We start from the raw sequence: 57,028 nt of genomic DNA, 5'->3' as shown, positions 1-57,028 counted from the left end.
TTAAAACGATGGTTTAAATAAGCTTGTTTATTTAAAAAGATTGTTACTAAAATCAATATGGCAGTAAACAAATGGTACCCGGTTTACACCAACCCACGAGCCGAAAAAAGGCATATGAAGCATTAGTGAGCAAAGGCATTAATGTTTACCTGCCCCTGCACCGTCAGCTTAAACAATGGAGCGACCGCAGAAAATGGGTTGAGGAACCATTGTTAAAATCATACCTGTTTGTAAATATTGCCGAACAAGAGCAGGCCGAAGTGTTAATGACCAAAGGCATTGCGCGGTTCCTTTATTTTTCGGGCAAGCCTGCAGTTATGCCTGATAAGCAGATCCATGAACTTAAATTACTCATGGCAAGTCCATATGAACTGGAGGTAACAGAGGAAGACCTGCAGCCGGGCGAGAAGATTATCATCAGAGCAGGTGTACTAAAGGGCATGACAGGCGAAGTTGTATCACGCAGATCGCAAAAACAACTGATATTACGCCTGGAAAGTATTGGTTACTCTATTATCGTTAATGTTGCTGCATCGCTAATTGAGCGGTTTTAAAATAAAAGGAATTGTTTTGGACAACAGATAATATTTCATTATTTGCGCCGAAAATTCAATAAATAGACAGCTTGTGCCCTGCAACACAAGTGATTAATAGCTAATTAGTTACAAGACATCAATGTAACTTACGGGGCGAAGCTATGAAATTTAATGAACAATGTGCCGTATAGCAGGAATCGTTTCTGAAAAAATATCCCAGAACGAGATCAGGAATAGCGTAAAATTAATGTGCCACGCGTTACAGCATGGCGGGCCGGATGATGAGGGCATATTTGAAGATAAAAAAGCCTGCCTTGTTTTCGGTCACCGCAGGTTATCAATTATTGACCTCAGCAGCAACGGGCATCAGCCCATGACAGATGTGGGCCAAAATGCATGGATCACCTTCAATGGCGAAATTTACAACTACCCTGAATTAAAACAGGAATTGCTAAGATCAGGAGCACAATTTAAGTCAGGCACTGATACCGAAGTTATACTCCAGGCCTATCTTAATTGGGGCACTGCAGCTTTTTCAAGGTTCAGAGGTATGTTTGCTTTTGCCTTGTATGATGTTGGCAAAGCCCTTACTTACCTTGTACGTGATACTACCGGTATAAAACCGCTATATTATTCGGCTGTAAACAACGAGCTTTGTTTTGCATCTGAAGTGCGGGCATTTAAACAGTCGGGACTGAATATCGAAAAAGATCCGGACTGGCCGGTAAGACTACTGGCATTTGGCCATATTCCTGAACCCTATACCACATTAAAAAATGTATTCAGCTTGCCCAAAGGACATTTTTTATGCTGGGACCACAGGAGTGCAGGGTATACTTTAAGCAAATATCACATTGATGGTTTGCAAAATGTAATAACCGATAAAAACGAAGCCCATCGGATAATCTACAATGCACTTAGCCTGGGCGTAAAAAGGCAATTAATTGCCGATGCACCCATAGGTGTATTTTTAAGCGGGGGATTGATTCAAGCCTGCTCACAATGCTGGCCAATCGGCAAAAAAAGAGCAACTTAAAACCATTTCTATATTTTTTGATGAAAAAAGTTATGATGAACGCAGCTATCAAAACATCATTAACAATAAAATAAATGGCCAAAACTTTTCACACCTGGTAAAACAATCAGATTTTGAAGCGTTTTTTTCGCAAATCATGGATGCTATGGATATGCCTACCACCGATGGCATTAACGGCTGGTTTATAAGTAAATATGCCCATGACGATGGTTTGAAGGCGGTATTATCAGGTGTGGGCGCCGATGAACTTTTTGGAGGTTATCCCTCATTTAACCGCATAAAATATCTTGGCTATCTGCGTAAACTGCCATCATGGATGTTAAAGATATCCAGTCATTTTTTGCCTGATCATTATAAGAGATTGGCATTCCTCGCTGTTAACCATCCCGTAGCTGATTACCTGGCTTTGCGTGGATTGTTTTCATTGGCTGATGTTTCTGCTCTACTGGATACGAGCATTGATCATATTAATGATGTATTGTTCGGCACAGCTTTGTCGCCCGCACCACACGGGTATAATAACGAACATGCAGAATGGTTTGAAACGCATTTCTACATGCAAAACCAATTACTTAGGGATACCGATATAATGAGCATGAATCATGGCCTTGAAGTCAGGGTTCCGTTTTTGGATGAAGATTTTAACCGTGCAGCCCGGAATATCGCACCAGCCATCAGATTTAATAAACGCCAGCCGAAAAAACTTCTTATTGAAAGTTTCAACAACCTTATTCCGCCTGAAGTTTGGAACAGGCCCAAAATGGGTTTCACATTCCCCTTACAAAAATGGATGAAGGAGCACCGGCTAATTAGCGATACTGATAATTACAAAGGAAAAGCGGCACAAAATGTTATAAAACAGTTTAAAAACGACAGCATTCATTGGTCAAAGGCTTTTGCCTTGTATCAGGTTCAAAATGATGGCTAAAAATGTAATTCTTTTTACTTTACAAACATTTAGCACTACCGGCGGCATCCAGAAAATGACACGCACACTTGGTCATTCCTTGCATCGTGCTGCCTTAAAAAACAATTGGAATTTTGAGCTTTGGTCGGCTTATGATAAGCAGGATGACCTGATGGCGCAATATTTACCTTCTGCAAATTTCAAAGGGTTTGGCATAAACCGGGCAGGTTTTGTTTTGGAAACCATCGGCCATTCGGCAAAGCCCCATGTTGCTATATTAAGTCATATTAACCTGGCCATCATTGGCCTGTTAATTAAACTGATTAACCCTAAATGCCGGTTATGGCTTGTAGCACACGGCATTGAGGTTTGGCGTCCGCTTTCGTTTTTAAAGCGGCTGACGCTTAAACACTGCGACTGCGTAATTTGTGTAAGCAATTATACCAAACAGCAAATGATAAAAAGGCATAACCTGAATGCAGATAAATGCATTGTGCTGAATAATGCAATTGACCCATTTATGCGTTTGCCCGATATCTTCGCGAAGCCACAAAAACTGTTGCGCCGTTATGGTTTAAACCACGATGATTTTATCATATTTTCGTTAACACGCATGGCATCTACCGAGCTATACAAAGGGTATGACCAGGTAATTAGTGCCTTGGGCAGCCTTAAGTCACAATTTCCGCAAATAAAATATATACTTTCGGGCAAATATGATGAGCAGGAACACATCCGTATAAAAGAATTAATAGCGGCGCATGATGTAACGGAACAGGTAATTTTAACCGGCTTTATTGATGAAGCCGAACTCACCGACCATTTCCTGCTGGCCGACCTGTTTGTTTTACCAAGCAAAAAGGAGGGATTTGGCATTGTATTTATTGAAGCTCTTGCCTGCGGCTTACCCGTTATTTGTGGCAATGCCGATGGTAGTATTGACGCCATCCGGAACGGCGAACTGGGAGAAGCCATTGACCCGGACAACCTTACCGAACTTAACAAAGCAATAACAAAGCATTTGCAAAAACACTTAGCTGCTGATACCCGCAAAAGCTTACAGGAAAAATGTTTAAGCCATTTTAACGAGCACGATTATATGACCAAACTTGAGCAGCTGATAAATGACTGATTTGCATCCGGAAAAGTGGGACATCGAAATAAATGCGAAAGGCAGCCTGCTCGACCTTAAGCTTAAAGAGGTGTGGCATTACCGCGACCTGCTTGTGCTACTCGTTAGGCGCGATTTTATTTCCTTTTATAAGCAAACCATTTTGGGTCCGGTGTGGTTTTTTATTCAGCCGGTTATTACTATCCTGTTTTATACCCTGATATTTGGCAATTTGGCCGGCATCCCGGTTGATGGCCTGCCAAAGCCACTTTTTACCTGGCCGGCACCATCATTTGGAACTATTTTGCCGATTGCCTGAACAAAACGTCAACTGTTTTTAAAGATAATGCCGGTATACTTGGCAAGGTATATTTTCCAAGACTTATTATGCCCCTAAGTATTGTACTTTCAAACTTGATCCGTTTCGCGGTTCAGTTTCTACTTTTCATAATCCTGTACATCATATTTATCTTAAAGGGCGAACATATTATTCCCAATATAGCAGCCTTGCTGCTGCCATTACTCATTATCATGATAGCATCACTGGGTTTAGGCTTAGGTATGATCATATCGGCTGTTACCACAAAATACAGGGATATAGCGTTTATAGTAGCCTTTGGCGTACCACTTTTAATGTATGCAACAACGGTTATATACCCTTTATCGGTGGCACAGGCTAAATATCCTAAATACAGCTGGCTTATTAAGTTTAACCCCATTACGGCCATAATTGAAACGTTCAGGTATGGCTGTTTAGGCAAAGGAAGCTTTAACTGGGAGCTGTTAGCTTACAGTATCGTTAGCACTATTGTAATACTGCTTACAGGCATAGTAATATTTAATAAGGTTGAAAAAACTTTTGTTGATACTGTATAAATGAGCAAGGCAATAAAAGTTGAAAACTTATCAAAAGCCTACCAACTAGGCGATTTTGGTACGGGCACTATCTCCCGCGACCTGGAGCGTTTTTGGGCACATCTGCGGGGTAAGGAAGATCCTTTTTTAAAAATAGGCGAAGTGAATGATCGTACCATCAAAGGCGAAAGTGATGTGGTATGGAGCTTGAACAATATTAATTTTGAAGTTGAACAGGGCGATGCTGTTGGCATTATAGGCCGCAACGGAGCAGGTAAAAGTACCCTGCTTAAAATTTTAAGCCGTGTTACCTCTCCTACTACCGGCTCGGTAAAACTAAAGGGCCGGATAGCCAGTTTACTTGAAGTAGGCACAGGTTTCCACCCGGAACTGAGCGGGAGGGAAAATATTTATCTCAATGGTGCCATACTGGGGATGCGCAAGGCCGAGATCAGACAAAAGTTTGATGAGATCGTGAGTTTTTCGGGGGTTGAAAGGTATATCGACACGCCGGTTAAGCGTTACTCATCGGGAATGTATGTACGGTTAGCCTTTGCGGTGGCTGCGCACCTTGAAAGCGAAATTTTGATAGTAGATGAAGTACTGGCAGTTGGCGATGCCGAGTTTCAGAAAAAATGCCTCGGTAAAATGGGACAGGTAAGCATGAACGAAGGGCGCACGGTTTTGTTTGTAAGCCACAACATGGCCGCGGTGAAAACATTATGTAACCGGGGCATTGTGCTTGCAAACGGGCAGTTGATATATGAAAACAAACAGCTCGAAGCAGTAGGCTTTTATCAAACCAATAACAATACCCGGTCAACATTTGAACACCAGGGCGATCTAACCTCAGCACCTGGGAATGAAAATATAAAAGTGCTTAAATTCGTCATCCGGCCGCTTACCGGCGACAGTATCTCCATTTCGACAGGCATTAGCTTAGAGATGATCTTTTTTAATCAAAAAACGGGCATTAACCTAGATGCAACCTTTGAATTAAAAAATAGTGATGAAATCCCCGTATTTCATAACGGCGTGCTTATATCAACCAATAATGATTCAAAAACCGGGTTTTACACGGTTAAGTGTACTATTCCGCCTAACCTGTTGAACGCCGGCAATTATTCATTCAAGTTGATTTTTGGCGAAAATCAACGTTACCAATTATTTGGTGCTGATGATTTTATCGGGTTTGAGGTTGAAAACGAAAGTAAAGGAAGTAACAGCGCTTTAGCTCCGGGTGTAATTCACCCTAAACTTGATTTTGATATTAGTTACCAGGCATAACAGCATATGGAAGCCCCGCGCATCATACAATTGCCCAAGTTTTTAGACGACCGGGGAAACCTTTCTTTCATTGAAGAAAACAACCATATCCCCTTTAAAATTGAGCGTACCTATTGGATTTATGACGTACCCGGCGGCGAACGGCGTGGCGGCCACGCTTATTTAAACCTGCAGGAATTTATTGTCGCTATTAGTGGCAGCTTCGACGTTGTGCTTCATGATGGTGTAAAGGAAATGCGGTATAGCCTTAACCGTTCATATTATGGGCTGTATGTTCCGAAAATGATGTGGCGGGAGATTGAGAACTTCTCGACCAATTCACTTGCCCTGATCCTGACCAACGGCAAGTATGATGTAAATGAATATATCAGGGGTTTTGATCAATTTGTGAGTTGCAAACATGGAAGGTAAAATATCAACTGTTTTTGATTGTAACATCATCCACCTTAACCGTATTCATAACCGGGCCGGTAACATCACTCCTGTTGAAAACAATATCCATATCCCCTTTGCTGTTAAACGGGTATATTATTTGTATGATATCCCGGGAGGAGAATCACGCGCGGCGCACGGACATAAGCAGCTTGAACAATTTATCGTAGCAGCCAGTGGCAGCTTTGATATCACTATTGACGATGGTATCAACAAAAAAACAGTACAGTTAAACCGCCCGTACATAGGGTTGCATATCCAGCCCGGCATCTGGCGCGATATTTCAAATTTTTCGTCGGGTGCTATTTGCCTTGTATTAGCTTCTATGTTGTATACAGAAGCCGATTATCTAAGAGAGTACAAACAGTTCAAAGATTACAAATCATTATAAGTGGAGTTCCCTTTTTGTAAATTTGACTTAATATTTAGATTGGTTGAGGAAAGCGATGCCGAATTTATTTTAAGTTTAAGAACCGACCCGGTACACGCCCGGTACCTGACACATACCGACAATAATTTGCAAAAGCAAATTGAATGGATTAGAGCATATAAAAAGCGGGAAAAAAACGGCAGGAATATTACTTTTTATTTTCTGACCATGACTATCAGCCGCTCGGAGTTATAAGATTGTATGATATAACGGCTGATACCTACACCAGTGGCAGCTGGATCATAAAACCCGGATGCGATGAATTTGTAAGCATAAAATCAGATCTGTTTATTTCTGAATTTGCAGCCAGCGAATTAAAAAATAAAAGATGTGTGTTTGATGTAAGGAAAGACAATAAAAAAGTGTTACGGTTTCATAAAATGTTTGCAACAATAACAGGTGAAGACGAACTCAACTATTATTTTACAATAGATGAGGAGAGCGTTAAACGCAAGGTTAGTTTTTTAATAAGTATAATACAACCTAAAACTTAACTATGAATATTGAAAAATTTATAAGCGAATTTGCTGATCAGTTTGACGACTTGGATACAAGTTCTTTTACTGCCGAAACATTATTCAAAGAAAACGACGAGTGGAGCTCCATGACAGCACTTTCAGTGATTGCCATGGTAGATGACGTTTACGCAGTCAGACTAACAGGCGATGATATCCGCAACTCAAAAGTTATTCAGGACATCTACGATATTGTATTGAAAAAATCAAATTCGTAAACCCAGGCACTTACGTTAATATCCTATGAATAACCCATTCTGTTTAAAAGGTAAAAAAATTTTGGTTACCGGCGCCTCATCAGGCATAGGCAGGCAAATTGCTATAAGCGTTTCAGGAATGGGAGCCGAAACTTTTATTACCGGCAGAAACGAGCAACGACTGTCAGACGTTTTTAACTTGCTGGAAGTACCCGGCACCCAATATGTTGCCGATCTTGATATTGAGCAGGAACAGGACAACCTGATTGAGTTAATGCCGAATTTAGATGGCGTCGTATTATCTGCCGGGATTGTAAAAACTTTGCCTTTTAAATTTATAAACAGGAAAGACCTGGATTCGATCTTCGAAACAAATTTTTTCTCACCCGCTATTTTGATCAATAAGCTGTTAAAAACTAAAAAGCTAAACAAAAATGGATCGGTCGTATTTATATCATCCATTGCCGGCAACTATGTTGGAACTGTTGGCAACGCGATGTACAGCGCTTCAAAAGGCGCCATAAATGCTATGCAAAAGGTATTAGCTATTGAACTTTCTGCCCAAAGGATCAGGGTCAATAATATCTCTCCGGGCATGATAAAAACCGAACTCATCTACGACCCTATATTTACAGAGGAGCAGCTGAAAGACGATGAAAAAAATACCCCTTGGGATTTGGCGAACCAATTGATGTTGCCAACGCAGCTATTTACCTGTTATCTGACGCCAGTAAGTGGGTAACCGGAAGCACCCTGATAATAGACGGGGGATTCACCATACAGTAAATGCAGGCCTTTATAAAAGCTATTTCATACCACTTGCCTCAAAATCAGCTTACCAATGCTGATCTGTCGGCCCTGTTTCCCGAATGGGGAGTAGAGAAGATAGCCAACAAAATAGGTATCAGCACCCGTCACATTGCTGCCGAGGATGAGTTTGCGTCAGATATGGCGATAGCCGCGGCACAAAAACTGTTTGCCGCGCATAACATCAATCCAACTGAAATTGATTTTATATTATATTGTACCCAAAGCCCAGACTATTTTTTGCCTTCAACAGCTTGTATTATACAGGATAAGCTGAGTATTCCGGTTAAAGCGGGCGCACTCGATTTTAACCTGGGCTGTTCGGGCTACGTGTACGGCCTTGCTTTAGCCAAGGGTCTTATAGCGGCAGGTATAGCCACCAATATCTTGCTGCTCACGGCCGAAACCTATTCAAAATTCATACATCCTAAAGATAAGGGAAACCGTACCATTTTTGGTGATGCCGCCGCCGCTACCCTCATCAGCACCGAAGGCTTTGCGGCTATAGGCAACTTTGAATTGGGTACGGATGGTAAGGGTGCTGAAAATCTGATGGTAAAGCAGGGAGCCATCCGTTACCCTGAAAAAAGTGCCGACACCGTACATGATGACTATGGGAATGAGCAATCATTAGGAAGTTTATATATGAACGGGCCCGAAATATTTGCTTTTACCTCTAAAGAGATTCCTGCTTTAATAACAGATACCCTTAAAAAAAACGGTGTGCGCAAAGACGAGAATCGGGCAGTTTATCCTGCACCAGGCCAACCGGTACATGCTGGAGCACCTGCGTAAAAAGATGGATATAGCTTCCGAAAACTTTTATATCTATATGGCCGCTATTGGTAACACGGTATCATCATCGGTACCCGTTGCACTTGATGAAGCCATGAAAGAAAAACAGGTTACTCCGCAAACAAAATGGCTTTTGGCCGGCTTTGGTGTTGGCTACTCATGGGCCGGAACCGTAATAACATTTATATAAAAGCAAAAAGCCTACGGCTCAAAGTTGAACCCGATGAATATTCCGTTTCTATCTTTAACCAGTCAGAATAATTTAGTTGAAGCAGAGATTCGCGCGGCGTTTGAGCGCGTTTTTCAAAATAAATGGTACATACTTGGTAAGGAAGTAAGTGATTTCGAAAATGCTTACGCTGCCTTCAATAACGTACAATACTGCATTGGGGTAGGCAACGGACTTGATGCCCTGTGCATTGCGCTACGGGTGCTTGAAGTTGGTGAAGGCGATGAAGTCATCGTACCTTCAAATACGTTTATAGCCACCTGGCTCGCCGTGTCGCAGGTAAGGGCTACCATTGTACCGGTTGAGCCCGATAAGGATACTTATAATTTAGACCCACGTTTGATTGAGGCAGCCATCACCCCAAAAACAAAAGTGATCATACCCGTACACCTTTACGGGCAAGCCTGCCAAATGGACGCTATTATCCAGATAGCCCATAAGCATAATCTTTTTGTGATTGAAGATAACGCACAGGCGCAGGGCAGCACATACAACAACAAGCTTACCGGCAGCTTCGGCCACATTAACGCTACCAGTTTTTATCCAATAAAAAACCTGGGCGCGTATGGCGATGCAGGGGCTTTAACCACCAACGATACCGGCCTCGCACAAAAAGCAAGCCTGCTGCGTAATTATGGCTCCGAAAAAAATATTACAATGAGGTTATCGGTGTAAACTCAAGGCTTGATGAACTGCAGGCTGCTTTTCTTTCGGTAAAATTGAAATATCTGAATGGATGGACAACTGAGCGGCAGACCATAGCTTCTGCCTATACCCGTCAACTTAACGGAATCGACGGCCTTATCTTACCAGCCACCGCCTCAGGATCATCACATGTATACCATTTATATGTAATCCGTACTGCAAAACGAAATGAGCTGGAGAAACATTTAAACAACAATGGAATAGGCACCGGGATCCATTATCCTGTACCTGCCCATTTACAAAAAGCGTATGAGCACCTCGGTTACCAAAAAGGTGACTTCCCGATAGCTGAGGAATTGGCAGAAACCTGCCTGAGCCTTCCGCTGAATCCGGGCATGAGCAATGAAGAAATTGAGTACGTAACTAAAACTATCAAAAAGTTTTATGCGTAAAATTTTGATAGTGAATGGTGGCCTGGTAATTGGAGGTGCTGAGAAACTTGTTCATGAACTTGCTGTTTTTGCCCAGCAAAACAAAATTGCCCCAACTATACTGATCCTTGATAATTACAACCAGGAATATTACGACCTGATTTTTAAACAGAAGAAAATAAGAGTAGTAAGAACCCGGCTCAACGTAATAAAGAACTTCAGAGCCCCTTTAAAAATGTTGAGGTCGATATACTGGAGGTTAAAATTAAAATTTCTTGCCAATAGCATATATGAAAGTGTCCATGTGATCGGCTTGTATAATATTTACAGGGTAAAAGACACAGTTAATCATGATCATCGGTTTTATTGGCATGTAACCAATGCGGCGCAAGGTACCTATAACTTTCCGGAAACATACTTTGACAACCCCGATGACACTCTGGTTTGCATTAATCAATACCAGTTAAACGAGCTCGATACCCATTACGGGAACGCCGTATTTAAATGTAAAAGAGGCTTATTTCCACTTTTTTTGAATGATTAATTTAAACGTCATATCAAGAATCGCTGAAGACAAGAATTACTTCCCTGATCTGATAAAAATACTACACTTGTTAAAAAACAAGGGGATCACCGATGTCCAGATACTATTCATAGGCACGGTATATAGCCCGAAAGTTTATCAAAACATTATGGATATGGCCAGCCGGCTTAATGTTTCCTCAAACATCGCATTTACTGAAAAATCGATTCCTATGAGTGAACTAAGCGATGAAATAAAAAACGGATATTTTATCAACTTCACCATCGGTGAATTTACCGGCTTCTCAGGTTTGGAAAGTATCAAAAACGGATTTAAAACAATTTTTTATAACATTGATAAATCGCTTAAAAACGAGTGCGATAATGTAATTGCTTACTGTCACACACGTGATAAATTGATGGATCTGATAATAAATATAAGTCAAAATCAAGCCTTGACAAGCGAAGAAATTACAGCTTGTAACCAGAAAATGCTTAACAGGTTTATATTAAATAGTGCTATGAAGCGGGAATTGCTTGCTATGATGCTGCCAAAATCAAATCATTCTGATAAACTGGCTTGATCGATCGTCTTGTAGTTTTATGTTATCCAATTCCTCAATAACTTGAGTACCGGCATATCGGTTATTCTTTGCTGTTATAACAGCAGCGCGCGGCTTCCCCTAACCATTAAACACCTGGCCTTACAAAAGGTACCGGGAAGTGTTGGATGGGAGGTTATTATTGTTGACAATGCATCAACAGATGGCACAGCGGACACAGCCAGGGCCGAATGGGGAAAACACAATTTAACCGATGTTCCGTTCAGCGTTGTGAGCCAACCTATTGCAGGGCTAAGTCATGCGCGGGATATGGGTTTAAATCACGCTCGATATGAATACCTTCTTTTTTGCGATGATGACAACTGGCTTTTCGACGATTACATTGAGCGTGCCTTTAAAATCATGAACAGTGATAGCCAAATAGGTGTATTGGGGGATGTGGATTAATAGAAGCGGAACAACCTGCCCTACTTTCCGAAAGCCTGCTGAAATTTACTACCGTTTGGGGTCCTCAAACTTGGGCAGTCGGTAGCCATTGGGTTTATGGTGCCGGATCTGTTTACCGGAAAAGTATACTGCTTGAACTGAAGAACGCAAATTGGCGCCAGGTAACAACCGGCCGCATAGGCAAAAAGCTGGTTTCGGGCGAAGATGTTGAAATATGTTTGATGAGCCATTTAATGAGCTACAAAATAATAGCTGATGATAATCTGAAATTTAAACACTTTGTTCCGCTTAAAAGGCAAAATATCAATTATATATTAAAAGCAGCGTTTTGGCTAAACTACAGCAGCGCTTTGCTCAATGGCTATTTCGCACTGGTTAATAATAAACCATCTATCGAACAAATCATAAATCAAGATCTGCTTTCCACCGCAAAATCCTTAACCAAGTTAACGGTTAACTTGGTTTATCAGAAGACTATTAAATTCCGGACTGTTAGTATCGAACAAAAAATTTTATACTATCAAAAATGTGGCCAGCTCAAATCGCTGCTAACTAACAGGCAACTAATAAAAAACCAGTACCAGCATATAAAACAATTATTAAAAACTGTAAAAACAGCCCAGGCTTTCACAAGCCATTGAGGTTATGGGATATTCCGTACCGATACTTTTTTTAATATTTAACCGCCCGGCTTTTACAGAAATGGTTTTTGAAGCCATAGCTAAAATTAAACCTAAATACCTGTATATAGCTGCCGACGGACCACGGCCTGATAAACCCGATGATATCGACCTGTGCGCCAAAACACGTTCGGTAATTGAGCGCATAAACTGGGATTGTGAAGTTAAAACATTATTAAGGGATAAAAACCTCGGCTGCAAATCGGCAGTTAGCGAAGCCATCAACTGGTTTTTTGAAAATGTTAACGAAGGAGTCATTTTAGAAGATGACTGCCTGCCCGATAGAACATTTTTCCCCTTTTGCGAGGATCTGTTGACAAAATACCGTTTTGACGACAGGGTAATGTCAATATCAGGTTCAAATTTACTAACCGATGGCTGGAAAAAAGATGCCCAATCATATCATTGGGGGCATGGCGGTATCTGGGGTTGGGCCACCTGGAAACGTGCATGGAACCTTTATGACATAGAAATGAAAGACTGGGCCAAGCAGCAAACAAAGGATAAGGTTAAAATGCAGCTTGGCACTACCGACTGGTACCATAGTTATTACGGCATGTTTGAATCATCCTTTAACAAATCATTAAATACCTGGGATATTCAATGGTTCTATAGCATTCTGATCAACGGTGGCATGGCAGTTAATCCTTGCATAAATCTTGTAAAAAATATAGGCTATGGAAATGGGACACATATGCATTCGGCAGATGATGCTATTGCCGATCTACCATTAGGCACAATGATATTCCCACTAAAACATCCTAAAAAATGCTTTTGGATACCGCTTATTTAAAACAGGTTTACGCGCGGCTTAACAAAAAATACAAAATTTCTGTTATACACAGGGCGCTTAAATTTTTTAAGATAGCATAATGAAACAATTCATAAAACGGTTATTGCTTGGCTTTTTTGAAAAAATAAACCTTGTCCATTTAATTTACCTGCTTAATGAAAAACAGGCAAAACGCAACATTCAATTAAGCATTACCGATCTCGGGGCCACTTTTTATCCGGAGGCGGTAGTTTCGAACTCGCTCGACAAATCGAGAATAGTAGTTGGCAAAGGAACCCATATCCGGGGGATGCTCAATATATTTAAGTACGGCGGTAAAATTGTGATTGGCGAAAACTGCTACATTGGCGATCACACCAGGATCTGGTCAGGCGAAAGCATAACCATTGGCAATTTTGTGCAAATCTCACATAATGTAAATATTATGGACACAAATGCGCATGAGCTTGAAGCCATTGAAAGGGCCGAACGGTGGATGGACCTGGTACACAACGGGCACTGGGCCGATAAAGGCAACGTACACACTGCACCGATAATAATTGATGACTACGCCTGGATCAGCCTGAACGCTGTAATTTTAAAAGGAGTTACCATTGGCAAAGGCGCTATCGTAGCAGCAGGAGCAGTGGTTACTAAAAATGTTGAACCATTTACCATGGTTGCCGGTAACCCGGCAAGTTTTATAAAAACATTACCACAGCAATGAAAATACTTGTCATAGGCTCCAAAGGATTTATCGGTTCGGCCTGTTACAGCTATTTTAAAAGTCAACCAGATTATGAAGTATATGGCGCTGATGTAATGGTAGAATATGACGATCCCAACTACTTTTTAATTGATGCCACCAACGCAGATTTTAAGAAGGTATTTCATGAGCAACAGTTTAATTGGTGTATTAACTGTGCAGGGGCTGCGTCAGTGCCCGAATCATTCAATAATCCTGAGCGTGATTACTTGCTAAACGTTCATCACCTTGTGAACATCCTCAATGCCATAAAAGAAGGTAATGGCAATTGCAGGCTCATCCAGCTATCGAGCGCGGCAGTTTACGGCAATCCGCAAATGCTACCTATTACAGAGTCCCATACGCTTAATCCGCTTTCACCCTATGGTGTGCATAAAAAACAAGCCGAAGAGCTCTGCCAGCTATATCACGATCATTTTAGCTTAAATGTTCATATATTCCGTGTGTTTTCGGCATATGGAGCCGGTTTGAAAAAACAGCTGTTTTGGGACCTTTACAAAAAATCGCAGACTCAAACAAATATCACATTGTTCGGTACCGGTAACGAAACACGCGAATTTATTCATGTTATCGATATTGTAAACGCCATTAACCTGTTTATCAATGCCGACAAGTCCGGGTTCAGCATTACAAACATTGCTAATAATAATACCATCACTATAACAACAGCAGCCGAAACTTTTTTGAAATATATAGGCTTTAGCGGCGGCTTGTCATTTACAGGCACCAACCGCATTGGCGATCCGTTATACTGGCAAGCCGATAACAGGCAACTAATTAGCCTGGGCTACCAACAAAAAGTAAATTTTGAGGATGGTATTAATACCTATTGTAAATGGCTAAAAGGAAAAGAATAGGACTAAGCTACACCTACAACGAAAACTGGATCGGCGGCACTTACTATATCGAAAACCTGGTAAATGCGTTAAACGTCCTTAATGATGAGGAAAAGCCGCATATTATTTTGCTTACTGATAGTTACGAAAGTTTCAGGACGGCGCAGCAAAAATTCAACTATCCTTATATCAGCTTTCAGCTTGGTTCGGGCGAAGCAAACAAAGGTTTCCAATTACTAAACAGGGTAACAAACCGGCTGTTTAAAATCCGTCTGTTTAGCCAGAAAATTAAAGCCCTTGATGCTGTTTTTCCTTATTATAAAAGTGAGCAACAATCGGCTGCTAAAAAGAAAATATATTGGGTAGCTGATTTCCAGGAACATTTTGCCCCTGAATTTTTCAGTAAAGATGATATTGCCTCGCGCCTGCAAAACCAGCAGGAAATTCAAGCCTCGGCCGGGCATTTAATTGTGAGCAGCAATACCGCGCTCGGACATTTCAAATCTATTTTCCCTAAGCATACAGTTAAGGTAATCGTTCTGCCTTTCGCGGTAGCGCATCCTCCGTATCAGGATATCAACATCAAGTTACTGCTTGAAAAATATCAGTTGCCCGCAAGGTATTTTATCTGCCCTAACCAGTTCTGGAAACATAAAAATCAGATGGTAGTTCTAAAAGCAGTTAAAGAGCTAAAAGCGGAAGGCATTGAAATTACCGTAGCTTTTACCGGTAATACCAACGACTACCGAAACCCACATTATTTTACAGAGATGAAAGCGTTTGTTGAAGACAATAACATCGGCAACAACGTTAAGTTCCTGGGTTTTATCGACCGGCGTGATCAGCTTCAATTGATGAATAATGCCATTGCCATTATACAGCCATCATTGTTTGAAGGCTGGAGCACTGTTGTGGAGGATGCTAAGCTAATGAATAAATTTTTACTGGTTTCAGATATTGAGATTCACAGGGAGCAGTTGGTTAACAGTTCGGCACGCTTTTTTGATCCATATAATGTTAACCAGTTAGCGCAACTGCTTCAGCAGTTCAGTGAACATCGAAGCCCTCCCCTGCTCTTTGAAAATAACACTTATCATGAAAGCGTTGAAAAATTTGGCCGAACATTTCTACAGATAATTGACTGAACAAAAACATGAATCTTCCGGATCTTCAGTCTTACCGTTCAAACTTTATCAATAAAGGCGTTCAATTGCCCCTGCCCATAGTAGCCGGTACCGAAAACGGACTATTGCACCAGTTACCCCCACCTCCGTGCGGCAAAACCGGCTGGCCCTGGGATGAGCAGGCTGCACCAACTATTTATGATAATAGAATAAACTGGCCTAAGCTTACCATCGTAACCCCGTCATATAACCAGGCCGGTTTTCTGGAGCAAACCATCAGGGCTGTGCTTCTGCAAAACTATCCCAACCTGGAGTATATCATCATCGACGGCGGCAGTACCGATCAATCCAAACAGATTATTGAAAAGTATGCCCCATGGCTTAGCTATTATCAAAGCGAAAAAGATAATGGCCAGAGCAATGCCATTAATCAGGGGTTCAGCCTTTCATCCGGCCGGTACCATGCCTGGATCAATAGTGATGATTACTATCTTAAAGGCGTTTTCCATAAGGTGTTAAATAAATTTATGAGCACCAATGCAGATTTTATATACGGTTACGGGAACGACTACAATGTGGTGTCCGGCAAAACAACCACAACGCGGGTATTGCCTTTTATTGATTATTTTATCAAGATTCCGAGCCTTGTGCAGCCCTCCACTTTTTGGAGCGCCGCCATTCATGAACCCGTTTGGGAGGAGCTTCATTGCTCCCTTGATTTTGAATTATGGCTCAGGCTGGTAAAAGGACACAGCAGGGCATTAATCAAAGAGCCTCTTTCCGTTGCCAACGTGCATGAACAAGCCAAAACTCATTCGCCAAAAATGAAGGCGCAATGGGAGGCCGATCATCAGAAAATATGGGCGGCAGATGCTCACGGCACTGTTTATGAATGGAAGAAAATTGTTTTTTTAAACAGGATCAGGATCAGATTATATAAGGTATTTGGATATTACTCATGATGTTACTAAAAAGAAGTACAAACAAGATCCTGAGGATCTTATTCCATTTCTTTAACCAAACGTCGCTTCCTTTTAAAAGTAACCGGATTCTAATTGTAAGACTTGATGCTCTTGGCGATTACATTCTTTTCAGAAACTATATAAAATGTATCAAACACGCACCAAAATTTAAAAGCTATAAACTGACGCTCCTTGGGAATATAGCATTTAAAGATATAGCCGAGGCATATGATAAAGATGTCATCGATGAATTTATCTGGATAGCGCCATCAATAATTTATGATATAAACAAAAAAATAAGATTATCATTTGCCATTAAAAAAAGGCATTTGATATCTTAATCAATCCGGTTCATTCAAGAGTATTGCACACTGATGAGTTTATATCCCAACTTGGAGCCAAACAAAAGATTTGCAGCAGCGGGGATGATACTAATATGGAATCATTAGAAGAATTAAAACGCTCTTATAAATTTTATGACAGCATTGTAGATGTTCCCGGAACTGATTATTTTGAATACCTGAGAAATCACAAATTTATTGAAATCCTTACTGGTCAGAGAATTGGTACCTCATTAAATTTGCCAACCGAAAGTAAGTCAACCGAAAAAAGGGCTTTGCAATTGGTAATATTTCCCGGTGCGGGCCAGGAGTATAGAAGGTGGGGGACAAACTTATTTGCAACAGCAATTGATTCCATAATGGCAAATTCAACATTTAAAATTACTGTTACAATTGCGGGCTCATCTACAGATTCATGCCTGGCTACTGAAATAATATCACAATCAAAAAACAAAGAAAAAATTGAAGATAAAACCGGTAAAACTAACCTTGTTGAATTAATTGAACTGATTAACAATGCAGATTTATTAATTTCAAATGATACCAGTGCTATACATATTGCTACAGGTACAAAAACCACCGCAATTTGTATCTCCAATGGCAACCATTTCGGTCGTTTTGTTCCCTATCCCTTAACCATTGCAAACAATATATACACGTTTTATCCTTCTGAAGAGTTTAACAATAAAGATAATTATGCGTTACTCAACGATTTATACAAGCGCGGCTCCAACCTGAATATCAACAATGTCGATCCTATAGTTATCAGTAATAAGGCAATATCAATTCTTAATAATGCAAGCTAAACCAGGCGCTGACGTCAAATTATTGTAAACTAAATTATATATCTGCTTTTTTAAATGCTTTTTAACTCCCTGTTGTTCCTTGTATTTTTTGTAATTGTAACCATTACATATTACCTGCTGCCACATAAATTAAGATGGATGTGGCTTTTAGCCGCAAGCAGCTATTTTTACATGTACTTTAAGCCGGTATACATCCTCATCATTCTGTTTACCATTATTGTTGATTATTGTGCTGGTATCCTGATAGAAAAAGCTACAGGCAAAACCCGCAGGTTTTATCTCATTTTTAGCCTGATCACCAATATTGGTGTACTGGCCTTTTATAAATATTTCAACTTTTTGGCCGCTAACGTGAATTTGCTATCTGACACATTCCATGGCCCGCAATTGCCATTGCTTGATTTTATATTGCCCATTGGCTTATCGTTCCATACATTCCAGGCTATGAGTTATACCATTGAGGTTTACCGGGGCAATCAGCCCGCCGAGCGTCATTTTGGCCTTTATGCCTTGTATGTAATGTTTTACCCGCAAATGGTAGCAGGCCCAATTGAACGGCCCCAGCATATTTTACCCCAATTACACCGGGTCAACAATTTCCGAAGCAGCAACTTGATAACTGGTTTATTTTTTATGGCGATGGGCCTATTTAAAAAAGTGGTGATTGCCGATAGACTGGGCCTTTACGTCGACCCTGTTTTCAATAATCCGCATGGTCATTCGGCACTTGAACTGCTCGTAGCTACCTATTTTTTTGCATTCCAGATCTATTGCGACTTTAGCGGGTATTCGGATATCGCGGTTGGCACGGCCCTCGTTTTGGGTATCGAGCTAATGCAGAATTTTAACTTGCCCTATCTCGCCTCCAATGTTTCTGATTTTTGGAAACGCTGGCATATCTCCCTTTCCACCTGGTTTCGTGATTATTTGTATATCCCGTTGGGGGGCAGCAAGATTAATTTCCGGGTAACCTGCATTAACCTGCTTATTGTATTTATGATAAGCGGCCTGTGGCATGGCGCCAACTGGAAATATCTTGTTTGGGGCCTGATTCATGGTTTGCTACTCGTTGCTTACCAGTTATTCAACAAGTACGGTATCGGGATCAAAGGCTTTACCTTCCTGAAATGGCTTTTCACTTTTAACCTGGTTTCTCTTGCCTGGGTGTTTTTCAGGGCAGCTACAGTATCCGATGCTTTTTATATTTTGAGTAAAATATTGACCGGTAAAGGATTTACCTATTCGGCCGGTAACTTGATGTCTGTCCCTGAACTTTGGTATTGTGCCTTTATTATCATTATGCTGCTTTTAGGCGAACGTTATTTGCGAAAAGCGAAAGATTATTCAAACACAACAAAGGCGGTCATCATAGGCGGGCTTATCCTTGCCTGTTACTTTTTAGGGATCTTTAACGAAGCTCAGTTTATTTATTTCCAGTTTTAATGCGTAAGGTTACCAGTTTATTCATATTGCTCATTAGTGTTGGGTTGCTGCTTAGTTCCATGAACCGGTCATTCATCAATAAATTATATTTTGACAAATATTTCAGCCACATTTATTCCAAAACAACAAAGGAAACCAACTGGTACAAAGCCTTTTTTCCTATTCGGACAAGTGGCGCTATGGCGATCTTTACGGCATGTCAAATCTGCCTCAATACAAATTTGAACTCGAACTTTTTAAACACTACAACCCCAAACCCGGCAGGCAAAACACCAATAGGGTATTATATATTATAGGCGACAGCTTTTTGGCAGATAAAATACTTTACGGCGCTTTTGATGCATTTGATAATGTAATTTTCCTTGATCGTCGTTTTGCCTTCGGTCCAATTAAACTGGATAGTACCAAACAAAACTATCTCATAATGGAATTTGCCGAGCGTAACCTGGTCACCTATGATATCAGCAAAACAGATGAAACAAGGTGGACAAGTAATGAAATTAAAAATGGCCTGAATTTTAGTAATGCCCCCGGTTGGGTAACCAACCGCCGGCAGCATCTATTTTTGAACGGGTAGGCAATATCATCTTTAATAAGGCACTAAGCCGCAATCTTGAACTAATTCTTTTTGATAATAAACTGGCAACCTCTTTCAAAGAGGTCAAAGCATCACTCAACTATAAACTTTTTAATCGCGTAGCCAAAGAGGTAACGGAGAGTACTGATAAAAAAGGCTTTTTTATAATACTACCGTCGATACCGCCAGTTTACAGTCAGCATTTAGGCCTAAAACTAGGGCCGCTTTAGATTCTATAGTCCGCAAACTGGATATTGCACGCGATTATTATCGGGCTATTGGCTTTAAAAAGGTTTTCCTTTCAGTGATCCCAAATGCGGTTTCAATCTATGACGATAAACGGATGCCCTATAATCATCTGTTAGAAAGAGTTGAGCAAAAAACTGATCTTCCTGTAATACCACTATACAAAACTTTCAAAGCCGAGAAGCGCAATCTATTCTACCGCAGTGACACACACTGGAACCCGCAGGGCTTGGATACCTGGGTAAATGAAGCGGACAAGGTGTTAACATCAAACCTCAATTGAAGCCATTTTTTTCCATCGTCATGCCGTTGTATAACTGTGAGGGCACCTTACAGCAGACATTAGATAGCATCAATTGCCAGGCTTTTAAAAACTACGAACTGGTTTTGGTTGATGGTGGTTCAAATGATGATACACAGTATATCATCAGTAATTTTAAAAAACAGGTAAGGTTAGTATCCAGTTCATTTCTGAACCCGACAAGGGCATTTATGATGCCATGAACAAAGGAATTGATATGGCGAGCGGTCAATGGCTTTACTTTATGGGGGGCGATGATACTTTCAACAGCTCCGCAGTCTTGGATCAGGTTTATCAGGCCATCCAAAATGAACCAGCCGATCTTATATATGGTAATGTAACAGGTGCAACATCAAAAACAAAATATGCGGATGATACTATTAATAAAGTATTATCACGCGGCATCCATCACCAGGGCATTTTTTATAAACGCGGGATATTTAATTACACCGGGAAATACAACATAAAGTTTAAGGTGGCTGCTGACTACCATTTAACATTGAAAGCTTTTTGCAACCCAGTATTTAAAACCCGATACATCAATCTGGATATCGCGCGTTTTGGCGAGGCGGGTTTAAGCTCATCAAGTTATGATTATCGTTTTTTCAGTTATCATTATAAGTTTCTGTCAACACATAAAGCCCTCGGCAATATCAATGATACAGCCACATGTTTGCAGCAATCAATTTACTGCTGCCTGTGGCTGGTGAAGGAAAAACAAAGTATAACTTTTGCCTGGCTCAACATTTTATACTACATAACTGGTTTAAACGGGCTGAGCATTCCATTCAGGTTTAAAACCTTTTTAAGAATGATGTACTGGAGCCTGAAAAAGTGAGATGATAATAAACCGAATTAAAACTATAAAATCAACCTTACTTTACTTTTATAAATACGGTATACCATCCTATATCATTGCTTTTGGCGAATCACTGGGCGATAACCTGCTGCTCACTGTATTAAGCCGGGAGCTCTACGGGCGCAGACATAAAAATATCTGGGTAAAAAGTAACCAACAACAACTCTTTGAGCATAATCCGGATATCAAACTTATTTTACCTTTTGGGGCATTATTATCGGGTATGCTTCTTAAAGCCTTCAACGTAAAAACTGTTTTTCCCAAATACACAGTTTATCACCCCGAAACCGACGGCGACGAAATACCCGAAAAGCATATCATTTTAAAAATGGCCGACGATTTACAGCTTAAAGGTAAAATAGATCTTAAGCCTGTTTTAGTTTTAACGGCTAATGAACGGGAAGCCGCGCAGTGGGCAAAAAACCATATCGTAGTAACAACATCCGGCTCAGCAGCATTGTTCCCAATGGGTAACAAAGAATGGGACGTTAAAAAATATCAACAAGTTGTTGATCTGCTTTGTCAAACCCATAAATTCATCCAGTTAGGCTCTCAAACAGATGCACCTTTAAAAAACGTTATCGATCTACGCGGGAAAACTACGATCCGGCAAACAGCCGCTATATTAAGTAATGCCGCCCTTTTGGTATCGCATGTAGGGTTTATGATGCATTTGGCACGCTCAGTCGACTGCCGGTCGGTAATCATATATGGTGGGCGCGAAAGGCCAGACCAATCGGGGTATATCAGTTTTAAAAATGTATATTCTGCGGTTGAATGCTCACCATGCTGGTTACATAATACCTGCCATTACGATAAAAAGTGCATGCAAATGATTTTACCTTGCACTGTTGAGGCGGCTGTAATAGAACAATTGGCTTTAATTAACGAACCTTTACCTGCCGATATCTTATATAATGGCTAAATTAAGCGTAATCATCCCTACTTATAACCCGGATACAGCAAGATTACAGCAAACGCTTTCGGCCTTAAAAAGCCAATCACTGCCTGCCAACCAATGGGAGTTAATCATTATCGACAATAATTCATCTAACAATTTCCGGCAGCAGCTTAATTTAAGCTGGCACCCTGCCGTTCAAATTATAGATGAAACAAAGCAAGGTTTAACCTATGCCCGGCTTAAGGGTTTCAATGAATCAACGGGCGATATTATAGTAATGGTTGATGATGATAATATGATTGAAGGCGGCTATCTTGAAAAAGCCCTTAGTATATTTGGCCAAAATCCCAAAATGGGCGCTATAGGTGGTAGATCAATCCCATTGTTTGAAACTAACCCTCCCGAATGGCTGTGGGAGTTTTACGGAAGCCTGGCCCTGCGCGACCTTGGCGATACCCCCTTAACAGCGGCATGGAATAATCAATATCCAATAGCTGCACCCATAGGCGCAGGGATGGCTATAAAACGCGAAGCGCTATCATCCTATTTGGAAAAAATAACACAGGGCAAAAACAACATCAGCGACAGGTTGGGTAACTCCTTAAGCTCCGGCGGCGATAACGATATTGTGCTCGAGATCCTTAAAGGCGGCTGGCAGGTTGGTTATTTCCCTCAGCTCATACTACAACATATTATTCCTGCTCAACGTATGCACGCAGGTTACCTTGCACGTTTGCTTAACAATACCAATAAATCATGGGTGCAGCTACTGCAAAGCCACGATATAAACCCATGGCAACAAATCACAAAATCGGGGGCTGCATTACGGAAAGCTAAAGCCTGGTTTACCTACAAAGCATGGAAAAATGCTGCGGCATATATAAAATGGCAGGGCGCATGCGGTATGTATGACGGCCTTATAAAGAACAACCATGCTCAATAAAATAAGCAATTCGCTGGCTTATCGTTTACCTTTACTTTACAGGAGCTTACTTAAATATAAGCCCCTTGCTATAAGGCAGCCCAAAGCATCATCGGCTTACACTGTACTTATGATGACCGGCAAAAGCATCATAGATATGACGTGCCTGGCCGTTTATTCTATTGCAAAACACTGGGAAGAGATTCCTAAACTGATCATCGCATCCGACGGATCGTTATCTCCGGAAGAAATCAAAAGTAAATTTAAGTTTTGGCCGGGTGAGCTTATTGTTAACCACTGGCAACAAAGCGCGGTATATCATCAGGGCAAAAACAGGATCAATCTTTTAAACTATTCCGAGAGCCATGTGCTTGGCAAAAAATTGGCTGTGATACTTCACCAGGCCGAGATCCAACCTGTAATATGGATAGACAGTGACATACTTTTTTACGAGGATTTTAAAAAACATATTCCCCAACATAACGGGTTTGTTTGCGGCGGAAGCCAGGAGGGACACTCAACTTATGATGACCGCGTTTTGAATTTCTACGGTAATAACCTCTATGATACTTATACCTTCAGTTCGGGCTTATTAATTATTTATGGGCCCAGAATTTGCGAAGACTTTCGGCTGGAGGAATTATTGTTTCACGTAAGTAACTATGTGCATTATTTTACCGAACAAACTATTTTTGCTCATATAGCAAGTTCATCAATTGGAATACCCTGGACAACAAAGATTATAAAAAACGATCACCAGGATAGCCAACAGATTAAGCCTATGAAAAAAAGGCATCGTGGGCAGGCATTATACTGCAAACGTCCGACATTTATTCTGGCGCGACTCTTTGTTTAATTTATAGCTTTCCTTGTTACAACAAGTCATTAATTTTTTATACCGCAATCCGCGTTCACAATTACAAAAATTCAGGCGTTTTGGTGGCTATTTCAATTACCGAAACATAATGAACGGGCGTAGGGAGATGGAACAGCGTTCGCTTGAGTTGCCCCCGGTAGTTTCACATACTAATGGGTTGCCGATTTACTTTTTAACAGGTAAAAACTACCTGTACCAAACGCTTTACTGCATCCAATCGTTAATTAAGTCAACTGCTGCGCAATTTAAATTCATATTGGTTGATGACGGCAGCTTTAATGCTGCACTGATGGAGAGGGTAGCAAAACAGCTGCCCGGCGCACAGGTAATTACAGTGGAGCAAATCAGTGAAAACCTGCAAAACACGTTGCCCGAAGCACGTTATCCGTACCTGCATAAAAAAGAGCAGTATATCCTCACATTAAAAAACTAACCGATGTGCACACCATCCCAGGCGATGACTGGAAACTGGTACTGGATTCGGACATGCTTTTTGGCACGACCCCAGAGAGATAATTACCTGGCTTTACGCCCCGCAACAACCTTTGCACATGATTGATTGTACAGAAGCTTATGGATATTCTCGGCAATTAATGGAACAACTGGCCGGAGCACCTGTAAAACCGTTGCTTAATGTGGGGGCTATCGGTTTAAAAAGTGAAGCTATTGATTGGGACAAGCTGGAAAACTGGGTTAAAACACTGGAGGAGCAGGAAGGAACTTCTTATTATTTAGAGCAGGCGTTATCGGCCATGATGATAGCCGACACTGATGCTGCTGTTTTAAAAGCCGGAGATTATATTGTTAACCCCGGCCCGGATCAGATAAAAAACAAAACAGGCATTCTTCATCACTATGTCGACCTTTCAAAAGAAGGTTATTTTAAACAAGCCTGGAAACATTTTTTATAGCCTGTGTCATTAGGTAAAATAGCATACAAGTATTTTTTTAAACCAACCTTTTCTATAAGGTATCATATCGGTCATTTTGGGCTAAAGGGTTGGCTGAACATGCGGCGGGGCGAGCAGCAAATGAAAAAAGCTGCCTTAAAGTTACCGCCGCTTAATCTGTCAAAACACAAAATCCTGAATGTAAGCTTCCTTACCGGGGCAAAATACTGGCACCAAACCATTTTTTGTGCTTATACACTTGCCCACTTTTCGGATGGCGAGATAGGGATCAGGTTATACTCAGACGGAACACTTACCGACGAGCAAATCGGTTTTATAAACCAGGTATTGCCAGGTATTGAAACCATATCCGAGCAACAGGTATTACAACATCTCAACCTTGTTTTACCACAACATACATTTCCAACGTTACGGCATTTGCGTAACTGGCACCCCTTTTTCCGCCGGTTGATTGATATTCATACCTCACCATCCTGGGCAATTCACATGGATAGCGATATGATCTTTTTTGGTAAACCCAATCAAATTATTGAAGCATATCAACGCAAAACAGCAGTTTATATGAAAGAGCAGCTGGCAAGCTCATATTTTGTGGACAGTGAGGATACACTTAGGGATAAATACGGTATCAATTGTATAAAAAGTGTTAACGGCGGCATTGTTGCTTATAATAATGACAAGGTTGACTATGCCGATCTTGAAGAAAAAGCTAAACTGTTGTTACAGCATTACCCCCAGGCGGGCCCGGCACAGGTTGAGCAAACGCTGATGAGCTATATGCTACATCATCAAAACGCTGCAGCACTTGATGAAAAATCATACAGCATTTTTTACGATGACAAGCCCGATTTAAGCAGGCCCGATATTGTCCGTCATTATATTTTTAAGGCCAAACTGCCTTATCTTACTTCAGAGTGGAAAAAAGTAATCCTTTAGTTTCTGTTTGCATGCCGGCATATAACGCGGGCAAATATATTGCAGAAGCCATTCGGTCCATAGCCGAGCAAACCTACGCCAATTGGGAGCTCATTATTGTTAACGATGGTTCTACAGATGATACATCCATTGTACTTAGGCAACTTACAGATCCCCGCATCGGCATTTACCACCAGGAAAACAGCGGGCAGTGTGCGGCTGCAAATAAAGCCTTCAGTTTTTCAAAAGGCAGGTTTATCAAGTTTATGGATGCCGATGATGTTATCTCGCCCGGTTATATTGCAGAACAGGTTAAACGGATTGGAGATAACGATGATGTAGTAGCCTCAGCAGCCTGGGGCCGTTTTTACAACGATGACATTAGCACCTTTAAAGTAAATGAAGATCTCATCAGGGAGGATTGTAAACCCATTGACTGGTTGGTATCGTCCATGGATGGCAAACAAGCTATGATGCAATGCGCCTTATGGCTAATCCCAAGGGCCGTGCTTGAAAAATCGGGCTTATGGGACGAGCGGTTAAGCCTTGTAAATGATTTCGAATTTATTACACGCGCGCTATTGCACGCAAACGAAATTCGCTTTGCTCAAAACGCGGTGTTGTACTACCGGAGCGGTATCAGCAATTCGTTGTCAGCGTTAACTTCCAGGCGAGGAATTAAGTCGGCTTTTACCTCTATTTATGAAGGTACAACATACATGCTTCAGCATGAAAATAGCCCAAGAGTAAGAACCGCCGTTGCCGATTGCCTGCAAAACTTTGTTTATGCATATTATCCCTACTATCCTGATATTATAAACAAAGCCCAACAACGCATTAATGAGTTAGGCGGTTCAAAAGCTAAATATCCGGCAGGTGGTTACACAAAGATGCTAAACCGGCTTATCGGCTGGAAATTAACACAAAAATTTAAAGCCTTATTTGGCTAATAGTTTATCCATGCGCATACTGCTTTCATTTTTACAGGATAAAGTAAGCAGACCACATCCTGTACCTTCATATCGTTTTTGGCAGCATTATATTAAAAATGGTATTATTGAGGCGGAGATGAGCTATATTGAAGTACCGGAGGTTGACTGGGCGGAAGGATTAGTGTATGACGAAGGTTCGGTTGCGTTGCAAAACTGGCAGGAACGGAGCTGGCAGGCAACCCTCAATTACATCAAAGCCAACCGGCAAAATATCGACATTTTTTTAAGCTACTTGTATCCCAAACAAATACTTGCAAAAGCAATAGAACAAATCAGGAAAATGGGCATTCCGTGTGTTAATTTTTATTGCGATAGCGTGCGGGAATTTAAAACAGTACCGGCAAAGTTCAGGATCTTTGATCTGATCTGGGTACCCGAGTATGAGGCTTTACCTCTCTACAGGAAGGCAAGGGTCAAACATATCAACTTACCGATGCCGATGTGGGTTGAACCCCAATTAAGGTGTCGCACCCCGCTTCATGAAATACCGGGGGTATCATTTATCGGTTCAAAAGACATCCTGAGGGAAAACCTGTTGGGCCAGGTCATTCAAAAAGGTCTGCCGGTAAGCGTTCGTGGAGCCGGCTGGTTAGCACAGAGTGCAGGTCCGGTATTTGTTCCTGGTTCTGCTTATCAAAAACTTATTAATCAGGTTAACTTCGTAAAACAGCAGGGCTTTTCCGGCTTAGCAATCAAAGGGCTTCAGCAACTGACCAAATTTACTGTAGTCCCGGTTGGCGACGATCATATATTTCCAAGACCAGATTTTGACGAGTATATCAACATCACTCAAAGCAGCATGGTTACTTTGGGGATTAACCGGGTGCCAACTTTTAAACGTACACATAATAAACCACTAACCTACTCACGCTTGCGGGATATAGAAGCGCCAATGCTTGGCGCCTGCTACCTTACCGAATATTGCGAAGGCATTGAGCAGCTTTATGATACCGATAACGAAATTAACGTTTACCGCACGGTTGATGAATTGGTACAAAAAACTACTGAACTGCTCAACAATAAAGAAAAAAGGAATAAATTAAGAATCAACGGGCAGCAAAGGGTCTTGAACGACCACGCCATTCCGTCATCGCTAAAAAAATAAAGAAGGCCCTTTTTGGCACCTAAGCTTACCGATAAGCTGTTGTACCCAACAAATTGAAAATAGCCATTATAGTAAATCCGCTGATCCCGGTGCCTCCCGAGCAATACGGCGGCATCGAACGCATTGCTTTTATGCTGATCCAGGAACTTAAAAAAAGGCCACGATATTACCCTGTATGCCAATGAACATTCGCAGCCGGGCTGTAAACTCATCGGTTACCGTGAATCGGCTCATTATGGCGTTAAAGATCTGCTGAAAATTAACCGGCTTACGTCAAAAATTGCTTTTCAGCATTTTGATATTGTACATACCTTCGGTCGCATGAGCAATATTGCGTTGCTAATGTTAAGCCGAATCCCAAAAATCGTATCCTATCAGTTGCCCCCTACCGTATCGCAGGTAAAAAAGGCGGTAAGTATCGCTCATAAAAACACATTGAAATTTACCGCTTGCAGCAATTACATAGCCAATCAAATCAATGCGTTTGCTGATGTAACTACCATTTATAACGGGGTGGATTTAAACGACTACGATTTTAATGCAGGTGTTCCCGATGATGCCCCGCTCGCTTTTTTAGGCCGGATCCAACATGAAAAAGGGACAGCTATTGCCATACACACGGCAAAAAAACAAATCAAAAACTGGTAATAGCAGGCAATGTACCCAATGAGCCAATACACCAGCAATATTTTAATGAACAGGTAAAACCCCATATTGATGGCGAGCAGATCAAGTACATAGGCCCGGTCAATAACCGTCAGAAAAATGACTTGCTTCGTAACTCAAAAGCTTTCCTGATGCCGGTAACCTGGGATGAGCCCTTTGGTATTGTAATGGCCGAAGCACTGGCCTGCGGTACACCCGTTATCGGTTTTAATCGCGGCGCAATACCGGAGATAGTAACTAACGGATTAAACGGTTTTGTGTGCGATATGGAGGCCGACATGATAACGGCGATTAACAGCATTGACTCAATCAGCAGGGCCAGCTGCCGGAAGATAGCGGAACAAAAATTTAGTGCCGGTGTACTGGCCAAACAATACGAAGAATTATACCAACTGGCACGGGACAAAGATTGAAGAACGTTACTTTTATAACTACCGGCCAGCCAACTACTAACCCTCGCCTCGTGAAGGAAGCCGAAACTTTGCACAAGCTTGGTTATAGTGTTAAAGTGATCTGCTGTTTTTACCAGCAATGGGCCCAAAAAACCGATGAAGCTTTAACAGGCAAATATCCCGGTATGTACATTTATTGCGGTGGTGATCCGGTGATACAAAAAGCAACTTACCTTAAAACCCGCATTCGCCAAAAGTTAAGTACGCTGCTGTTTAAATATACCCGGCATTTCGATATACCTGAGAACGCTATCAGCCGCACACATACCGAAGCATTGTCTAAAGCTAAAAAAATAAAAACAGATCTTTATATCGCCCATAACCTCGGCGCCTTGCCCGCAGCCATACAGGCAGCAAAACATTACAACGTAAAAGTTGGTTACGATGCGGAAGATTTGCATTCGGGACAGTTTGCATCAACTCATAATGAAGGTTACAAACTCAATAAATACATTGAAGAAAAATACTTTCCCTATGTTGATTATTTTACTGCCGCCAGTCCGCTCATTGCAGAATTTTATCAACGCCAATACCGCTATTTAAAGCCTGTTGTAATAAACAACGTGTTTCCTAAAACAGCGCTGCAAATCAGCCCTAATTATAAAGCTCACGAACCATTAAAACTGTTTTGGTTTTCGCAAACAGTAGGCCCCGAACGAGGATTGGAAGATGTAATTAAAGCAATAGCTGCTACAAATGGGCATGTTCGGTTACACTTGTTAGGCAGCAGCAATGAAACTTACAGATATGCATTGTTGAACCTTGCCAAAGAACTTAAATTAAATGCAGACCAGTTGTGGTTTCATGAGCCCATTGGAGCGGGCGAGATTTTCGATTTCGCGAACCAGTTTGATATTGGCATAGCCACCGAAACAGGCATTCCTTTAAACAGGGATATCTGCCTTACCAATAAAATTTTTACCTACATACAATGTGGACTGGCAATGATAGTGAGCGATACGCAGGCGCAAGCCTTATTTATGGAGCAATATCCGGGTACAGGAAAACTATACCAAAAAAGCAACCTGCAATCACTAACGGATTGTATCAGCTTTTACCTCCAAAACCCGGATATTTTATACCAAACCCGTTTACAAAACTACCAGCTTGGCCAAACAGCATTAAACTGGGAAACCGAAAGCCGTACTTTTTTAAGTCTTGTTCAAAAAGTATAACAATTGAATAAAAAGCTGCTCATTATTTCGCCATACTTCCCGCCGGTAAACGCGGCAGATATGCAGCGCGTGAGGATGAGCCTTCCTTATTTTGCAGCCTGCGGCTGGGATGCCGAAGTGGTGACCATTGATGCCCAGTATGCCGACCTGGCAAAAGACGAATTGTTGTTGCAAAGTCTCCCTCCGGGCATTAAAGTTCACAAAGTGAAAGCATTCCGCAAGGCACTCACTTCAAAAGTTGGGTTGGGCAGTATTGCCATCCGCTCGTTATGGTATTACCGCAAAACGGTTAACTGCCTGCTGAAGGACAACAAATTTGATCTTATTTATTTCTCAACCACACAGTTCCCGGTTTGTACGTTGGGTGCTTACTGGAAAAAGCGATTCGGGGTTCCCTACGTCATTGATATGCAGGACCCCTGGCATTCCGATTATTATATCAACAAACCTAAAAGCGATAGGCCGCCAAAATATTGGTTCGCTTACCGTTTAAATAAATACCTGGAACCCATCGCCATAAAAAATGCGTCCGGGATTATCAGTGTATCTGCCGGTTACATTGATCAGCTCAAATTACGTTACCCGGTAATTCAAAAAGTTCCGACCGCTACCATAACCTTCGGGGCATTTGAGCCCGATCTGCAAATAGCTAAAACTAACCAAAAAAATTTTGCAGGGTTGCTTAATGACGGCTTTATCAATGTGGTATATATCGGCCGCGGAGGGAAGGACCTTCACAAGGCCATTAGCCCGGTGTTCGACGCATTAAGAACCGGATTGAATACCAATAAAGAGCGGTTTGACAAAATCAAACTCCACTTCATCGGTACCAGTTATGCCCCCGCCGGGCAAGGGATCGCTACTATCCTTCCCCTGGCAAAACAATATGATATGGAAGAACATCTTGTTGAAATTATCGACCGCATCAGCTACTATCAAGCTTTGCTCACATTGCAGCAGGCCGACGCTCTTTTTATACCTGGGTCAGATGATCCTAAATACACAGCATCAAAAATATTCCCATACCTGCTCACAAAAAGGCCGGTTTTGGCCGTATTTAATGCCGCAAGCTCTGCTATACCTATTATGCAGCAGTACGGTGTAGAACATGTTTACAACTATGATGACGTTACCTCCGAAAACTTATTTATATTTTTTGAGCAATTAATTAAGGGTAATTTCCAGACTGTTGAATATAATGCTGATGCCATCGAAAAATATTCGGCACTTGAAATGACGTTGGCGCAGTGCCGGTTATTTGATAGAATTATTTATGAACGCCATTAAACGAACTGTCGGCTTTATTTTAAAACATCCTTTGGGAAAAAACATCCGGCAAAAGCCTTATGGCGGTTTGCCTGGTGGCAGGTACAGTCAAGGCTTTCAAGGTCGAAGTTCATTATAAAACCTTTTGTTGGTGATGTTAAGTTTTATGCAACCAAGGGGCTGAGGGGTATTACCGGTAATATATACACCGGTTTACATGAATTTAATGATATGGCCTTTCTGCTTCATTTTTTAAAGCCGGAAGATATCTTTTTTGACATTGGCGCGAATGTGGGTTCATATACGCTGTTGGCTTCCGGCATAGCCAAAGCTAATAGTGTTACACTTGAACCTGTTAAAGCAACTTTTGATATTTTAAACAGCAATATCGGGCTTAATTATTTGCAGAGCAAAGTAAAGCTTATTAATGCCGGCGCCGGCGCAACAGCGGGCGAGATCAGATTTTCGGCCGATGAAGATACCGGAAACCATGTTATTACTAAAGATGAGAAAGGCAAAAACACTGTTATCGTACCTATAATCACTATTGATTCATTATTGGAAACATACAAACCCGCTCTTATCAAGATAGACGTGGAAGGTTTTGAGACCGAAGTGCTTAAAGGAATGGGATCTACCCTTGATTCGCCTCTGCTAAAGGCAATCATCATTGAGCTTAACGGTAGCGGCGGCCGGTACGGTTTTAGCGATCAGGATATTCACAAGTTGTTACTATCAAAAGGTTTTAGGGCGGTTGCCTATGCCCCTTTTAAACGCGTTTTAACCGGGTTAGATACATTTGGTGCATACAATACTATTTACTGCAGAGACATTGAACTGATAAACCATCGCCTTCAAAATGCAAAAAGTTTTAATATAATGGGCGAGACCATCTGAATGAAAAATTTGGCTGTAGTTATCACTCACCCCATACAGTATTATGCACCGGTATTTAAGCTCCTGTATGAACGGCAAAAAATAAACGTCATGGTATTTTATACCTGGGGCGAAGGCGGTTTGCAAAAATTTGATCCAGGCTTTGGTAAAACTATCACTTGGAACCTTCCGCTCCTTGAGGGTTATCCTTATGAGTGGGTAAAAAACATTTCGACCGATCCCGGCTCGCATCATTCAAAAGGAATTGATAATCCCGATCTTATCAGTCAAATAAATAACTGGCAGCCCGATGTTATTATGGTGTACGGCTGGTTTTACAAAAGCCATCTCAAAATCCTCAAATATTTTAAAGGCAGGGTACCTGTTATTTTCCGGGGCGATTCAACTTTACTTGATGATAAAGGCGGTATCAAATCCGTATTGCGAAGCCTGTTTTTAAAGCGGATTTACCGCCATATTGATTGTGCACTATATGCAGGGTCAAACAATAAGGCTTATTTTAAAAAATGCGGTTTAAAAGAAACGCAGTTATTTTTTGCACCGCATGCTGTAGATAATGATCGCTTTGCCGAAGACAGGACCAATGAAGCCCTTACCCTTCGCAAACAGTTAGGAATAGCTGATGATGAAAAACTCCTGCTTTTTGCAGGCAAGTTTGAGTATAAGAAAAACCCGCTGTCGCTGCTTGAAGCATTTATCGACGTAACACAGCCGGGCACCCATCTGCTATTTGCAGGAAATGGTATTTTGGAGATAGAACTGAAAAATAAAGCAAGCCGGCATAAAAACATCCACTTTATTGATTTCCAAAACCAGCTTTATATGCCGGTGGTTTATCAGGCATGTGACATTTTTTGCCTCCCTTCAAAAGGCCCCGGTGAAACCTGGGGGCTGGCCATAAACGAAGCTATGGCCTGTAGCAAGGCCATACTTATATCAAGCAAAGTGGGCGCGGGCACCGATCTGGTAAAGGATTATGAAAACGGACTGATCTTTAAAGCGAACGACGGGGTTGATCTAAAAAGCAAGCTAAAAACATTGCTACTCTATGATAAAACCGCTTTATTTACAATGGGGCAACAGTCCAGGGAAATTATTGAAGGTTGGGGCTTTGTCAAACAGGTTGAAGCGATAGAACAATTGGTATTAAGTCAATAGCACCTGTCGGAAGTCATGAGTGAGGTTTCTTTCTCCATTTATTGAGAACTGACAAAAAACTAAGGCCAATTTATAAATAACACAACATTAGTTAGTAAATGCAGAACAGCAAATCGATAGAACGGTATATTGTGTTGTTTATACCATGGCTGCTGGCGCTGGCATGTAAAAGTGATAGTGTGTTATCCTATTTTATTTCATGGGGTGGTTCATTTTTTATATTCCTGATTACGCTTACCGGTTGGGTACGTCCAATCCCAAACGACCGCCCCATGGCCGAACAATTGATGAGGCCCTTATTTATTATCCAGATAATTTTTGCGGGGTACATGTGCAGCACATCCATCTTTTATTTTATGAATACCCTCGGCTATGAAAATTTCAAGCACGTGTTTATTCACACGTTAAAGGATAAAGACACTCTGGGCTTAATTGCCCAATGCCAGCGCTATTACTGCCTTGGGCATGCTTCATTTGTGATGGGCATACTTATTTTCATGAATTATCCGGTAACTAAAAAATACTACGTCGAAACCGAAAGGCTGGCAAATCTGCTCATGACGTCGGCAATTATCAGTTTTCCGCTTTCGCTGTTATTTCTTAAGATACCAGGCCTTTCCCAATTTTATTACCAGTTTAGCTCATTGAGCTTTATTGCCGGTACATTGGCGCTGGCCTTTGCCATACCACTAAAAAAAGGGGCCAATACGCTCATCTGCCTTTTACTATATGCCTTTAATTTTTACCAGGCGCTTACATCGGGGTTTAAAGAACCCATTATTATCAGCGTACTGGTTTTAGGGATCTTCCTATATCCTACCTATAAAAAATTAGTAACCATCACTTTTGTCCCTATCATTGTTTTATTATTTACGGTTTTACCAACATATAACCATATTTTCCGGGCCAATGCATGGAATGGAGATGCAGATAGCGACGAAGCCTCACAACTGGCCCTTGACGCAGCATTAAATAGTGATAACAGCGATGTTGACGAAACTAACTGGGATTTTTTAGTATATCGCTTAAGCGAGATCGATATGTTTACCCGCTTTGTGCAGTCGACACCTAAAAATGTGGATTTTTATGGATTGGATATTGTTAAACAATCGGCTATTGCGTTGGTGCCGCGGATTTTCTGGCCCTCCAAGCCAATTACCGAAGCCATGATCATGCAGCGCGTTTATGATGCCGGGGTGGTTAACCGTAACTCTTCCGTATCAGCCAAACCCGCCTACATCGTTGATGCGTATCTTTCAGGAGGTGATTGGGGGATCTTTATTTTCCTTTTCGCTTACGGCGCCCTCGCACAGCTAATAGCTGTTAAAGCCGAAAAACTTTTTGGGGGATATATATTAGGCACAGCACTTATATTTTCGGGCCTGTTTCAGATCATGTGGCGCGGCATCAGTTTTGAGTTCCTGTTCAATACCATCTTCTGGAGCTATATCAGCATGCTGCTCATTCATAAGGCATTGTTAAATTCTAAAATTTTAAAAGAGATTTGAATTACGCAACCGATCGATATGATTTTGAAAGAACTGTCTTAATGAAAAAATATAAAAATGTGGATCCGCAAATAACCATCGCATGAGCGCTTATAAAGATTACGATTATCCCGATGCAAGCCCTTGCCATGTATTTAAGGAGCTCGAGAAACCGCTTATGTCGTTATTAAATAAGGATAACAACACCAGCATTCTCGACCTTGGCTGCGGCAATGGTCACCTGGTAAATTATTTATTGGCAAGGGGATTTAATGCTTATGGTATCGATGCATCCAAACCAGGCATTGCTATTGCCGATAAAATAAATCCCGGCAGGTTTTTCGTTCATGATCTTTCGGTTGAAGGGGTACCGGAGCCATTAAGAGCTATACAGTTTAATACCATTATATCAACTGAGGTTATTGAGCATTTGTACGACCCCTACGCGTTTATACGCCTTTGCCGGGATGTTTTAAGCGAATCAAAAGGTGAGCTCATCATCTCAACGCCTTATCATGGTTATTTAAAAAACCTGTTTTTGAGTATTTTAAATAAATGGGATAATCATATCAGCCCTTTGTGGCAGGGCGGACATATCAAATTTTGGTCGGTTAAAACGCTGACACAAATCCTCAATGAACATGGATTTGAGGTAACAGCATTCAGGGGCTGCGGCAGGTTCCCTTATTTTTGGATGAGCATGATCATTAAAGCCAAACTCAAGTGAGCGAGAGCCTGGATATTATTATCTTAACTTTTAATGAGGAAAAGAACATTGGCGACTGCCTGCAAAGCGCGGCGGCGCTAAAAGCCAATATCTATATTGTTGATTCAGGTTCAACGGATACCACACTGGCCATTTGCCAAAGGTATACACAAAACGTCTTCAGCCATCCATTTGAAAATTATGCAGCCCAGCGTAACTGGGCTTTGAATAACCTGCCTTTAACAGGTACCTGGGTACTTAACCTGGATGCTGATCACCGGGTAACACCAGAGCTTGCCGCCCAGCTTAACGATATTTTCTCCAAGCCCATAGATGCTGAAACAAATGGTTTCCTGATCAGCAGGCGTACCCTATTTATGGGCAAATGGATCAAACATGGCGGCCACTATCCAACATACCACGCCAACCTGTTCAGGCGCGGCTTCGGGCATTGCGAAGAAAAATTGTATGATCAGCATTTTAAAGTTACCGGTAAAACGCAGGTACTTAAAACTGATATCATCGATGTAATAACCGATTCGCTTACCAGTTTCATTGCCCGGCATAATCATTGGGCAACGCTGGAGGCACAATACCTTGTTGAACAGCAAAACACCAAGGTTGTTGATGATAACGGCAAGCTGGTACATCCACGTTTATTTGGCAACCCTATGGAGCGGCGCCGGTATATGAAAAACCGATATGAGTCGTTTCCTTTATTTGTAAGGCCTGTAATTTATTTTACCATAAGATACTTTATAAAATTGGGTTTTTTAGATGGAAAAACCGGGCTGGTATTCCATTTTTTACAAGGATTTTGGTTCAGGTTTTTGATTGATGCAAAAATTTATGAGTTACAAAAGGAGAGCAAAAAACAATGAAACAACGTGCTTTTTTAAATAACCCGGCGATACGGTTCGTGCTGTTGTTTGTATTGCTGTTTGCCATTTTTTATAGCTTTAATATTTTCTTTTTCGGCATTACTAATCCCGGCGGAAATTATAACGCCTTTTTAGCCGAACACCTGAATTATATTGCGGCTTTGAGACAGGTTTTATTGGATTGCAGTGTCATGATCCTGAAGTGGCTTGGTTACGCTGCTATTGATAATAATTCCGAGTTACTGGTTGCGGGTAAAGGGACACTGGCTATTGTATACAGTTGTCTCGGCTTAGGGTTGGTCAGCTTCTTTTCGGCATTTGTGCTGGCCTATCCGTCTCCGTTGCGGTCAAAATTGGTATTTCTCATTTCAGGCATTTTAGTTATCGAATTTTTAAACGTGATTCGTTTTGTTTTACTGGCCATCTTCTGGTCGAAAAAGGCAAACCGGATAGTTGATCACCATACCATTTTTAATATACTTCTTTACATTATTATAGCGTTTAGCCTGTATATTTGGATCAAACGTAATGATAAGCTTACCGGCGCTGATGTTCAGAACTGACCTTTCAACTTATAATAATTATCCTTATCATCCGGGCGGCAACGTTTTAAAACGCATTTTGTGGTACTACTGTAACGCCATATTCTTTAAAACAAGCATTATACCCTCAAGTGCGTTCAAAGCATTTTTGCTGAAGCTGTTTAGTGCCAAGGTGGGTAAAAATGTAACTATTAAGCCTTGCGTAAACATCAAATATCCATGGAACCTGCATATCGGCGATGAAAGTTGGATAGGTGAAAATGTATGGATAGATAGTTTAGTGCTCATCCATATCGGCGCGCATGTTTGCCTGTCGCAGGGGGCTGTGCTGTTAACGGGCAGCCACAATTACCAAAAAACATCCTTTGATTTGATAACCAAAGGCATAATTTTGGAAGACGGCGTGTGGATCTGCGCCGGGGCTATGGTAAATCCGGGCGTGACGGTAGCATCGCACGCGGTATTAACCAGCGGTTCTATCGCTACAAAAAACATGGAGGCGTACGGCATCTACCAGGGCAACCCGGCGGTAAAGATCAGGGAACGGGAAATCAGTTAAAACTTAAACATCATCTGCTTAAAATAATTATATGCTGAAACAAAAACTACAAACCCACCAAATCATTTTATTGGTTATCAGCGGGATTGTTTTCATTATGGGCATTATGCTGATCATAGCTCCAGCAGCCATTTACCCCGACCCCAGCAAGGGCTTCCAGGTAATGCGCTCAATGGAACTGGGTTCGGCATTTAATGTCATGGTTAAACCCGATCAGAACGATATCAGCAAAAACACTTCAGAATTCCTCGCCTGGTGGTCGCCGGGGCAATACCTGGTGCCCTATTTCTTTAAACTTATTTTTGGCGTCAACACAGGTCGCGCTTCTTCAATAGTAACCCTGCTATTTTCGTTATCCGGCATTTTCGGCTTTTACTATTTCTTTAAAAAAGCAGGGTTTACACCAATGATCTCGGCTTTAAGCGTACTATTCATCGTAATTCAGTTATCTTTTTTTACACCTTATGTATTTTACAATGGTGGCGAGGTACTACTTTTTGGTTACACCGGCTGGTTTTTATACGGATGCATAGCCATTGAAAAAATAACCTGGAAACTGGTCGTATTCCTCTTTATAGGTGGAATATTAGGCTTCATTTGCAAATCGTCATTTTTATGGATGTATGCTGCCACTTGCCTTTTTTTATGGCTTAGGTTTTCAATGGGAACCAAAGACATCATTCGCTGGATAAAAAATGGCATATGGATAGGAGTCCCTGCGGTATTATCCTTATTTATGGTCTATCATTTTTATCTTTCAAAAGGTGCTAACCCCTCGTCGATAACCGGAAGTATGAAGCTGGTTTGGGAAACTTTTGGCTTTCCTTTTGCCTCGCCAATATTAACCGCTTTTTCGGTAGATGACCTTACAAACGGCCTTTTGTTTCATGATGACCCTCCCATGTTTACTTACTTTTGGGGGTGATAATTGTGCTGATCTGTGCTGTATTAAGCATTTTATTAATTTGGTTTATTGTAAAAAAGGCGCCTCACAAAAATTATGCGCTGCTACTGGTGGTTTTTTATGTGGTATCGGTGTTGTTTTTCGGACAATCATTTTTGAGACAAGCCAATATTTCATATGAAGCAAGGCATTTGAGGCTCATCGGGCTTATCGCTGCACCAGGCATCATTTACCTGGTAAGCAGATTGCAAACTGGTTATAAATACCTGTTTTATTTTATATGTTTTGTAATAGCTTACTCCAGCTACAAATACTTTGTGCCAAGCTACTTTCAAAATAAAAATATCGGCGCAAGGGGATATTCGGGGATAGCACAGTTATTTATCGATCAGCCATCGCTAAACTATATCCGCAACCTGGATAAGCAAAACAACAACGCCATTTTTGTATTTAACAGCCCTGATCTGAGCCTGGAAATTGAACGCAACCGCACTATAACCGTTGAAACCATTGGCGCTGAAGTGGCAATCGATTATGATGAATATGTATATAATGGGCACGCCGGACCACTGTACATAGTTTTGCCCGCCGATTACATCGGTCCAAAATCAACTATTATGCGCAAATGTTTTCCTGGCTATACCGGCTTTAAAATGACGATGCTTAGTAATGACTACATTTTGTGGGAGGCTAAATAACGCTGGCGTTGATCTCTTTCCAAAGCAGGTCTTTTAGCTGATCGATATTTTTCTGGGCCACAGATGATATAAATATAGAGGGGATTCCATCAGGGATCTCCTTTTTCATTTCAGCCTGCAGCTCATCGTCGAGCATGTCGGTCTTGGTTATGGCTAACACACGAGGCTTGTGCATCAGTTCGGGATTATATTCTTCCAGTTCATGCAGCAGGATGCTGTATTCTTCTTTTATACTGCGCGATGTATCGGCAGGCACCATAAACAGCAATACCGAGTTGCGTTCAATATGTCTCAAAAACCTAAACCCTAAACCTTTGCCCTGTGATGCTCCTTCAATAATGCCCGGAATATCGGCCATTACAAATGAACGGCCGCCACGGTATGATACGATACCTAAATTGGGCACCAGTGTGGTAAAAGCGTAATCGGCAATTTCGGGCTTGGCAGCCGATACCACCGAAAGCAGGGTGGATTTACCTGCGTTAGGGAAACCTACCAAACCAACATCAGCCAACACTTTTAGTTCGAGGATATTCCAGTCCTCACGGCCATCTTCGCCGGGTTGGGCAAAGCGGGGGGTTTGTTGGGTTGATGTTTTAAAATGCCAGTTGCCCAAGCCACCGCGGCCACCGGGAGTAAGGATCTTGGTTTCACCATCTTTGGTTATTTCAAAAAGTACTTCACCGGTTTCAGCATTTTTCACGGTAGTACCAAGGGGCACTTCCAATATTCTCGTCGCGGCCGGTTTTGCCCGTACGCAATGAGCTGCCGCCCGAATCGCCATCACCGGCAATTACGTGTTTACGGTATTTAAGGTGCAGCATAGTCCACAGTTGGGCGTTACCTTTTACAATAACATGGCCTCCCCTGCCGCCGTCGCCACCATCGGGACCGCCTTTTGAAGTTAATATATCACGATGCAAATGGGCAGAACCAGCACCTCCGTGGCCTGAACGGCAACAGATCTTCACATAATCAACAAAATTTGAACCCTGCGACATAATTTTTGATTTAGACGGAAAGTCCGAAAGTCAGTAAAGTCCGAAAGTTAAGAATTTTAATCTTCCTAACCTGCGGACTTTACTGACTTCCGGACTAAAGACTTTCGGACGGACTATTAGTTATATGATTCGTTTACACCAACAATAGCGTCGAAGATCTCATCAACCGAGCCCACACCGTTAATGCTTGTAAACTTATCCTGCTGCTGATAAAAACCCGCTACAGGAGCAGTTTTATCATTGTATTCTTTAATTCGTTTGCGGATCACCTCAGGGTTGGCATCATCCGGTCTTCCAGATTCTTTACCTCGCTCTAATAAACGGCGCTCCAGCTCTTCATCGCCAACTTCAAGGGCGATCATGCCTGAAATTGCCGATTGTTTTGATTCGAGTAACTGATCCAAAGCTTCGGCTTGTGCAACTGTACGTGGAAAACCATCGAAAATAAAACCTTTGGCTTTCTTGTTGGCATCAAGTTTATTACTGATCATGCCGATAACTACTTCATCAGGAACCAGTTTACCATCATCCATCAGCTTTTTAGCTTCCAAACCGAGGGCTGTACCTTGTGAAATTTCACCACGTAACAAATCTCCGGTTGAAAGGTGGATCAAATCGTATTTCTCAATAAGTTTTTTCGACTGAGTACCTTTCCCGGCTCCGGGAGGGCCAAACAAAACCAGATTTAGCATGCTCTTGATAAATTAAAAGCCTTTCGGTAATACAACAGAAAGGCTTACAGTTAATTTGCACCAGCGGTGGAAAAATTCCGGACTGCAGTGCTTTGTTGTGCACTCGAAGGGAGTCGAACCCCTAACCTTCTGATCCGTAGTCAGATGCTCTATCCAATTGAGCTACGAGTGCTTTCCGAAATGGAATGCAAAGATAGATTTTTAAACTTTCGCTGCAAACTTTTATTCAAATTATTTTACAATTTCGGCAATAGCCTCAAAATTTGGCAGTTGACCGGCATCTTCAAGCACCTCCGCATAAATGATATTCTGCTCTTCGTCAATTACAAAGGCGGCACGCTTTGAAACACCCTTAAGCCCCATCACAAACTGATCATAAATAGCACCATAAGCCGTAGATACTTCTTTGTTAAAATCAGAAAGCAGATCGAACTGATAATTGTTCTCTTCTTTAAACTTAGCTAAAGTAAAAGGCGAATCAACAGAAATGCCCAATATAGTAGCGTTTAAACCATCATAGTATCCAAAGCTATCGCGCATGGTGCAAAGCTGCGTGGTACAAACGCCTGTAAACGCTAAAGGGAAAAAGTGGATCACGACCTTACGGCCTTTAAAATCGGCTAATGAAACGGTTTTTAAGGCCGATGATATTAAAATGAACTGAGGGGCGGGCTGGCCAATCTGTAATGACATACGTATTTGTTTTAGGCAAAAAAACAAAAATAAAACGAGTAAAAGTACTCCTCTTCCTTTTTTAACATTGAGATGTTCAAGATACTATTCAACAAACGTCAAACTAAAAAATTAGTTAAAACCCCTAAATAACTAAAAATTTAGTTTTAACTTTATAGCATAAACCTTTTATGCTATGATCAGGAACTACTTTAAAACCGCCTTGCGAAGTCTATTAAAAAACAAAGGCTTTACATTCATTAATATTTTAGGACTGGCATTAGGGCTGGCCATTTGCCTGCTCATTACATTTTATGTGGTTGATGAGCTGAGCTACGACAGGTATAATATCAAACACGACAGGATCTACCGGGTAAACACCGCCCTGAAATATAGCGGCACACTTACTGAATATGCCACTGCTGCCATTCCGGTTGCTAACGTTTTAAAAACGGAGTTTCCTGAAGTTGAAACGGCAGTTCGTATAAGCCCGGCCCTAAACATCCGCTTTAAAAAAGGAGATGAAATTGTGCGCGAAGACGGCACAACTTTTTACAGTGAACCCAATATTTTCGATGTATTCACCCTCCCCCTCCTTTCGGGCGATGCAAAAACGGCTTTAAAAGAACCCAATACCGCGGTTATTTCTGAATCAATGGCAAAAAAATATTTTAACCGCATCAGTGTGGTTGGCCAAACTTTATTTTTAGTAACGAGCGGCACATCGCTTAAGATAACAGGAGTAATGAAGGACATGCCCGCTCAATCACATTTTAGAGCTAACTTTTTACTGGCAAGAGACCATCCAATCAATAATGACGCCGCATGGAACCAGTTAACCCCTTTGCCACCTATGCGCTGCTTAAAACTAACGCAAATATCAGCCGGCTCGAAACTAAACTCAATGCCGATATGCAAAACGGCCTTAAAAGCTCAAGGACAATGAATTATAGCAAATTCGTAGCAGGTGGCAATTATTTCAAGCTAAGCCTGATGCAGGTAACTGATGTCCACCTCAAATCAAACCGGGTTATGGAACTGGGTGCCAACGCCAATGGCCAGTATGTTTACATTTTTACAGCAGCGGCAATTTTCATCCTGCTGCTGGCTTGCATTAATTTCATGAACCTGTCTACAGCCCGTTCAGCCAACCGCGCCCGTGAAGTCGGTGTGCGTAAGGTATTAGGCTCATCCCGCAGTCACCTCATTTTTCAGTTTCTTGCCGAATCCCTGATCGTAACTTTCGTAGCAGCCATTATAGCAGTACTGTCAGCCTGGGCTTTGCTGCCTTTATTTAATCACCTATCAAACAAACAACTGGCAATTAATGCGCAAACCATAACCTGGCTATTACCCGCCTTGTTAAGCATTGTCATTATTGTGGGCCTTTTAGCCGGCTCCTACCCTGCCTTCTTCTTATCGGCATTTCAACCAATTAATGTATTAAACGGAAAAGTTTCAACCGGCTTTAAAGGCGGGGCTTTCCGGAGCACCCTGGTCGTTTTCCAGTTTTCTATTTCGATATTTTTAGTGATAGACACCCTGGTTATTTACAATCAGCTTAATTATATCCAAAATAAGGATCTGGGCTTTAACCGCAACCAGGTTCTCATCCTCAATAATGTAAACACACTTGAGCATCCCGAACTACTGAAACAGGAGATTAAAAAGTTACCCGGCGTTGTTAATGCCACTCTTACCAGCTTTTTGCCTACCGCCAATAACAAAGTTTTAAACTACGTGTCACCCGGTGGCAAAGAAGGCCAGTCAACCCAGTTCTGGAAAATAGATGAAGATTACATTAACACGATGGGGATGCAAATGAAGACCGGCCGGGGATTTTCCGGGGAGTTTAGAACCGATTCGACAGCTATGGTTATTAATGAAACAGCCGCAAATGTATTCGGTTATGGTAATGATGCCATTGGCAAAACAATAACCACAGGTACCGCAACCAACCTAAAAAAATATCGTGTAATAGGAGTGGTAAAAGATTTCAACTTCAGTTCGCTGCGCGATAATGTAACCCCACTGGTCATGACTTTAGACAACGACTGGCTGGCGCGTTTAAGTATCCGGGTAAATACGCATAATCTGCCATCTCTAATGACCCGGATAGAAAAGACATGGAAAACCATCGGTCCAAATGAACACTTTGATTATTCGTTTATGGATACCGATTTCGACGCATTGTACCGCACCGAACAGCGAATGGGGCAGCTTTTTATTCTGTTTACAGGCCTCGCTATAGCCATTGCCTGCCTGGGCTTGCTTGGTCTTGCCGCTTACGCCGCCGAACAGCGCAACCGGGAAATTGGTATTAGAAAAGTGCTTGGCGCAAGTATCACAGCCATTGTAACCATGTTGTCGAAAGATTTTGTTAAACTGGTAATCATATCATTTGCCATAGCCGCTCCATTAGCCTGGCTTACCATGAATAAGTGGCTTCAGGGATTTGCCTATCGCCAAAATATACAATGGTGGGTGGTGATATTAGCGGGCTCGGGGGCTGTATTTATTGCATTAGCTACTATTAGCTTACAATCATTCAGGGCCGCGGCGGCCAACCCGGTTAAAAGTTTGCGTTCTGGTGATTAGAGGTTAGGTATAAGTAAACATCGCGCCGGCAACCGCATACTACTTGCGCCGGTTTAAGAGAAGAAGCAAAACTTTCCGGACAAACATTTTAGCACTAACTTAGCTTTCAACTACACAATCCATGAAAGCAATAGTGATCACCCAACCCGGCGGGCCCGAAGTTTTGCAGCTTGCCGAAAGGCCCAAGCCGGTTATTGCCGATGACGAAGTATTGATAAAGGTAATGGCGGCGGGCATCAACCGTCCCGATATTTTTCAGCGCAAGGGCAATTATCCGCCGCCGGCAGGTGCGCCGGCGGATATCCCCGGCCTGGAAGTGGCCGGTATCATTACTGAAGTCGGTAAAAAAGTTACCCGTTGGAAACCCGGCGACAGAGTTTGCGCATTGGTTGCCGGCGGCGGTTATGCTGAATATTGTAAAGCGCCCAAGGGCCAATGCCTGCCCATTCCCACTAATCTAAGCTTCCCTAAAGCTGCATCACTGCCTGAAACCTTTTTTACCGTTTGGAGCAATGTATTTGACCGAGGCAATTTACAACCCGGCCAATCATTGCTGGTACATGGCGGATCGAGCGGCATTGGTGTTACGGCTATTCAAATGGCCAAAGCTTTAGGCAGTACCGTTTATGTAACAGCCGGATCTGATGAAAAATGCAGTTTCTGTGAGCAGCTTGGCGCGGATAAAGCCATCAACTATAAAACGACTGATTTTAAAGACGCGATCAAATCGCTTACCGATGGTACAGGCGTTAATGTGATCCTGGATATGATTGGCGGCAACTATATGCCTGGCAATATCGATTCGCTGGCTGTTGAGGGACGGCTGGTCATGATCAACGCAATGAATGGCCGCGAAGTACAGCTTGATTTGGGCAAAGTAATGGCAAAAAGACTGATCATTACCGGATCGATGCTACGCAGCAGGGAAACAGCTTTCAAAGCAGCTATAGCCCAAAACCTCGAACAAAAAATATGGCCATTGTTATCATCAGGAAAAATCACACCCATAGTGTACAAAACTTTTGATGCAGGCGAGGCCGCCGAGGCTCATAAACTAATGGAGAGCAGCACTCATACAGGCAAAATTGTTTTGACTTTTGCGCAATAAATGCAAACAATTATCAATGTTGAAATTATCCTTCAAAAATCTTAAAACACTATGTAAATAATTGGATAGAAATCTTAACTTTGCGCCTCTGAAATAGCATCTTATACATTCCTGTTACAAATGATGTATGTTGCTGTTCAGTAAAAGCATTTTTTAAAAAACACCAGGTTATATATGCCAAACATTGGAAAAATTTCAAGGATCATTGGTCCGGTAGTCGACGTAAGTTTCGCTGATGACGCTCATCTTCCTAAAATTTATGACGCATTAGAGATCACGAAAGACAATGGCCAAAAAGTTATTTTAGAGGTTCAGCAGCACTTAGGCGAAGACCGTGTACGTGCTATCGCGATGGACTCGACCGACGGCTTGTTACGCGGTATGAAGGTATTGGATACCGAAGCTGCTATCAAAATGCCGGTAGGCGATAATATCAAAGGTCGTGTATTTAACGTGGTAGGTGATGCTATCGACGGTATCCCGAATCTTGACAAAGTAAATGGTCGTCCTATTCACGCAACCCCTCCAAGGTTTGAAGACCTATCTACCGAAACTGAGGTACTTTTTACAGGTATTAAAGTTATCGACCTTTTAGAGCCTTATGCAAAAGGTGGTAAAATTGGTTTGTTTGGTGGTGCCGGTGTAGGTAAAACTGTATTAATCCAGGAACTGATCAACAACATCGCAAAAGCTTATGCAGGTTTATCTGTATTTGCCGGTGTTGGTGAGCGTACACGTGAAGGTAATGACCTTTTACGTGAGATGCTTGAATCAGGCATTATAAAATATGGCGACGCTTTCATGCATTCAATGGAAGAAGGCGGTTGGGACTTAACTAAAGTTGATACCGAAGCCATGAAAGATTCAAAAGCAACATTCGTATTCGGTCAAATGAACGAGCCGCCGGGTGCACGTGCACGTGTGGCCCTTTCAGGCTTAACAATTGCCGAGTACTTCCGTGACGGTGATGAAGATGGTAAAGGCCGTGATATCCTTTTCTTTATCGATAACATCTTCCGTTTTACACAGGCAGGTTCAGAAGTATCAGCGCTTTTAGGTCGCATGCCATCAGCAGTAGGTTACCAGCCAACGCTGGCAACTGAGATGGGTACCATGCAGGAGCGTATCACTTCAACCAAACGTGGTTCGATCACTTCAGTACAGGCCGTTTACGTACCTGCGGATGACTTGACCGACCCTGCGCCGGCTACAACCTTCGCCCACTTGGATGCTACTACCGTACTTTCACGTAAAATTGCCGAGCTTGGTATTTATCCTGCAGTGGATCCATTGGATTCAACCTCACGTATCCTTAGCCCAGCTGTTTTAGGTGACGAGCACTACAATACAGCTCAACGCGTTAAAGAGACTTTACAACGCTACAAAGAGCTTCAGGATATCATCGCCATCCTTGGTATGGACGAGCTTTCTGAAGAAGATAAGTTAGTTGTATCACGCGCTCGTCGTGTTCAGCGTTTCTTGTCACAACCATTCCACGTTGCTGAGCAGTTCACCGGCTTAAAAGGTGTACTGGTTGACATTAAAGATACCATCAAAGGTTTCAACATGATCATGGACGGTGAAGTTGACGAGTATCCTGAAGCAGCTTTCAACTTAGTTGGCAGCATTGAAGATGCTATTGAAAAAGGCAAAAAGCTGTTGGCTGAAGCTAACTCTTAATAAGAAGCAAGAAAATAAGACTCAAGAATCAAGAACAGGAAAAGCCTGGCTCTTGATTCTTAAATCTTGAATCTCAAAAAGCATGACATTAGAAATTCTTACTCCCGATAAAAAAGTTTACGAAGGCGAGGCCACCTCAGTAACCTTACCTGGTGCTTTGGGATTATTTGAAATACTGAACAACCACGCCCCAATCATTTCCACCCTTCAGGATGGCAAACTTACCGTACGCGGTGGTGCAGCTAAAGAAGAAGTGTTTTTTATTAAAGGCGGTGTTGTTGAAGCATTAAACAATAAAGTAACTGTTTTAGCTGAAGGTATTCAGCACAAATAGGCGCTACTTTATAAATTTATAAAGCCCGGATAAGCTTTTATCCGGGCTTTTTTGTACCCTTTTTTGGGGAGGATACGTAAACGCCATTTTTGTAAAGTACGAAGCAATCTCCTATTAGCAGAGCGGCCCATGCAAACAAACTACCCTGTAATTGCCCTGGGGATTGCTTCATACCTTACAATCAATAATGACCTATATTTTTATCAATCATAACCTTTCTGGTTAATGCGCTTGTTTCAAAGCCTTGTCAAGCTCTGCTGTAAGTGTATACCCGGATGATGGCCTTTCGCTGTTATTATTTACAATCTTGCCATCGGTTCCGATTGTAATATAATGAGGGATACCTGTTACGTTATATTTTTGACATACCGGGTTTCTTGTCCAGCCCTCTGCAATGAGGTTGACACCACTTATATTTAATGAGGCCAAACTACTTTTCCACGCTTTCTCGTCCGAATCAACACAGATGTTGAGGAACACTACATTCTTATCTTTATACCGCTCGTGCAAAGCTGCAGTCGTGTTCTTTATTTCGTAAACGCAAGGGCCGCATCCTACGCCCCAAAAATCGATATACACTACTTTTCCCCGGAAGCTTTTCAAGGACACCACCTCACCCTTATCATTCTTCAAACTAAATTCAGGCGCCAGATTACCGGGTTTTAATTGCCGTACTGTTGCATAAAATTGCGCAAGAGTATCTGCATATCTTGGCGTTTTAACCTTAGTTTTAAAATCCTTGTAGATGTTCTCAGCATCGTCAAACGAATAGTAACCAAAATCCATCTCTATGGCTTTCGTTATAAACCAGTCACGGAACTCAATTAAATGGAGATTGGCTAGCCCCAGATAATATTCATCCCACGCAGGAGTAAAGGGCGTTAATTTCTTATCCCAATCCGATCCTATTATAGTTGTATTATTCAGTCCCTTATAAAATCGGACGTAGTTAAAAATAAATTCTTTGTAGCTATTGCTGTTTTTAAAAGAAAACTCTGATTGGGCGTGATATGCTCCGGCAGGAAATTGCTGATTGAGCGCTTTTCCTGTAGCAGAGGTGTCGTTTATATGCAACTCATATTTAGATAACAAGTGATGGCTATTCAAAAAACCAACGTACTGATAATAAACATCAGTAATTAACTTCTGACTTTCGGGATAATCAAGATGCACCGCGGCTGTCATCATCACTTTATTATATAACTTATTGATCTTCTCAAACTTTGCGGAATCGGTGAGTTTATTATCATATAAGGACTGTCCCAAATCCATCGACTCTTTACGGTAGAGATTATACATCAGCATCATGGTTTGCAACCGCTCGTTTGTATGCTGGAAAGGAGAGGTGATGCGGAATGTGTTTTTAAAGTCCTTATTATCCCAACTAAGTACCAGGGTATCGTTCCTTTGGGCGCAAACGGTGATAGCATCGTCATTGAGGTACAGATAGATATCTTCGGTATCTCCGTCAATATTTATAGCTGTATTGAAATTGCCGTCCTTATCAACAGGTATCGTTAATGAGTAATTAGTTAAATCGCCGGTTACAGCCATCTCCCAATATTTATCAGTAAAGTTTTTGACGTTCCCTTTAATTACAGCCGTGGCTTTTGGAGTTGAGACAATTAGCGGCTTATTTTCAGCAACAGCTTTAACAGGTTTCTTTTTTATCTGGGCATTTGCCGTTGCTACTAAGAGCAGTAGAATTATACAGGTTAGGTTTTTCATTCAGGGTGACAGGGTTAGATTATGTCAAATATAAAGAAATAAACTATTCGAATAAATCAACTTTTATTTTTAATTCTACAACTTAGGATTCATACTTACCATTTTACGGGGTGCAAATGTGCAGAATAATGGGTACTGAACTATTTAAAGAGATTGAGGCAACATCAGCAAAAAAGGCAGAGCCGCAGAATAATCCAGCAACTCATATTCCAGTCCCAGCAGCCTGATGTTATTGATGGTCATAGTGATATTTTTCCGCTTGCAGGAACCAGGCTTTAAGACCGAGCTTTCGGATATGAACCATTTTTCAAACAGGCGTGCAGTACGTCCATTGCCATCTTCAAAAGGATTGATCTTCACAAACATCAAGTGGATCATTGAGGCAGAAAAGAATGCTTCCGGAACGGCCAACTTAGCTTGCAATAACAGCTCGATATCATTAAAAAGCAACTCCAGTTTTTGTTCGACCAAATCAGACGAAGCCTCGCTAAAGCAAATCACAGATTTCTTTGTAACCGTTGCTTTTAGCAGCATTGCAAATACTCACCCCATCCTTATTAATAAAGGTTTTATCGGCATGATGCTGTAGCAATAATTTAACTATTTCGGCCCGGCCCTGTTTAGCAGCTAAAAACAAAGCCGTTTCGCTATCCCGATTTACCGGGTTTGGATCGGCACCTTTTTCAAGCAGTAACTTTATCACATCATTGTGCCCCTTATAAGAGGCTATTAATAACGGGGTAGATTTATCTGCCGCTTTACAATTTACATCAACTCCTTTGGTTAACAGCAAGGCAACCGTTGCTGCCTGTCCGTTTCTTGATGCTATAATGATGGGGTTCCAATTGTGCTCGTCTTTAGCATTAATATCTGCACCTTTTTCAATCAGGTAGGCGGCCATTTCGGTACTGCCGCTTTGGCAAGCCACCATCAGGGGTGTCCAATTTGATTTTGGAACAAGGCTTAAATCAGCTCCCGCTTCCACCAACATCTTTACAGCTTTAAGATCGTTTTGCCCTACTGCTTTAAGCAAGGGTGTCATATCATTTTTACCTCTTATGTTTATATTCTTTGGTGATTTCAATAATTCGGAAAGCTGATCGTAATTTTTGTTTTCGATGGCGGTAAATGCATCTTGCGAGAAACTTTTTGTTACGCTAAATAGCAGTAATGTCAGGATTAGGATTTTGTTCATTGTAAGTATATGATATTAATGCCTGAAACTAATCATTTATCAACTTCCATTAGCACAGCCGGATACTTTTTTTAAAGTTAAATTATCTTTCCTCCCATTTCAGGCAGAAAATCGACAACTTGCTATGCATGCATAAAAAACATACCGAATACCGTTTTAAACTTTGGTCTATTTTGTAAAATATTTTATATCTTTATAAACAAATTTTACAAAATTAAATTCTAAAAATTTTAAATAATTAAAATTAAATACTTATTTTAAAAAATCAGAAATGACTATTGCTATTGCATGATGCTATGGCTACCTTACATATATTGATTTTCGATACCAAGTAAACCAGTATCATCAACAAAAATTAAATACTAAAACTGTCTACATATCTAATAAAATGAGTTCATCATCAGATACCACCAACGCTATAGAATTGAACAAGTATAGCAAAACATTTACCCAGGACCCAACACAGCCTGCCGCACAGGCCATGCTTTACGGGATCGGCTTAACAGACGATGATATGCGCAAAGCACAGGTCGGCGTGGCCAGTATGGGTTACGATGGTAACACTTGCAACATGCACCTCAATGACCTGGCTAAGCTGGTTAAACAAGGTATCTGGGATGAAGACATGGTAGGCCTGATATTCCATACTATTGGCGTAAGCGATGGCATGAGCAACGGTACTGAAGGTATGCGTTACTCATTGGTGAGCCGCGATATCATTGCCGACTCAATTGAGGCTGTTACCGGCGCTCAGTACTATGATGGCTTAATTACCCTGCCGGGTTGTGATAAAAACATGCCAGGTTCCATCATGGCTATGGGCCGTTTAAATCGTCCTTCAATCATGGTTTACGGTGGAACTATTAAACCGGGTCATTGGAAAGGCGAAGATTTGAATATTGTATCGGCATTTGAGGCTTTGGGTAAAAAGATTGCCGGCCAGATTGATGATGTTGATTTTATGGGCGTTATTAAAAACGCCTGTCCAAGCGCAGGTGCCTGCGGTGGTATCTATACAGCTAACACGATGGCTGCAGCTATTGAGGCATTGGGTATGAGTTTACCGTATTCATCATCAAACCCTGCTCTAAGCGCTGAGAAAAAAGCAGAATGCCTTGCCGCCGGTAAAGCTATCAAGGTGTTGTTAGAAAAGGATATTAAACCATCAGATATCATGACCCGTGAGGCATTTGAAAATGCTATCGTTGTGATCATGGTACTGGGCGGTTCAACCAACGCGGTATTGCACCTGATTGCAATGGCAAAAAGCGTTGACGTTAAATTAACCCAGGATGATTTCCAGGCTGTAAGTAACCGGATCCCAGTACTGGCCGATATGAAACCAAGCGGAAAATACATGATGGAAGACCTGCACAACATTGGCGGTGTTCCGGCTGTAATGAAATACTGTTTAGAGCAGGGCTGGTTACATGGTGATTGCCTAACTGTTACCGGTAAAACCATTGCCGAAAACCTTACTGAAATCCCGGCCCTGGAGTTTGAGACTCAAAAGATCATCAAACCGAAAGAAAACCCGATTAAAGCTACCGGTCACCTGCAAATTTTGTACGGAAACCTTGCCGAAGGTGGCAGCGTTGCCAAAATTACAGGTAAAGAAGGCGAACGTTTCACCGGTCCTGCCCGTGTATTTGACGGCGAGTTTGAACTGATTGCCGGTATCCAGAGCGGCCGTGTTAAAAAAGGTGACGTTGTGGTGATCCGCAACGTGGGCCCTAAAGGCGCGCCGGGTATGCCGGAAATGCTAAAACCAACCTCAGCCATATTCGGTGCCGGTTTGGGTAGTTCAGTTGCATTAATTACAGATGGACGCTTTAGCGGCGGTACGCATGGTTCTCGTCGTCGGTCACATCACACCCGAGGCTTACGATGGCGGGTTTATAGCGATGGTAAAAGACGATGATATCATTAATATTGATGCTGTTGCCAATACTATAAACGTTTCGCTACCGCAAGAAGAAATAGCCGCACGCCGTGCCGCATGGCAAAAACCGGCGCTGAAGGTTACCAAGGGTGTGTTATACCGTTACGCTAAAAACGTGACTACCGCTGCCGAAGGCTGCGTTACCGACGAATAATTAATAAACAAAATGGCTTATTATAAAAGCCATGAATGAATAAAGTGAACACAAATTAAGCCCGTTCATTTTAGCAAATTAGAGACAGATAGAATAAATCAGTTTAGCACCAAAAAGTGCTATGAATATAAAAAATACAGGTATGGAAACTGCACAAGAAACCTTAACCGCGCCAGCCGCCACCGAAACCGTAAACGTTTCTGGATCGGTAGCATTATTGGAAGCATTGATAGCCGAAGGTACCGATACCATTTTTGGTTACCCAGGAGGCGCTATCATGCCCATTTATGATGCTTTGTTTGATTATAATGATAAACTGAACCATATACTGGTACGCCACGAACAGGGCGGCATTCACGCCGGCCAGGGTTATGCACGTACATCGGGCAAAGTGGGTGTGGTATTTGCCACCAGCGGCCCGGGCGCTACCAACCTGGTAACAGGCTTGGCCGATGCCCAGATCGACAGCACCCCGTTGGTTTGTATTACCGGTCAGGTTTTCGCGCACCTTTTAGGTACCGATGCCTTCCAGGAAACTGATGTGATCAACATTACCACTCCGGTTACCAAATGGAACTACCAGGTAACTGATGCCACCGAAATCCCGGAAGTTATTGCCAAGGCATTTTATATTGCCCGCAGCGGCAGGCCAGGTCCGGTATTGATTGACATTACTAAAAACGCGCAGATCCAGCTGTTTGACTTTGCAGGCTACAAACCTTGCGATCATATCCGCAGCTACAGGCCGAAACCAATTGTTCGTCCGCAATATATTGAGCAGGCTGCTGAGTTGATCAACAGTGCTAAAAAACCATTCATCCTGTTTGGTCAGGGTGTTATTTTGGGCGGTGCTGAGCAGGAGTTTAAAGCCTTTGTTGAAAAAAGTGGTATCCCTGCTGCCTGGACAGTACTTGGTGCAGGCGCTATCCCTTCAGACCATCCGTTAAATGTAGGTATGCTGGGCATGCATGGCAACTACGGCCCTAACGTTTTAACTAACGAGTGCGATGTATTGATCGCGATAGGTATGCGTTTTGACGACCGTGTAACCGGTCGCCTGGATAAATATGCTAAACAAGCAAAAGTTGTTCACTTAGATATTGACCCTGCCGAGATCGACAAAAACGTAAAATCAACCGTACCGGTTTGGGGCGATTGCAAGGAAACACTTCCATTGCTGACCAAGGCCATCGAAAAGAAAGAACATACAGAATGGTTAGCTAAATTCAATGATTACACCCGCCAGGAAGTTGAGGCCGTTATCCATAACGAACTTAATCCAACTACGCCTGAAATGACTATGGGCGAGGTAATCAAACAGCTTAACGAGATTACCAAAGGCGAGGCAGTTATCGTTACCGACGTAGGTCAGCACCAAATGGTAGCATGTCGCTACGCTAAGTTTAACAATACCCGCAGCAACGTAACCAGCGGTGGTTTAGGAACCATGGGTTTTGCATTGCCTGCTGCTATAGGCGCTAAATTTGGCGCTCAGGATCGTACTGTAGTAGCTATTATTGGCGATGGAGGTTTCCAGATGACCTGCCAGGAATTGGGTACTATTATGCAAAGCGGTATCGATGTAAAAATTATCATCCTTAATAACCGCTTTCTGGGCATGGTAAGACAATGGCAGGAATTATTTAATCAGCGCCGTTACTCATTTGTTGATATTCAAAGTCCGGATTTTGTGGCGTTAGCCGCAGCATACCGCATACCGGGCAAATTAGTTGATGACCGTGCAGATTTGACTGCAGCATTAAATGAAATGCTAACCGCACCGGGATCATTCCTTTTAGAAATAATGGTTACCAAAGAGAATAACGTATTCCCGATGGTACCACAAGGATGCAGCGTAAGCGAGATCAGGTTAAAGTAAGCCCTCTAAAAAAACAGAATCATGAGCGAAGCAGAAAAAAACAGGAATTTAACATCACCATATATACCGAAAACCAAATTGGTTTATTAAGCAGGATAGCTATTATATTTACACGCCGTAAAATCAATATCGACAGCCTGAATACTTCTCCGTCGGAGATTGAAAGTATTCACCGTTTCAATATTGTAATTAACGAATATGAAGAGGTAGTACGTAAGCTTACCCGCCAGATAGAAAAACAGGTTGAGGTGTTAAAAGCATATTATCACACCAACGAAGATGTGATTTGGCAGGAATTAGCGTTATATAAGGTATCAACCGATGTAATTGCCGAAAAGGTTAGCGTTGAGCGTTTACTACGCGAAAACGGTGCTCGCGCGGTAGTGATCCGTAAGGACTACACCGTGTTTGAAACCACCGGTCACCGCGAGGAAACCGATAACCTGATCAACATACTACAACCTTACGGCCTGATTGAGTTTGTACGCAGCGCCCGTGTTGCTATCATTAAAGATAGCGAAGGCTTTAACAGCAAACTGCGCGAATTTGAAAGGCTTGAACCAGGTGAAGAGGTAATCGAAAATGAATACCTTAACCAGGGCGAGAAGGTGTTTACGATGTAGAGCACAAAGCTTAAGGCTGAAAGCCGAAAGCTAAAAAAACGTCATTGCGAGGTACAAAGCAATCCCAAACTATACAGGGGATTACTTTGTACCTCGCAATGACGGGATTAATAAGAGAACAAAAACTTAAATTACTCAATACAAATAAAATCGGTGAGATCACCACTGTTCGGTGAAATCACAAAAATCAAAAAACAATGGCAAAACTAAATTTCGGCGGCACTGAAGAAAACGTAGTAACCCGCGAAGAGTTCCCTTTATCAAAAGCTCAGGAAGTATTAAAAGATGAAGTAGTAGCGGTAATTGGCTACGGTGTACAAGGTCCGGGCCAGGCCCTGAACCAAAAAGACAATGGTATCAACGTAATTGTTGGTCAGCGTAAAGGCACTAAAACTTGGGATAAAGCTATCAGCGATGGTTTTGTACCCGGCGAAACACTTTTTGAAATTGAAGAAGCCTTGCAAAGGGGAACTGTGATTTGCTACTTATTGAGCGATGCAGCCCAGATTGCGTTATGGCCAACTGTTAAAAAACACTTAACCCCAGGCAAAGCTTTATATTTCTCTCATGGCTTTGGTATCACTTTCAACGAGCAAACTGGCATCGTACCTCCTGCTGATGTTGACGTGTTCCTGGTTGCTCCTAAAGGTTCAGGTACTTCATTACGCCGTATGTTCCTGCAAGGCCGTGGCTTAAACTCAAGCTATGCCATCTTCCAGGATGCTACCGGTAAAGCTTTTGATCGTGTTATCGCTTTAGGTATCGCTGTAGGTAGCGGTTACTTATTCGAAACTAACTTCAAAAAGAAGTATACAGCGATTTAACCGGCGAGCGTGGTACTTTGATGGGTTGCGTTCAGGGTATCTTTGCTGCTCAGTACGATGTATTGCGTAGCCATGGTCACTCTCCATCTGAAGCATTTAACGAAACTGTTGAAGAGCTTACCCAATCATTAATGCCGCTTGTTGCTGAAAACGGTATGGACTGGATGTACGCCAACTGTTCAACTACTGCTCAACGTGGTGCGCTTGACTGGTGGAAAAAATTCCGTGACGCTACTAAACCAGTATTTGAAGAGCTTTACGAAAGCGTTGCTACAGGCAAAGAGTCACAACGTTCTATCGATTCAAACAGCCAGCCAGATTACCGCGAAAAACTGGATGCCGAACTGAAAGAATTACGCGAAAGCGAATTATGGCAAGCAGGCAAAACCGTACGCAGCTTACGCCCTGAAAACCAGGTTGTAGAAGCGTAATAAATTAGGTGAAAGCCGAAAGGTAAAAGGCGAAAGGCCTTAAAACAAACTCACCAACACGTCATTGCGAGGCACGAAGACAACCGACCGTAGGGAGCTCATTAATACCTATAAAAAACAAATTATAATTATTAATAATCCCAAACTTAACAGATCGGATCTGCTAATCGGGGATTGCTTCGTTCCTCGCAATGACGTTACTAAAGAAAAATAATAAAAATGGGACAAACATTATTTGATAAGATCTGGGATGCACACGTCGTCAGCAGCAGCGAGGGGTTCCCGGATATTTTGTATATCGATACACATTTCATTCACGAGGTAACCAGTCCGCAGGCATTTGATGGCTTGCGTCAGAGAGGCTTGCCCGTTTTCAGGCCAAAACAAACTGTGGCCACAGCCGATCACAACGTTCCAACCATTGATCAGCACTTACCCATTAAAGAAGAACTTTCACGCTACCAGGTAGATATGCTCACCAAAAACTGTAAAGAGTTTGGTGTTGAGCTATATGGCTTAGGCCACCCGTACCAGGGCATCGTTCACGTTATAGGCCCCGAGCTGGGCATCACCCGTCCGGGTGGTACTTATGTTTGCGGCGATAGTCACACTTCAACTCACGGCGCTTTTGGTGCTATTGCCTTTGGTATAGGTACTTCGCAGGTTGAGCAGGTGTTGGCTACCCAATGTTTACT

The 57,028-nt window shown here is 41.9% G+C and carries 67 protein-coding genes, 1 tRNA gene and 4 pseudogenes (2 of these 72 only partly in view); 65 read left to right on the top strand and 7 right to left on the bottom strand.

What is annotated here, in order from left to right:
• The 54 genes and pseudogenes from ACRQ5D_RS13220 to ACRQ5D_RS12955 form a co-directional block, all read left to right on the top strand.
• Positions 1–21 carry the final stretch of a CpsD/CapB family tyrosine-protein kinase gene (locus ACRQ5D_RS13220; protein ID WP_431199789.1) on the top strand. Its footprint begins 996 nt before the window's first position, so only the last 21 of its 1,017 coding nucleotides appear in the window; its start codon lies beyond the left edge, outside the window; the stop codon is at positions 19–21.
• A 50-nt stretch (positions 22–71) separates the two neighbouring features.
• Positions 72–554: a UpxY family transcription antiterminator gene (locus ACRQ5D_RS13215; RefSeq protein WP_431199788.1), complete on the top strand. Its 483-nt coding sequence runs from the start codon at positions 72–74 to the stop codon at positions 552–554.
• A 160-nt stretch (positions 555–714) separates the two neighbouring features.
• A complete protein-coding gene (locus tag ACRQ5D_RS13210; protein ID WP_432329188.1) occupies positions 715–1,572 on the top strand; it encodes an asparagine synthetase B family protein in 858 nt (285 codons plus the stop codon).
• 4 nt (positions 1,573–1,576) lie between these two features.
• Positions 1,577–2,500, top strand: coding sequence for an asparagine synthase-related protein (locus ACRQ5D_RS13205; protein ID WP_432329762.1), 924 nt, complete (start codon positions 1,577–1,579; stop codon positions 2,498–2,500).
• Positions 2,490–3,611 carry a glycosyltransferase family 4 protein gene (locus ACRQ5D_RS13200; protein WP_091173924.1) on the top strand — a complete coding sequence of 374 codons (1,122 nt, stop codon included), beginning with the start codon at positions 2,490–2,492 and terminating at the stop codon, positions 3,609–3,611. Before ACRQ5D_RS13205 ends, ACRQ5D_RS13200 begins: the two co-directional genes overlap by 11 nt.
• Positions 3,604–3,909: an ABC transporter permease gene (locus ACRQ5D_RS13195; RefSeq protein WP_431199787.1), complete on the top strand. Its 306-nt coding sequence runs from the start codon at positions 3,604–3,606 to the stop codon at positions 3,907–3,909. Before ACRQ5D_RS13200 ends, ACRQ5D_RS13195 begins: the two co-directional genes overlap by 8 nt.
• Positions 3,867–4,466, top strand: coding sequence for an ABC transporter permease (locus ACRQ5D_RS13190; protein WP_431200782.1), 600 nt, complete (start codon positions 3,867–3,869; stop codon positions 4,464–4,466). The genes ACRQ5D_RS13195 and ACRQ5D_RS13190 overlap by 43 nt, the downstream gene beginning before the upstream one ends.
• Positions 4,467–5,732: an ABC transporter ATP-binding protein gene (locus tag ACRQ5D_RS13185; RefSeq protein ID WP_091173933.1), complete on the top strand. Its 1,266-nt coding sequence runs from the start codon at positions 4,467–4,469 to the stop codon at positions 5,730–5,732.
• 6 nt (positions 5,733–5,738) lie between these two features.
• Positions 5,739–6,143, top strand: coding sequence for a sugar 3,4-ketoisomerase (locus ACRQ5D_RS13180; RefSeq protein WP_091173936.1), 405 nt, complete (start codon positions 5,739–5,741; stop codon positions 6,141–6,143).
• Complete coding sequence (locus tag ACRQ5D_RS13175) at positions 6,133–6,555, top strand: sugar 3,4-ketoisomerase (protein WP_091173939.1); 423 nt, start codon at positions 6,133–6,135, stop codon at positions 6,553–6,555. The genes ACRQ5D_RS13180 and ACRQ5D_RS13175 overlap by 11 nt, the downstream gene beginning before the upstream one ends.
• Positions 6,556–6,594: 39 nt before the next feature.
• Positions 6,595–6,789, top strand: coding sequence for a hypothetical protein (locus tag ACRQ5D_RS13170; protein WP_431199786.1), 195 nt, complete (start codon positions 6,595–6,597; stop codon positions 6,787–6,789).
• A gap of 301 nt (positions 6,790–7,090) precedes the next feature.
• Positions 7,091–7,327 carry an acyl carrier protein gene (locus ACRQ5D_RS13165; RefSeq protein WP_091173945.1) on the top strand — a complete coding sequence of 79 codons (237 nt, stop codon included), beginning with the start codon at positions 7,091–7,093 and terminating at the stop codon, positions 7,325–7,327.
• Positions 7,328–7,352: 25 nt separating this feature from the next.
• A pseudogene (locus ACRQ5D_RS13160) lies at positions 7,353–8,092 on the top strand (SDR family NAD(P)-dependent oxidoreductase).
• A complete protein-coding gene (locus ACRQ5D_RS13155; protein ID WP_432329184.1) occupies positions 8,093–8,908 on the top strand; it encodes a ketoacyl-ACP synthase III in 816 nt (271 codons plus the stop codon). It abuts the pseudogene before it with no gap.
• Positions 8,889–9,098: a 3-oxoacyl-[acyl-carrier-protein] synthase III C-terminal domain-containing protein gene (locus ACRQ5D_RS13150; RefSeq protein ID WP_432329182.1), complete on the top strand. Its 210-nt coding sequence runs from the start codon at positions 8,889–8,891 to the stop codon at positions 9,096–9,098. The genes ACRQ5D_RS13155 and ACRQ5D_RS13150 overlap by 20 nt, the downstream gene beginning before the upstream one ends.
• Positions 9,099–9,131: 33 nt before the next feature.
• A pseudogene (locus ACRQ5D_RS13145) lies at positions 9,132–10,234 on the top strand (DegT/DnrJ/EryC1/StrS family aminotransferase).
• Positions 10,227–10,757, top strand: a complete 531-nt coding sequence (locus tag ACRQ5D_RS13140; RefSeq protein WP_091173953.1) for a hypothetical protein — start codon at positions 10,227–10,229, stop codon at positions 10,755–10,757. The pseudogene ACRQ5D_RS13145 and the gene ACRQ5D_RS13140 overlap by 8 nt, the downstream one beginning before the upstream one ends.
• Before the next feature lie 148 nt (positions 10,758–10,905).
• Complete coding sequence (locus ACRQ5D_RS13135; RefSeq protein ID WP_143020860.1) at positions 10,906–11,319, top strand: hypothetical protein; 414 nt, start codon at positions 10,906–10,908, stop codon at positions 11,317–11,319.
• Between the two features lie 42 nt (positions 11,320–11,361).
• On the top strand, positions 11,362–11,745 hold the full coding sequence (locus ACRQ5D_RS13130; protein ID WP_432329180.1) for a glycosyltransferase family 2 protein: 384 nt from the start codon (positions 11,362–11,364) through the stop codon (positions 11,743–11,745).
• Positions 11,746–11,978: 233 nt separating this feature from the next.
• On the top strand, positions 11,979–12,386 hold the full coding sequence (locus tag ACRQ5D_RS13125) for a hypothetical protein (RefSeq protein WP_432329178.1): 408 nt from the start codon (positions 11,979–11,981) through the stop codon (positions 12,384–12,386).
• A gap of 4 nt (positions 12,387–12,390) precedes the next feature.
• Complete coding sequence (locus ACRQ5D_RS13120; RefSeq protein WP_432329176.1) at positions 12,391–13,218, top strand: nucleotide-diphospho-sugar transferase; 828 nt, start codon at positions 12,391–12,393, stop codon at positions 13,216–13,218.
• Positions 13,219–13,297: 79 nt separating this feature from the next.
• Positions 13,298–13,924, top strand: a complete 627-nt coding sequence (locus tag ACRQ5D_RS13115; RefSeq protein ID WP_091173968.1) for an acyltransferase — start codon at positions 13,298–13,300, stop codon at positions 13,922–13,924.
• A complete protein-coding gene (locus tag ACRQ5D_RS13110; protein WP_091173972.1) occupies positions 13,921–14,820 on the top strand; it encodes an NAD-dependent epimerase/dehydratase family protein in 900 nt (299 codons plus the stop codon). Before ACRQ5D_RS13115 ends, ACRQ5D_RS13110 begins: the two co-directional genes overlap by 4 nt.
• Complete coding sequence (locus ACRQ5D_RS13105; RefSeq protein WP_091173975.1) at positions 14,799–15,944, top strand: glycosyltransferase; 1,146 nt, start codon at positions 14,799–14,801, stop codon at positions 15,942–15,944. Before ACRQ5D_RS13110 ends, ACRQ5D_RS13105 begins: the two co-directional genes overlap by 22 nt.
• A gap of 8 nt (positions 15,945–15,952) precedes the next feature.
• Positions 15,953–16,885 (top strand): glycosyltransferase family 2 protein, encoded by a 933-nt coding sequence (locus tag ACRQ5D_RS13100; RefSeq protein WP_091173978.1) that lies wholly within the window; start codon positions 15,953–15,955, stop codon positions 16,883–16,885.
• Positions 16,882–17,226: a hypothetical protein gene (locus ACRQ5D_RS13095; RefSeq protein WP_431199785.1), complete on the top strand. Its 345-nt coding sequence runs from the start codon at positions 16,882–16,884 to the stop codon at positions 17,224–17,226. Before ACRQ5D_RS13100 ends, ACRQ5D_RS13095 begins: the two co-directional genes overlap by 4 nt.
• Before the next feature lie 95 nt (positions 17,227–17,321).
• On the top strand, positions 17,322–18,032 hold the full coding sequence (locus tag ACRQ5D_RS13090; RefSeq protein ID WP_431199784.1) for a glycosyltransferase family 9 protein: 711 nt from the start codon (positions 17,322–17,324) through the stop codon (positions 18,030–18,032).
• A 54-nt stretch (positions 18,033–18,086) separates the two neighbouring features.
• Positions 18,087–19,475: an MBOAT family O-acyltransferase gene (locus ACRQ5D_RS13085; RefSeq protein WP_091173984.1), complete on the top strand. Its 1,389-nt coding sequence runs from the start codon at positions 18,087–18,089 to the stop codon at positions 19,473–19,475.
• Positions 19,476–19,671: 196 nt separating this feature from the next.
• Complete coding sequence (locus tag ACRQ5D_RS13080) at positions 19,672–20,052, top strand: hypothetical protein (protein ID WP_432329172.1); 381 nt, start codon at positions 19,672–19,674, stop codon at positions 20,050–20,052.
• 343 nt (positions 20,053–20,395) lie between these two features.
• On the top strand, positions 20,396–20,581 hold the full coding sequence (locus ACRQ5D_RS13075) for a hypothetical protein (protein ID WP_432329171.1): 186 nt from the start codon (positions 20,396–20,398) through the stop codon (positions 20,579–20,581).
• Positions 20,578–20,802, top strand: coding sequence for a glycosyltransferase family 2 protein (locus ACRQ5D_RS13070; protein ID WP_432329169.1), 225 nt, complete (start codon positions 20,578–20,580; stop codon positions 20,800–20,802). The genes ACRQ5D_RS13075 and ACRQ5D_RS13070 overlap by 4 nt, the downstream gene beginning before the upstream one ends.
• Positions 20,799–21,437 (top strand): glycosyltransferase, encoded by a 639-nt coding sequence (locus ACRQ5D_RS13065; RefSeq protein WP_432329168.1) that lies wholly within the window; start codon positions 20,799–20,801, stop codon positions 21,435–21,437. Before ACRQ5D_RS13070 ends, ACRQ5D_RS13065 begins: the two co-directional genes overlap by 4 nt.
• 1 nt (position 21,438) lies before the next feature.
• A complete protein-coding gene (locus tag ACRQ5D_RS13060) occupies positions 21,439–22,383 on the top strand; it encodes a glycosyltransferase family 9 protein (RefSeq protein ID WP_091173992.1) in 945 nt (314 codons plus the stop codon).
• Positions 22,376–23,302, top strand: a complete 927-nt coding sequence (locus ACRQ5D_RS13055) for a glycosyltransferase (protein WP_091173996.1) — start codon at positions 22,376–22,378, stop codon at positions 23,300–23,302. Before ACRQ5D_RS13060 ends, ACRQ5D_RS13055 begins: the two co-directional genes overlap by 8 nt.
• Positions 23,292–24,137 carry a hypothetical protein gene (locus ACRQ5D_RS13050; RefSeq protein WP_431199782.1) on the top strand — a complete coding sequence of 282 codons (846 nt, stop codon included), beginning with the start codon at positions 23,292–23,294 and terminating at the stop codon, positions 24,135–24,137. Before ACRQ5D_RS13055 ends, ACRQ5D_RS13050 begins: the two co-directional genes overlap by 11 nt.
• Before the next feature lie 109 nt (positions 24,138–24,246).
• Positions 24,247–24,591, top strand: a complete 345-nt coding sequence (locus ACRQ5D_RS13045) for a hypothetical protein (protein ID WP_432329166.1) — start codon at positions 24,247–24,249, stop codon at positions 24,589–24,591.
• 118 nt (positions 24,592–24,709) lie between these two features.
• Positions 24,710–25,069, top strand: a complete 360-nt coding sequence (locus ACRQ5D_RS13040) for a hypothetical protein (RefSeq protein ID WP_432329164.1) — start codon at positions 24,710–24,712, stop codon at positions 25,067–25,069.
• A gap of 120 nt (positions 25,070–25,189) precedes the next feature.
• The gene (locus tag ACRQ5D_RS13035) at positions 25,190–26,005 is read left to right on the top strand and encodes a hypothetical protein (protein WP_218134508.1); all 816 of its coding nucleotides are present in this window, start codon (positions 25,190–25,192) and stop codon (positions 26,003–26,005) included.
• Positions 25,984–26,934 (top strand): glycosyltransferase family 2 protein, encoded by a 951-nt coding sequence (locus ACRQ5D_RS13030; protein ID WP_432329162.1) that lies wholly within the window; start codon positions 25,984–25,986, stop codon positions 26,932–26,934. The genes ACRQ5D_RS13035 and ACRQ5D_RS13030 overlap by 22 nt, the downstream gene beginning before the upstream one ends.
• Positions 26,935–26,944: 10 nt before the next feature.
• Positions 26,945–28,081, top strand: a complete 1,137-nt coding sequence (locus ACRQ5D_RS13025) for a glycosyltransferase family protein (RefSeq protein WP_432329161.1) — start codon at positions 26,945–26,947, stop codon at positions 28,079–28,081.
• A 53-nt stretch (positions 28,082–28,134) separates the two neighbouring features.
• On the top strand, positions 28,135–28,266 hold the full coding sequence (locus tag ACRQ5D_RS13020; RefSeq protein ID WP_432329159.1) for a hypothetical protein: 132 nt from the start codon (positions 28,135–28,137) through the stop codon (positions 28,264–28,266).
• Entirely contained in the window at positions 28,247–28,729 is a 483-nt protein-coding gene (locus tag ACRQ5D_RS13015; protein ID WP_431200780.1) for a glycosyltransferase, read from the top strand. The genes ACRQ5D_RS13020 and ACRQ5D_RS13015 overlap by 20 nt, the downstream gene beginning before the upstream one ends.
• Positions 28,723–29,160, top strand: coding sequence for a glycosyltransferase (locus tag ACRQ5D_RS13010; RefSeq protein ID WP_431200779.1), 438 nt, complete (start codon positions 28,723–28,725; stop codon positions 29,158–29,160). The genes ACRQ5D_RS13015 and ACRQ5D_RS13010 overlap by 7 nt, the downstream gene beginning before the upstream one ends.
• Positions 29,157–30,374 carry a hypothetical protein gene (locus tag ACRQ5D_RS13005; RefSeq protein ID WP_091174015.1) on the top strand — a complete coding sequence of 406 codons (1,218 nt, stop codon included), beginning with the start codon at positions 29,157–29,159 and terminating at the stop codon, positions 30,372–30,374. The genes ACRQ5D_RS13010 and ACRQ5D_RS13005 overlap by 4 nt, the downstream gene beginning before the upstream one ends.
• 3 nt (positions 30,375–30,377) lie before the next feature.
• Entirely contained in the window at positions 30,378–31,661 is a 1,284-nt protein-coding gene (locus ACRQ5D_RS13000) for a glycosyltransferase (protein WP_431199777.1), read from the top strand.
• A gap of 210 nt (positions 31,662–31,871) precedes the next feature.
• A complete protein-coding gene (locus tag ACRQ5D_RS12995) occupies positions 31,872–32,537 on the top strand; it encodes an FkbM family methyltransferase (protein WP_432329157.1) in 666 nt (221 codons plus the stop codon).
• Positions 32,538–33,695: a glycosyltransferase family 4 protein gene (locus ACRQ5D_RS12990; protein WP_431199776.1), complete on the top strand. Its 1,158-nt coding sequence runs from the start codon at positions 32,538–32,540 to the stop codon at positions 33,693–33,695. It begins immediately after the preceding gene.
• A gap of 98 nt (positions 33,696–33,793) precedes the next feature.
• Entirely contained in the window at positions 33,794–35,203 is a 1,410-nt protein-coding gene (locus tag ACRQ5D_RS12985; protein WP_091174023.1) for an exosortase Y-associated Wzy-like protein, read from the top strand.
• An 82-nt stretch (positions 35,204–35,285) separates the two neighbouring features.
• Positions 35,286–35,909 carry a class I SAM-dependent methyltransferase gene (locus ACRQ5D_RS12980; RefSeq protein ID WP_091174026.1) on the top strand — a complete coding sequence of 208 codons (624 nt, stop codon included), beginning with the start codon at positions 35,286–35,288 and terminating at the stop codon, positions 35,907–35,909.
• Positions 35,906–36,769: a glycosyltransferase family 2 protein gene (locus ACRQ5D_RS12975; RefSeq protein ID WP_091174031.1), complete on the top strand. Its 864-nt coding sequence runs from the start codon at positions 35,906–35,908 to the stop codon at positions 36,767–36,769. The genes ACRQ5D_RS12980 and ACRQ5D_RS12975 overlap by 4 nt, the downstream gene beginning before the upstream one ends.
• Positions 36,766–37,332: an exosortase Y gene (xrtY, locus tag ACRQ5D_RS12970; RefSeq protein ID WP_091174034.1), complete on the top strand. Its 567-nt coding sequence runs from the start codon at positions 36,766–36,768 to the stop codon at positions 37,330–37,332. Before ACRQ5D_RS12975 ends, xrtY begins: the two co-directional genes overlap by 4 nt.
• Positions 37,298–37,870 (top strand): putative colanic acid biosynthesis acetyltransferase, encoded by a 573-nt coding sequence (locus ACRQ5D_RS12965; protein WP_223266184.1) that lies wholly within the window; start codon positions 37,298–37,300, stop codon positions 37,868–37,870. The genes xrtY and ACRQ5D_RS12965 overlap by 35 nt, the downstream gene beginning before the upstream one ends.
• A gap of 31 nt (positions 37,871–37,901) precedes the next feature.
• Positions 37,902–38,795 (top strand): hypothetical protein, encoded by an 894-nt coding sequence (locus ACRQ5D_RS12960; RefSeq protein WP_432329153.1) that lies wholly within the window; start codon positions 37,902–37,904, stop codon positions 38,793–38,795.
• Positions 38,796–38,800: 5 nt separating this feature from the next.
• A complete protein-coding gene (locus ACRQ5D_RS12955; RefSeq protein ID WP_432329152.1) occupies positions 38,801–39,472 on the top strand; it encodes a hypothetical protein in 672 nt (223 codons plus the stop codon).
• Here the strand turns inward: ACRQ5D_RS12955 and obgE are convergent.
• The 4 genes and pseudogenes from obgE to ACRQ5D_RS12935 form a co-directional block, all read right to left on the bottom strand.
• Positions 39,465–40,473, bottom strand: a pseudogene (gene obgE, locus ACRQ5D_RS12950) (GTPase ObgE). The gene ACRQ5D_RS12955 and the pseudogene obgE overlap by 8 nt on opposite strands.
• A 116-nt stretch (positions 40,474–40,589) precedes the next feature.
• Positions 40,590–41,165: an adenylate kinase gene (locus ACRQ5D_RS12945; RefSeq protein WP_091174048.1), complete on the bottom strand. Its 576-nt coding sequence runs from the start codon at positions 41,163–41,165 to the stop codon at positions 40,590–40,592.
• A 98-nt stretch (positions 41,166–41,263) separates the two neighbouring features.
• A tRNA-Arg gene (locus ACRQ5D_RS12940) sits at positions 41,264–41,337 on the bottom strand.
• A gap of 59 nt (positions 41,338–41,396) precedes the next feature.
• Complete coding sequence (locus ACRQ5D_RS12935; protein ID WP_091174051.1) at positions 41,397–41,858, bottom strand: redoxin domain-containing protein; 462 nt, start codon at positions 41,856–41,858, stop codon at positions 41,397–41,399.
• 175 nt (positions 41,859–42,033) lie between these two features.
• Between ACRQ5D_RS12935 and ACRQ5D_RS12930 the strand changes: the two genes are divergently transcribed.
• The 5 genes from ACRQ5D_RS12930 (at position 42,034) to atpC (ending at position 47,557) form a co-directional block, all read left to right on the top strand.
• A complete protein-coding gene (locus ACRQ5D_RS12930) occupies positions 42,034–42,783 on the top strand; it encodes an ABC transporter permease (RefSeq protein WP_432329150.1) in 750 nt (249 codons plus the stop codon).
• On the top strand, positions 42,750–44,435 hold the full coding sequence (locus tag ACRQ5D_RS12925) for an FtsX-like permease family protein (protein WP_432329759.1): 1,686 nt from the start codon (positions 42,750–42,752) through the stop codon (positions 44,433–44,435). Before ACRQ5D_RS12930 ends, ACRQ5D_RS12925 begins: the two co-directional genes overlap by 34 nt.
• 121 nt (positions 44,436–44,556) lie before the next feature.
• On the top strand, positions 44,557–45,543 hold the full coding sequence (locus tag ACRQ5D_RS12920) for an NAD(P)H-quinone oxidoreductase (protein WP_091174056.1): 987 nt from the start codon (positions 44,557–44,559) through the stop codon (positions 45,541–45,543).
• Between the two features lie 174 nt (positions 45,544–45,717).
• A complete protein-coding gene (gene atpD / locus ACRQ5D_RS12915; RefSeq protein WP_090530069.1) occupies positions 45,718–47,223 on the top strand; it encodes a F0F1 ATP synthase subunit beta in 1,506 nt (501 codons plus the stop codon).
• Positions 47,224–47,305: 82 nt separating this feature from the next.
• On the top strand, positions 47,306–47,557 hold the full coding sequence (atpC, locus tag ACRQ5D_RS12910; RefSeq protein ID WP_091174059.1) for an ATP synthase F1 subunit epsilon: 252 nt from the start codon (positions 47,306–47,308) through the stop codon (positions 47,555–47,557).
• 222 nt (positions 47,558–47,779) lie between these two features.
• Here atpC and ACRQ5D_RS12905 read toward each other — a convergent pair whose 3' ends face one another.
• The 3 genes from ACRQ5D_RS12905 to ACRQ5D_RS12895 all read right to left on the bottom strand — a co-directional run bounded on the left by ACRQ5D_RS12905 (position 47,780) and on the right by ACRQ5D_RS12895 (position 50,480).
• A complete protein-coding gene (locus ACRQ5D_RS12905; RefSeq protein ID WP_091174063.1) occupies positions 47,780–49,285 on the bottom strand; it encodes a TlpA family protein disulfide reductase in 1,506 nt (501 codons plus the stop codon).
• Positions 49,286–49,429: 144 nt separating this feature from the next.
• Positions 49,430–49,756 carry a Fic family protein gene (locus ACRQ5D_RS12900; RefSeq protein ID WP_218134509.1) on the bottom strand — a complete coding sequence of 109 codons (327 nt, stop codon included), beginning with the start codon at positions 49,754–49,756 and terminating at the stop codon, positions 49,430–49,432.
• Between the two features lie 16 nt (positions 49,757–49,772).
• Complete coding sequence (locus ACRQ5D_RS12895; RefSeq protein WP_091174065.1) at positions 49,773–50,480, bottom strand: ankyrin repeat domain-containing protein; 708 nt, start codon at positions 50,478–50,480, stop codon at positions 49,773–49,775.
• 388 nt (positions 50,481–50,868) lie between these two features.
• Between ACRQ5D_RS12895 and ilvD the strand changes: the two are divergent.
• The 6 genes and pseudogenes from ilvD to leuC all read left to right on the top strand — a co-directional run.
• Positions 50,869–52,576, top strand: a pseudogene (gene ilvD, locus ACRQ5D_RS12890) (dihydroxy-acid dehydratase).
• Positions 52,577–52,718: 142 nt separating this feature from the next.
• The gene (gene ilvB / locus ACRQ5D_RS12885; RefSeq protein WP_091174116.1) at positions 52,719–54,455 is read left to right on the top strand and encodes a biosynthetic-type acetolactate synthase large subunit; all 1,737 of its coding nucleotides are present in this window, start codon (positions 52,719–52,721) and stop codon (positions 54,453–54,455) included.
• Complete coding sequence (ilvN, locus tag ACRQ5D_RS12880) at positions 54,425–55,078, top strand: acetolactate synthase small subunit (protein ID WP_431199774.1); 654 nt, start codon at positions 54,425–54,427, stop codon at positions 55,076–55,078. Before ilvB ends, ilvN begins: the two co-directional genes overlap by 31 nt.
• A 197-nt stretch (positions 55,079–55,275) precedes the next feature.
• Positions 55,276–55,902 carry a hypothetical protein gene (locus ACRQ5D_RS12875; RefSeq protein ID WP_431199773.1) on the top strand — a complete coding sequence of 209 codons (627 nt, stop codon included), beginning with the start codon at positions 55,276–55,278 and terminating at the stop codon, positions 55,900–55,902.
• Positions 55,903–55,922: 20 nt separating this feature from the next.
• On the top strand, positions 55,923–56,333 hold the full coding sequence (locus tag ACRQ5D_RS12870; protein WP_431199772.1) for a ketol-acid reductoisomerase: 411 nt from the start codon (positions 55,923–55,925) through the stop codon (positions 56,331–56,333).
• Positions 56,334–56,552: 219 nt separating this feature from the next.
• A protein-coding gene (gene leuC / locus ACRQ5D_RS12865) for a 3-isopropylmalate dehydratase large subunit (protein ID WP_091174069.1) crosses the window boundary here: on the top strand, positions 56,553–57,028 show its beginning. Its footprint extends 940 nt past the window's final position; the window shows 476 of its 1,416 coding nt (coding positions 1–476); the start codon lies at positions 56,553–56,555; its stop codon lies beyond the right edge, outside the window.

This window comes from Mucilaginibacter sp. P25, from assembly GCF_050859465.1.
Classification (GTDB): domain Bacteria; phylum Bacteroidota; class Bacteroidia; order Sphingobacteriales; family Sphingobacteriaceae; genus Mucilaginibacter; species Mucilaginibacter gossypii.
This window is presented reverse-complemented; position numbering and strand designations above follow the sequence as displayed.

Bases quoted from the DNA above. Each gene is read 5' to 3' on its own strand.
- ACRQ5D_RS13025 (WP_432329161.1), top strand. From the start codon at position 26,945: ATGCGCATACTGCTTTCATTTTTACAGGATAAAGTAAGCAGACCACAT.
- ACRQ5D_RS13120 (WP_432329176.1), top strand. From the start codon at position 12,391: ATGGGATATTCCGTACCGATACTTTTTTTAATATTTAACCGCCCGGCT.
- atpC (WP_091174059.1), top strand. From the start codon at position 47,306: ATGACATTAGAAATTCTTACTCCCGATAAAAAAGTTTACGAAGGCGAG.
- ACRQ5D_RS13095 (WP_431199785.1), top strand. From the start codon at position 16,882: ATGATGTTACTAAAAAGAAGTACAAACAAGATCCTGAGGATCTTATTC.
- ACRQ5D_RS12980 (WP_091174026.1), top strand. From the start codon at position 35,286: ATGAGCGCTTATAAAGATTACGATTATCCCGATGCAAGCCCTTGCCAT.
- ACRQ5D_RS13140 (WP_091173953.1), top strand. From the start codon at position 10,227: ATGCGTAAAATTTTGATAGTGAATGGTGGCCTGGTAATTGGAGGTGCT.
- ACRQ5D_RS13175 (WP_091173939.1), top strand. From the start codon at position 6,133: ATGGAAGGTAAAATATCAACTGTTTTTGATTGTAACATCATCCACCTT.
- ACRQ5D_RS13185 (WP_091173933.1), top strand. From the start codon at position 4,467: ATGAGCAAGGCAATAAAAGTTGAAAACTTATCAAAAGCCTACCAACTA.
- ACRQ5D_RS13045 (WP_432329166.1), top strand. From the start codon at position 24,247: ATGAACGGGCGTAGGGAGATGGAACAGCGTTCGCTTGAGTTGCCCCCG.
- ACRQ5D_RS13210 (WP_432329188.1), top strand. From the start codon at position 715: ATGTGCCGTATAGCAGGAATCGTTTCTGAAAAAATATCCCAGAACGAG.
- ACRQ5D_RS12930 (WP_432329150.1), top strand. From the start codon at position 42,034: ATGATCAGGAACTACTTTAAAACCGCCTTGCGAAGTCTATTAAAAAAC.
- ACRQ5D_RS13100 (WP_091173978.1), top strand. From the start codon at position 15,953: ATGAATCTTCCGGATCTTCAGTCTTACCGTTCAAACTTTATCAATAAA.
- ilvN (WP_431199774.1), top strand. From the start codon at position 54,425: ATGCAGCGTAAGCGAGATCAGGTTAAAGTAAGCCCTCTAAAAAAACAG.
- ACRQ5D_RS13065 (WP_432329168.1), top strand. From the start codon at position 20,799: ATGAACAAAGGAATTGATATGGCGAGCGGTCAATGGCTTTACTTTATG.
- ACRQ5D_RS13215 (WP_431199788.1), top strand. From the start codon at position 72: ATGGTACCCGGTTTACACCAACCCACGAGCCGAAAAAAGGCATATGAA.
- atpD (WP_090530069.1), top strand. From the start codon at position 45,718: ATGCCAAACATTGGAAAAATTTCAAGGATCATTGGTCCGGTAGTCGAC.
- ACRQ5D_RS13125 (WP_432329178.1), top strand. From the start codon at position 11,979: ATGAGCTACAAAATAATAGCTGATGATAATCTGAAATTTAAACACTTT.
- ACRQ5D_RS13090 (WP_431199784.1), top strand. From the start codon at position 17,322: ATGGAATCATTAGAAGAATTAAAACGCTCTTATAAATTTTATGACAGC.
- xrtY (WP_091174034.1), top strand. From the start codon at position 36,766: ATGAAACAACGTGCTTTTTTAAATAACCCGGCGATACGGTTCGTGCTG.
- ACRQ5D_RS13060 (WP_091173992.1), top strand. From the start codon at position 21,439: ATGATAATAAACCGAATTAAAACTATAAAATCAACCTTACTTTACTTT.
- ACRQ5D_RS13055 (WP_091173996.1), top strand. From the start codon at position 22,376: ATGGCTAAATTAAGCGTAATCATCCCTACTTATAACCCGGATACAGCA.
- ACRQ5D_RS13080 (WP_432329172.1), top strand. From the start codon at position 19,672: ATGTCAAATCTGCCTCAATACAAATTTGAACTCGAACTTTTTAAACAC.
- ACRQ5D_RS12895 (WP_091174065.1), bottom strand. From the start codon at position 50,480: ATGAACAAAATCCTAATCCTGACATTACTGCTATTTAGCGTAACAAAA.
- ACRQ5D_RS13200 (WP_091173924.1), top strand. From the start codon at position 2,490: ATGATGGCTAAAAATGTAATTCTTTTTACTTTACAAACATTTAGCACT.
- ACRQ5D_RS13035 (WP_218134508.1), top strand. From the start codon at position 25,190: ATGAAAAAAGCTGCCTTAAAGTTACCGCCGCTTAATCTGTCAAAACAC.
- ACRQ5D_RS12990 (WP_431199776.1), top strand. From the start codon at position 32,538: ATGAAAAATTTGGCTGTAGTTATCACTCACCCCATACAGTATTATGCA.
- ACRQ5D_RS12935 (WP_091174051.1), bottom strand. From the start codon at position 41,858: ATGTCATTACAGATTGGCCAGCCCGCCCCTCAGTTCATTTTAATATCA.
- ACRQ5D_RS13085 (WP_091173984.1), top strand. From the start codon at position 18,087: ATGCTTTTTAACTCCCTGTTGTTCCTTGTATTTTTTGTAATTGTAACC.
- ACRQ5D_RS12905 (WP_091174063.1), bottom strand. From the start codon at position 49,285: ATGAAAAACCTAACCTGTATAATTCTACTGCTCTTAGTAGCAACGGCA.
- ACRQ5D_RS13165 (WP_091173945.1), top strand. From the start codon at position 7,091: ATGAATATTGAAAAATTTATAAGCGAATTTGCTGATCAGTTTGACGAC.
- ACRQ5D_RS13110 (WP_091173972.1), top strand. From the start codon at position 13,921: ATGAAAATACTTGTCATAGGCTCCAAAGGATTTATCGGTTCGGCCTGT.
- ACRQ5D_RS13155 (WP_432329184.1), top strand. From the start codon at position 8,093: ATGCAGGCCTTTATAAAAGCTATTTCATACCACTTGCCTCAAAATCAG.
- ACRQ5D_RS12945 (WP_091174048.1), bottom strand. From the start codon at position 41,165: ATGCTAAATCTGGTTTTGTTTGGCCCTCCCGGAGCCGGGAAAGGTACT.
- ACRQ5D_RS12960 (WP_432329153.1), top strand. From the start codon at position 37,902: ATGCTGAAACAAAAACTACAAACCCACCAAATCATTTTATTGGTTATC.
- ACRQ5D_RS13195 (WP_431199787.1), top strand. From the start codon at position 3,604: ATGACTGATTTGCATCCGGAAAAGTGGGACATCGAAATAAATGCGAAA.
- ilvB (WP_091174116.1), top strand. From the start codon at position 52,719: ATGGAAACTGCACAAGAAACCTTAACCGCGCCAGCCGCCACCGAAACC.
- ACRQ5D_RS12920 (WP_091174056.1), top strand. From the start codon at position 44,557: ATGAAAGCAATAGTGATCACCCAACCCGGCGGGCCCGAAGTTTTGCAG.
- ACRQ5D_RS12985 (WP_091174023.1), top strand. From the start codon at position 33,794: ATGCAGAACAGCAAATCGATAGAACGGTATATTGTGTTGTTTATACCA.
- ACRQ5D_RS13040 (WP_432329164.1), top strand. From the start codon at position 24,710: ATGATTGATTGTACAGAAGCTTATGGATATTCTCGGCAATTAATGGAA.
- ACRQ5D_RS13135 (WP_143020860.1), top strand. From the start codon at position 10,906: ATGGATATGGCCAGCCGGCTTAATGTTTCCTCAAACATCGCATTTACT.
- ACRQ5D_RS13105 (WP_091173975.1), top strand. From the start codon at position 14,799: ATGGCTAAAAGGAAAAGAATAGGACTAAGCTACACCTACAACGAAAAC.
- ACRQ5D_RS13150 (WP_432329182.1), top strand. From the start codon at position 8,889: ATGCTGGAGCACCTGCGTAAAAAGATGGATATAGCTTCCGAAAACTTT.
- ACRQ5D_RS13075 (WP_432329171.1), top strand. From the start codon at position 20,396: ATGCCCTATAATCATCTGTTAGAAAGAGTTGAGCAAAAAACTGATCTT.
- ACRQ5D_RS12995 (WP_432329157.1), top strand. From the start codon at position 31,872: ATGGCCTTTCTGCTTCATTTTTTAAAGCCGGAAGATATCTTTTTTGAC.
- ACRQ5D_RS12875 (WP_431199773.1), top strand. From the start codon at position 55,276: ATGGCAAAACTAAATTTCGGCGGCACTGAAGAAAACGTAGTAACCCGC.
- ACRQ5D_RS12965 (WP_223266184.1), top strand. From the start codon at position 37,298: ATGATAAGCTTACCGGCGCTGATGTTCAGAACTGACCTTTCAACTTAT.
- ACRQ5D_RS13180 (WP_091173936.1), top strand. From the start codon at position 5,739: ATGGAAGCCCCGCGCATCATACAATTGCCCAAGTTTTTAGACGACCGG.
- ACRQ5D_RS12870 (WP_431199772.1), top strand. From the start codon at position 55,923: ATGGGTTGCGTTCAGGGTATCTTTGCTGCTCAGTACGATGTATTGCGT.
- ACRQ5D_RS13050 (WP_431199782.1), top strand. From the start codon at position 23,292: ATGCTCAATAAAATAAGCAATTCGCTGGCTTATCGTTTACCTTTACTT.
- ACRQ5D_RS12925 (WP_432329759.1), top strand. From the start codon at position 42,750: ATGCAAAACGGCCTTAAAAGCTCAAGGACAATGAATTATAGCAAATTC.
- ACRQ5D_RS13115 (WP_091173968.1), top strand. From the start codon at position 13,298: ATGAAACAATTCATAAAACGGTTATTGCTTGGCTTTTTTGAAAAAATA.